The 44,370-nt window shown below is 73.7% G+C and carries 25 protein-coding genes and 1 pseudogene; 13 read left to right on the top strand and 13 right to left on the bottom strand.

What is annotated here, in order from left to right:
• From A4V12_RS23655 to A4V12_RS23640, 4 genes are all read left to right on the top strand, one after another.
• Nucleotides 1–255: acetyl-CoA carboxylase biotin carboxyl carrier protein subunit (locus A4V12_RS23655; RefSeq protein ID WP_159028923.1), on the top strand; the 255-nt coding region annotated here is incomplete at its 5' end.
• 382 nt (nt 256–637) lie between these two features.
• Entirely contained in the window at nt 638–1,456 is an 819-nt protein-coding gene (locus A4V12_RS23650) for an AfsR/SARP family transcriptional regulator (protein WP_064071422.1), read from the top strand.
• Nucleotides 1,457–1,627: 171 nt separating this feature from the next.
• Entirely contained in the window at nt 1,628–3,124 is a 1,497-nt protein-coding gene (locus A4V12_RS23645) for an MFS transporter (RefSeq protein WP_079137286.1), read from the top strand.
• A gap of 34 nt (nt 3,125–3,158) precedes the next feature.
• On the top strand, nt 3,159–3,569 hold the full coding sequence (locus tag A4V12_RS23640; protein ID WP_064071421.1) for a PPOX class F420-dependent oxidoreductase: 411 nt from the start codon (nt 3,159–3,161) through the stop codon (nt 3,567–3,569).
• An 82-nt stretch (nt 3,570–3,651) separates the two neighbouring features.
• On the opposite strand, the gene A4V12_RS23635 is transcribed toward A4V12_RS23640, so the two are convergent.
• The 8 genes from A4V12_RS23635 to A4V12_RS23605 form a co-directional block, all read right to left on the bottom strand.
• Nucleotides 3,652–4,692 (bottom strand): EamA family transporter, encoded by a 1,041-nt coding sequence (locus tag A4V12_RS23635; protein ID WP_079137285.1) that lies wholly within the window; start codon nt 4,690–4,692, stop codon nt 3,652–3,654.
• Nucleotides 4,689–5,675, bottom strand: a complete 987-nt coding sequence (locus A4V12_RS23630; protein WP_107415495.1) for a hydroxyacid dehydrogenase — start codon at nt 5,673–5,675, stop codon at nt 4,689–4,691. Before A4V12_RS23630 ends, A4V12_RS23635 begins: the two co-directional genes overlap by 4 nt.
• Nucleotides 5,676–5,785: 110 nt before the next feature.
• A complete protein-coding gene (gene sbnB / locus A4V12_RS23625; protein WP_199831363.1) occupies nt 5,786–6,814 on the bottom strand; it encodes a 2,3-diaminopropionate biosynthesis protein SbnB in 1,029 nt (342 codons plus the stop codon).
• A gap of 189 nt (nt 6,815–7,003) precedes the next feature.
• Nucleotides 7,004–7,987, bottom strand: coding sequence for a 2,3-diaminopropionate biosynthesis protein SbnA (gene sbnA, locus A4V12_RS23620; RefSeq protein WP_234372312.1), 984 nt, complete (start codon nt 7,985–7,987; stop codon nt 7,004–7,006).
• A gap of 206 nt (nt 7,988–8,193) precedes the next feature.
• Entirely contained in the window at nt 8,194–9,003 is an 810-nt protein-coding gene (locus tag A4V12_RS23615) for a thioesterase II family protein (RefSeq protein ID WP_234372311.1), read from the bottom strand.
• The gene (locus A4V12_RS39560; protein ID WP_267893227.1) at nt 9,000–9,122 is read right to left on the bottom strand and encodes a hypothetical protein; all 123 of its coding nucleotides are present in this window, start codon (nt 9,120–9,122) and stop codon (nt 9,000–9,002) included. Before A4V12_RS39560 ends, A4V12_RS23615 begins: the two co-directional genes overlap by 4 nt.
• Nucleotides 9,123–9,144: 22 nt before the next feature.
• On the bottom strand, nt 9,145–9,459 hold the full coding sequence (locus A4V12_RS23610) for an acyl-CoA carboxylase subunit epsilon (RefSeq protein ID WP_159028922.1): 315 nt from the start codon (nt 9,457–9,459) through the stop codon (nt 9,145–9,147).
• A 23-nt stretch (nt 9,460–9,482) separates the two neighbouring features.
• Complete coding sequence (locus A4V12_RS23605; RefSeq protein ID WP_064071426.1) at nt 9,483–11,045, bottom strand: acyl-CoA carboxylase subunit beta; 1,563 nt, start codon at nt 11,043–11,045, stop codon at nt 9,483–9,485.
• Nucleotides 11,046–11,353: 308 nt separating this feature from the next.
• Between A4V12_RS23605 and A4V12_RS23600 the strand changes: the two genes are divergently transcribed.
• Together A4V12_RS23600 and A4V12_RS23595 are read left to right on the top strand one after the other, a co-directional pair.
• Entirely contained in the window at nt 11,354–17,554 is a 6,201-nt protein-coding gene (locus tag A4V12_RS23600; RefSeq protein ID WP_064071416.1) for a type I polyketide synthase, read from the top strand.
• Nucleotides 17,555–17,643: 89 nt separating this feature from the next.
• A pseudogene (locus A4V12_RS23595) lies at nt 17,644–24,165 on the top strand (type I polyketide synthase); the annotation flags it as partial.
• Between the two features lie 63 nt (nt 24,166–24,228).
• Here the strand turns inward: A4V12_RS23595 and A4V12_RS23590 are convergent.
• The 4 genes from A4V12_RS23590 to A4V12_RS23575 all read right to left on the bottom strand — a co-directional run bounded on the left by A4V12_RS23590 (nt 24,229) and on the right by A4V12_RS23575 (nt 35,187).
• Nucleotides 24,229–24,912 carry an AzlC family ABC transporter permease gene (locus A4V12_RS23590; protein ID WP_159028921.1) on the bottom strand — a complete coding sequence of 228 codons (684 nt, stop codon included), beginning with the start codon at nt 24,910–24,912 and terminating at the stop codon, nt 24,229–24,231.
• A gap of 104 nt (nt 24,913–25,016) precedes the next feature.
• Nucleotides 25,017–25,337 carry an AzlD domain-containing protein gene (locus tag A4V12_RS23585; RefSeq protein ID WP_064071414.1) on the bottom strand — a complete coding sequence of 107 codons (321 nt, stop codon included), beginning with the start codon at nt 25,335–25,337 and terminating at the stop codon, nt 25,017–25,019.
• Nucleotides 25,338–25,480: 143 nt separating this feature from the next.
• On the bottom strand, nt 25,481–31,987 hold the full coding sequence (locus A4V12_RS23580) for a non-ribosomal peptide synthetase (RefSeq protein WP_064071413.1): 6,507 nt from the start codon (nt 31,985–31,987) through the stop codon (nt 25,481–25,483).
• Between the two features lie 23 nt (nt 31,988–32,010).
• On the bottom strand, nt 32,011–35,187 hold the full coding sequence (locus A4V12_RS23575; protein ID WP_064071412.1) for a non-ribosomal peptide synthetase: 3,177 nt from the start codon (nt 35,185–35,187) through the stop codon (nt 32,011–32,013).
• 320 nt (nt 35,188–35,507) lie between these two features.
• Between A4V12_RS23575 and A4V12_RS23570 the strand changes: the two genes are divergently transcribed.
• Both A4V12_RS23570 and A4V12_RS23565 read left to right on the top strand, forming a co-directional pair.
• Nucleotides 35,508–36,128 carry a ScbR family autoregulator-binding transcription factor gene (locus tag A4V12_RS23570; RefSeq protein ID WP_064071411.1) on the top strand — a complete coding sequence of 207 codons (621 nt, stop codon included), beginning with the start codon at nt 35,508–35,510 and terminating at the stop codon, nt 36,126–36,128.
• 139 nt (nt 36,129–36,267) lie between these two features.
• The gene (locus A4V12_RS23565; protein ID WP_064071410.1) at nt 36,268–37,980 is read left to right on the top strand and encodes a class I adenylate-forming enzyme family protein; all 1,713 of its coding nucleotides are present in this window, start codon (nt 36,268–36,270) and stop codon (nt 37,978–37,980) included.
• A gap of 45 nt (nt 37,981–38,025) precedes the next feature.
• Here the strand turns inward: A4V12_RS23565 and A4V12_RS23560 are convergent, their stop codons facing one another.
• Entirely contained in the window at nt 38,026–39,306 is a 1,281-nt protein-coding gene (locus A4V12_RS23560; RefSeq protein WP_064071409.1) for a M6 family metalloprotease domain-containing protein, read from the bottom strand.
• A 265-nt stretch (nt 39,307–39,571) separates the two neighbouring features.
• Between A4V12_RS23560 and A4V12_RS23555 the strand changes: the two genes are divergently transcribed.
• The 5 genes from A4V12_RS23555 to A4V12_RS23535 form a co-directional block, all read left to right on the top strand.
• The gene (locus tag A4V12_RS23555; protein WP_064071408.1) at nt 39,572–40,237 is read left to right on the top strand and encodes a TetR/AcrR family transcriptional regulator; all 666 of its coding nucleotides are present in this window, start codon (nt 39,572–39,574) and stop codon (nt 40,235–40,237) included.
• Between the two features lie 77 nt (nt 40,238–40,314).
• Complete coding sequence (locus A4V12_RS23550) at nt 40,315–41,862, top strand: MFS transporter (RefSeq protein ID WP_064071407.1); 1,548 nt, start codon at nt 40,315–40,317, stop codon at nt 41,860–41,862.
• 126 nt (nt 41,863–41,988) lie between these two features.
• Nucleotides 41,989–42,894 carry a LysR family transcriptional regulator gene (locus A4V12_RS23545; protein ID WP_064071424.1) on the top strand — a complete coding sequence of 302 codons (906 nt, stop codon included), beginning with the start codon at nt 41,989–41,991 and terminating at the stop codon, nt 42,892–42,894.
• 110 nt (nt 42,895–43,004) lie between these two features.
• A complete protein-coding gene (locus tag A4V12_RS23540) occupies nt 43,005–43,565 on the top strand; it encodes a cysteine dioxygenase family protein (RefSeq protein ID WP_064071406.1) in 561 nt (186 codons plus the stop codon).
• The coding region (locus tag A4V12_RS23535; protein ID WP_434974782.1) for a YeiH family protein at nt 43,565–44,370 on the top strand (806 nt) is incomplete at its 3' end. The genes A4V12_RS23540 and A4V12_RS23535, both read left to right, overlap by 1 nt.

Here is a 44,370-nt window from a genome sequence, read left to right as displayed (position 1 = left end):
AAACGACGCGCCGCCAAGAAGCCCGGGAGCCAGGTCACCGGTGACGACCTGGCGTCCCCGATGCAGGGAACCGTCGTCAAGGTCGCCGTCGAGGACGGACAGCGGGTGGAGGAGGGCGACCTCGTCGTCGTGCTGGAGGCCATGAAGATGGAGCAGCCCCTCAACGCCCACCGCGCCGGCACCATCAAGGGCCTGGCCGCCGAGGTGGGGGGCTCGCTCTCCGCCGGCACCGTCGTCTGCCGGATCACGGACTGACGGGCGATGCCGCCATGCCTCTGAGGTGGATCCTGCACAAGAGCCGGTTCGGGGTGAAGCGGCTGCTGCGGCGGAGCGGCCGCCCGCGCCCGGTGTCCCCGGAGCGGGGGCCGATACCGCGCCGGTGAACGACGTCCCGGGCCCGTGGCCCCTGTGGCCACGGCAGCTGTAACCACCACCGCACCGCACGGGGTACGCCGACGCCCCCGTGCCCGAACGGGCCGCCCGCGCGGCCCCACGCGCCGGGCGGCCACCGTCCGGGCCCCGCCCGCGGGCCGCCCACCATCCGCCGCTCACCCGCGCGGCCGCCGCTCGGCCCCGACCGACATCGCGTTCCGTACCGCCTGCCGGTACCGCGTCCCCCACCACGAAGCGAGGGATCATGCACTTCCGGATACTCGGCCCGCTCGAGGTCATCGCGAGCGGCCGCCCCGTGGCCCTGGGCGGTGTCAGACAGCGCTCCGTCCTCGGACTGCTGCTGCTCCAACCCAACCGGGTCATGTCGACGAGCCGGCTCATGTCGGCGATGTGGCCCGACGAACCACCGCCCTCCGCGCGCAAGGTCGTGCAGAACTCCATATGGGCGCTGCGGCGCCTGCTCACCGAGGGGGCGCAGGACCGTCCGTGCGAGCGGCGGGTGAGCCTGCTGACCAAGCCGCCCGGCTACATGCTGAGCCTCGACGCCGACCAGGTGGACATGTACCGCTTCCAGCGGCTGGTGGAGCAGGGCCGGACCGCCCTGACGGGCGGCGACCCGGAGCAGGCCGCCCGGCTGCTGCGCACCGCCCTGGACCTGTGGCAGGGGCCCGTGCTCGCCGACCTCGTCGAGTCCGGGCTCGACACGGCCGAGCTGGCCGCCGTGCAGAACTGCGAACTGGCCGCCCTGGAGGACTACTTCGAGGCCCAGCTCGCCTGCGGCCGCCATCTCGCGGTGCTGGGCGGGCTGGAGTCGACGGCCGCCTCGCACGTCCACCGCGAACGGCTCTGCGGGCAGCTGATGCTCGCCCTCTACCGGTGCGGGCGGCAGGCCGACGCGCTCGCCGTCTACCGCAGGACCCGCACGGCGCTGCGCGAGCGGTACGGACTGGAACCGGGCCACGAACTGCGGCGACTGGAGATGGCCATCCTCAACCAGGACCCGGCGCTCGACCCGCCCAGCACGCGTGCGCAGTTCGCACTGCTCGGCAGCAGCGTCGCCTGAGGCCCTACCCGGCACACCCGCCGCCCGCGGCCCTCCCCGATTCCCCGGCCTCCCCGATTCCCCGGCCCCCTGTTTTCCCGGCCTCCCCACCTTCCCCGGCCTCCCCGTTTCCTTCCCGGCCTTCCCCTCCCATCCGTTTCCTTCCGCTTCCTCACGACAAGGAGTTCACCCATGTCCCTGTCCCCGGACACCGTGCGGACCGACCGGGCGGCGCCCGCCGCCGCCCGGCCCGTACCGCCACCCGAACGCATGGGAGCCCGGCGCTGGTGCATCCTCGCCGTGCTGTGCGCCGCGCAGTTCATGGCCGCGCTCGACTTCTCCATCGTCAGCGTGGCCCTGCCCACCATCGGTGACGACCTGGGCTTCGAGCTCTCCCATCTCCAGTGGGTGATCACCGCGTTCGCCCTGCCGTCCGGAGGCTTCCTGCTGCTGTTCGCCCGGGCCGGCGACCTCTACGGCCGGCGCAGGTGGTTCCTGGTCGGACTGTCACTCTTCACGGTGACCTCGCTCGCCGGAGGACTCGCCCAGGAGCCGCTGCCGCTGCTCGCGGCACGTGTGGGCCAGGGGCTCGCGACCGCGATGATCGTGCCCACCGGCATGGCGCTGATCACCACCTCGTTCCCCGAAGGCCCGCTGCGCAACAAGGCGCTGGGCATCAACGGGGCGCTGCTGTCGCTCGGCTTCACCGCCGGTGTGATCCTCGGCGGTGTCATCACCGAGTCGCTGAACTGGCGCTGGACCATGTTCATCAACGTCCCGTTCGGGATCGTCGCCGTGCTGGTCACCCTGCTGCTGGTCGCCGAGTCGCGCAACGCGGGGAAGGGCACCCTCGACGTGCCCGGCGCGGTGACCGTCTCCGGGGGACTGCTCGCCGTCATCCACGGGGTCACCACCGCCGACCGGAGCGGCTGGACCGACCCGGTGGTGCTGGTGTCCCTCGCCGCAGGAGTGACGCTCCTCGTGGCCTTCGTACGGATCGAGTCGCGCAGCGCGTCCCCGCTCGTCCCCCTGCACGTCCTGACGCGCCGCACGGTCGGCTGGGGCAACTTCGCGGGCCTGGTCACCTTCTCGATGATCACCTCGGTGGTCTTCCTGATGACGATGTACATGCACCAGGTCATGGCGTACGACCCGCTGCGGATCGGCCTCTGCTTCGCCTCACTCGGCGGCGCGATGCTCGTGGCCGGTCCGCTGGTGCCCCGGCTGGTGCGCGTGTGGGGACCGGGCGCGACGCTGGCGGCGGGGCTCCTGGTGCAGACCGCGGGCACCCTGATGCTGCTCCTGCTGGGCACCGGCGGCGGGCCGGCTCTGCTGCTCGTCGGCACCGGAATCGCCGGCTGGGGCCACATGATGGCCGTCGTCTCGTACACGATCGCCGCCACCAGCGGGCTGTCCGACGCCCTCCAGGGCGCGGCCGGCGGCCTCGCCACCACCGCCCAGCTGGTCGGTCTCACCATCGGCACCCCGGTCATCGGCGCCATCGCCACCGGCCGGATCGCCTCGCTGGAGGCGGCGTCGGTGAGCGCCGCGGAGGCCACCGTCTCCGGTGTCCACCTCGGCATCGCCGCCGTCGCCGTGGTCCTCGTCGTCGGTGTGCTGACCACCGCGCTGCTGCTGCGCGGCCCGCAGGCCGCTCCGGTTCCCGCCACCGCCGCCCAGGACGCCTGATCCCCCCCGTACGCACACGTTAAGGAAACCCCTCATGCCAGCCGTACTCCCCGAGCCGGTGAAGAAGCTCCTGGACTCACCGCTCTTCGTGACCGTGGCGACGATCCAGCCCGACGGCAGCCCCCAGCTGAGCGTCGTGTGGACGAAGGCCGACGGCGACCAGATCCTCTTCGTCACCTCCTACGGGACCCGCAAGGAGAAGAACCTGCGGCGGGACCCGCGCACGACCGTCATGGTCAATCCGCCCGACGCGCCGTACGGCTTCGCCGCGGTCAGCGGCACCGCGGAGTTCACCGACGAGGACGCCGTGGCCCTGCTGGACGAGCTGTCGGTGAAGTACACCGGCAAGGTGTACGCCGAGTTCAGCCCGGACAACGTGCCCGCCGCCGACCGGCTGGTCGTCGTGCGCGTCACCCCGTCCAAGGTCGCGGGCGGCCTGCGCTGACCCGGCGCCCGTCCGCACCGCGGCGGGGCCCCGGCCGACGGCGTACCCCACCGTCGGCCGGGGCCCCGGCCGCTGCCCGCGTTCAGCGGACGGACTGCAACCGCCGGTCCTCCCCCGCGGGCGCGTCCCGTCCCTCCTCCGCGGGCACCTCCGGGGCCTCCTCCACCGGCTCCTCCCGAGGCTCCCCGGCCGTTCCGCCCGCCGCGGCGGACGGCGTCGCACGCTGCGCGATCAGCGCACCGGCCAGCACCATCAGACCGCCCGCCAGCTGGGCCCCGGCCAGCCGCTCGTCCAGCAGCGCCCACGCCAGCACCGTGGCGACGACCGCCTCCAGGCAGGCCACCACCCCGGCCACCTGGGGCGAGAGCCGACGCACCGCCAGCACCCCGGTGAGGAACGCGGCGACCGTGGACACCAGCACGATCCAGCCGATCAGTACCACCCGGGGCATGTCCGTGCCACCGAGCGGGGCACTGCCGCCCAGGGCCGACCAGTCCAGCTGCCACGGCCGCGCCACCACGGTCAGCACCACCGCGCCGACGAGCAGCCCGTACGCGATGACGGCGACCGGCGACACCGCGGCCCGCCCCTCGCCCGCCCGGCCCTGGTCGGACAGGAGGAAGTACCCGACCTGGCAGCCCGCCGCGCCGAGCGCGAGCAGCAGCCCCAGCGGGTCGAAGGCGAGCCCCGACCACACCTGCACCACGCACGCCAGGCCCACCACCGCCAGCACGACCCCGACGGCGGCGGCCCGCGTCACCGGCCGGCGCTGCACGAAACGCACCCACAGCAGCACCAGCGCCGGCGCCAGGTACTCCACCAGCAGGGCGACCCCCACGGGGATGTAGGACAGCGACGCGAAGTAGAAGGCCTGCACGCCCGCCACGGCCAGCAGGCCGAAACCCAGCAGCAGACCCGGGCGCAGCCGCAGCGCCGAGCGGTGGTGGACCGCCAGCGGCAGCATCACCAGCGCGGCGCCCGCGACCCTCAGCCACACCACGTGGAGCGGGTGGATGCCCGCCTCGATGAGGGGCTTGGCCGCGACGCCCGAGCCGCCGAACGCGAACGCCGAGGCGACGGCCAGGACCAGACCGGTGTGCGTGGTGCTCCGCGTGCCGCTCATACGGCCACCGCCTCCTTCGCGGCGGCACGGGCGACGACCGCCGGGTTGGCCGGACCGGTCACCGGGATCCCGAGGAACACGGCCCGCACCGCGTCCAGCACGGTGGTCGCCGCACGGTCCTGCGCCTCCGCCGTACCGGCACCGATGTGCGGGGTGCACACCACCGTGTCCAGGTGCGGGAGCGGGGAGTGGACGGGCGGTTCGGTGGCGAAGACGTCGAGCGCGGCGCCGGCGATCCGTTCCTCGGCCAGCGCGCGGGCGAGCGCCGCCTCGTCGACGATGCCGCCGCGCGCCGTGTTGACCAGGCGCATGGTCGGTTTGGCGAGGGCCAGTTCCCGTTCGCCGATGAGCCCGACGGTGGCCGGGGTGCGGGGGACGTGGACGGTCAGGACGTCGGCGGTGGCGACCAGGTCGTCCAGCGGGAGCCAGGACACCCCGTGCGCGTGCGCGAACTCGGCGCTGACGACCGGGTCGTGGGTGAGCAGCTCCACCTCGAAGGGGGCGAGCCGCTCGGCCACCAGCTGCCCGATCCGGCCGAAGCCGAGGATGCCGACGCTCTTGCCGCTCAGTTCCGACCCCTGGAAGTCGGCGCGGCGCCACTCCCCGGCGCGTACGGAGGCGGAGGCGGCCGGGATGTGGCGGAACATCGACAGGATGAGGCCGACGGTCAGTTCGGCGACGCTGGTCACGTTGGAGACGGGGGCGTTGACCACCATCACGCCGGCGCGGGTCGCCGCCTCGACGTCGACGTTGTCCAGGCCGACCCCGGCCCGGGCGACGACGCGCAGCCGGGGCGCGTGGTCGAGGACCTCCCGGTCCACCGTGGTGGCGCTGCGGACGACGAGGGCCTCGGCGTCGCGCACGGCGGCCAGCAGCGCGGCACGGTCGCCGCCCCGGCAGTGGCGTACGTCGAAGTCGGCGTGGAGCTCGGCGGTCAGGCGCGCCGGCAGCGGGTCGGAGATCACGAGCACGGGCAGGGTCATGACGGTGTTCCCTTCACGGATGCGGGGACGGAGGTCGGGAGCGGTCCGGGTGCGGACGGGTGCGGGTGCGGACGGATCCGGGGACGGCAGGCGGGAGCGGCGCGCGACGGTCACGCGTAACGGCTGAGGTCGTGGAAGAAGCCGGGCGCGGGCTGGGCCAGGCCGCGCGCGGTGGCCTCCCGGTACACGTGGGCGCCGACGGCGAGGTCGAGGATCCCCAGCCCGAACGGTGAGAAGACCACCGGCCGGTCCCCGGGCACCGCAACCGTGCCGCGCAGGACGTCGTACAGCGTCCCGTCGACGAAGTCCCGGCTGCCGGTCGCCTGTTCCAGCAGGTGGGGGGAGGTGTCGGCCTTCAGGCAGTGCTCGATGTCGTCGAGGACGTTGAAGGACCCGCGCAGGATCTCCGGGTCGAGGTCGCGCAGCGAGATGTGCAGCACGGTCGGGTTGTGCGAGAACCACGCCGGGTCGTGGATGTGCGGGGTGGCCGCGGTGGTCGCGAACACCACCAGGCCCGAGGCGCGCAGCGCCTCCTCGGGCGACTCGCGCACGACGATCCGGGCGGAGGTGCGGTCGGCGAGGTGGCGGGCGAAGCCGTCGGCGTACTCCCGGCTGGAGTCGTGGATGCTGATCTCGTCGAACTCCCAGTCGGTGCCCTGGAGGTGGGTGAAGAGGTAGCGGGCGATCAGGCCGGTGCCGAAGAAGGTGACGGTACGCGGCCGCTCACGGTCCCGGTGCAGCTCGCGGGCGGCGAGCGCGGCCGACGAGGCGGTGCGCGTCGCGCTGATGATGGAGCTCTCCAGGCACGCGAACGGGTAGCCGGTCTCGTGGTCGTTGAGGACCAGGACGGCGGAGGCCCGGGGCAGCCCGCTCGTGATGTTCCGGGGGAAGCTGGAGATCCACTTGATGCCGTCGACGGGCAGCTCCCCGCCGAGCGAGGCGGGCAGCGCGATGATGCGCGAGTCGGGGCGGTCGGGGAAGCGCAGGAAGTAGCTCGGCGGGTTGACGCTCTTGCCCTCGCCGTGGGCGAGGTAGGCGTCCCGTACGACGTCGATGATGCTCGACTCGTGGCCGGCCAGCACGTCGTGGACGGCCTTGCCGCCGATGACCGAGAACTCGGGGGTGGCGGGGGCGGACATGGTGGACATGGGTGCTCCTGTACAGGGTCGAAGGGGGAGGAGAGCGAGGGGGGAGGGGAGGGGGAGGCGGACACCGGCGTCGGTGGGCGGCGAAGGGGCGGTGGCCGGGGGCGGTGGCCGGTGGGGCGGCCGGTGGCCGGGGGCCGGGAGGTCGGGGCGCTGCCCGTGGTGCCCGGTGCCGCCGCGGGGTCAGCTGCCGACGAGCGTTCCGGCCGCGGCGTGCGACAGCGGGTCGTCGTCGGTGATGTCGCCGAACCTGGCCCGTACCCAGAGGTCGTCGTAGACGGAGTCCAGGTACCGCTCGCCGAGGTCCGGGGAGATGCCGACGGCCAGCGCCGTCGGGTCGGCGTCCGCCAGGCGCTGCCAGGCGCCGGCCAGGACCGTTCCGGTGGAGCCGCCCAGCAGGTAGCCGCGGCGCGCCAGGGAGCGGCACATCCGCACGGCCTCCTGCTCCGGCACCATCAGGATCTCGTCGACCACGCTCTCGTCGGCGATCTCCGGGCGCCGCCCGGTGCCGAGTCCGGGGATGTGCCGGGTGCCGGCCGGACCGCCGAAGGTCACCGAACCGACGCTGTCGACCGCGACGACGCGTGCCGGGTGGCCGATGTGCTTGAGGTAGCGGGCGCAGCCGGTGAGCGTCCCGGTGGTGCCCGCGCCGATGAAGAGGTAGTCGAGGTCGGGGAAGGCGCGGACGATGGCCGGACCGGTGGCCCGGTAGTGCGCCCGCCAGTTGTCGTCGTTGGCGTACTGGTTGAGCCAGAGCGCGCCCGGGGTCTCGCGGCACAGCTCGCGCACCCGCCGGATCCGGGCACCCAGCAGCCCCTCGACCGGGTCGGGCTCGGACACCACGACGACCTCCGCGCCGTACGAGCGCATCATCCGCAGGTGGCGTTCCGTGCACCGGCTGTCGGTCACGCAGACGAAGGTGTAGCCGCGGTCGGCGGCGATCGCGGCCAGGGCGACGCCGAGGCTGCCGGAGGACGACTCGATCACGGTGGAGCCGGGGCGCAGCCGCCCCTCCTCCTCCGCCGCGCTGATCATGCTCAGGGCCGCCTTGGCCTTCACGGAACCGGCGAAGTTGAATCCCTCGCATTTGAGGAAGAAGGGTCTGCGGAAGGAGGGGGTGAGATCGATGAATATATCGTCGGGTGCGAGATCCAGTGGGGAAGTCACAATCTCCGGTGAATTCCTTTCCGATTTCATGGGTGTCACGCTACGGGCTGCCGCGGGCGGGCGCAATCGCCCTCACCTGCGGAAATGACGCACAATTACCAATGGGTGGGCGATGATTGGTGCGTACATGGATGAACGGCCCCGGGGTGCTCTCCGGGGCCGTTCGTGCGGGCTATTCATTTATTCTCGGGGTTTCCCCGGGGTTTTCATGCGGGTACAGGAAGGGCCTCCCGTACGAGTTCCGCCACCTCCCGGACGTGGTCGTCGAGACAGAAGTGGCCGCCCCGGAGCAGCCGGATGGTGGTCATCGAGGCGGTCAGCCCCCGCCAGGCCGCCGCCCCCGCGTCGGTCACCAGCGGGTCCGCGTCACCCACCAGCACGGTGAGCGGGCAGTCCAGCGGCTCGCCCGGCGCCCACGTGTAGGAACGCAGCGCCCGGTAGTCGGCGCGCAGGGCGGGCAGCGCCATGGCGAGCAGTTCGGGCTCGTCCAGGACCCGGCCGCCCGTGCCGCCGAGCCGCCGCACATGGGCGAGCAGCGCCTCGTCGTCCCGCACGTCGTCGGTGGCGACGGGCCCGGTCGACGGGGCGTCACGGCCGGAGACGAACAGCCGCGCCGGCCCCGGCCCCGGGGACCGCCGCAGGCGGCGGGCCGTCTCGTACGCGACGACGGCGCCCATGCTGTGGCCGAACAGCGCGTAGGGGTGCTCGCCCCGTGCGCGGATCTCCGCCGCCAGCACGTCCGCGACGGCGCCGACGTCCTCCCACGGCCGCTCCCGGTACCGGTCCTGTCGCCCCGGGTACTGCGCCGCCGCCACGGCCACCCGCCCCAGGGGCGTCCCCGGCCGGCCCGGCGCGGCCAACTCCCGGGCCAGAGCGGTGTACGCCCCCGCGGAGCCGCCCGCGTGCGGGAAGCAGTACAGGCGCAGCGCGGCCGGTGCCGGCCCGTCCGGGGGCAGCGGCCGGGGCGGAGCCGCCGTACCGCCCGCCAGGGGCAGGTCCCGGAACCAGGCTGTCACAGCGCCTCCCTGATCAGGTCGGACGCCCGGGCGGCCAGGACGCAGCCCGCCGAACCGGCGCCCACGACGACGTGGTCGAACGTCCCGGCGGAGCCGGCGGCAAGGGGCTCGGTGTTCATGATGGGTGTTCCTCCTCGGGGTTCACGGACGGGGCCGCCACGGCGCACCCGGGCGGTGCGACCACCCCACGAGCGCGGGTCCGGCACCGGCGGCCGACCTCGGCCAGTGCGCCGCCCGCGCCCCGGCCGCCTCAGGACCGCCGGCCTCGCGGTGGGCGGCCGACACCGCCGCACGGGCGCACAGCACGGCCACCACGGCGGCCAGTTCGGCGGGGCCGGGGTCGCCCTTGACGACACGGATACCGGCCCCCACCGGCACGGGGCCGATCTTGGCGGTGTTCCCGGGACCGGCCCCGGCGGCCGTGTTCCCAGGACCGGTCCCGGCGGCGGTGCTCAAGGACTCCTGTCGGGCGGCGGCGCTCACTGCGGCTGGTTCCCGTGCTTGCGGGACGGCAGCGGCGCACTCTTCGCCCGCAGCATCTCCAGCGCCCGGATCAGCCTGACGCGCGTCTCGGCCGGGTCGATCACGTCGTCCACCAGGCCCCGCTCGGCAGCGTAGTACGGGTGCATCAGCCGGCTGCGGTACTCCTTGATGCGCGCCGCCCGGGTCGCCTCTGGATCGTCCGACGCCGCGATCTCGCGCCGGAAGATGACGTTGGCCGCACCCTCGGCGCCCATCACGGCGATCTCGTTCGTCGGCCACGCGTAGGTGAGGTCGGCGCCGATGGACTGGCTGTCCATGACGATGTACGCGCCGCCGTACGCCTTGCGCAGGATGAGGCTGATGCGCGGCACGGTGGCGTTGCAGTACGCGTACAGCAGCTTCGCGCCGTGCCGGATGATCCCGCCGTGCTCCTGGTCCACGCCCGGCAGGAACCCCGGCACGTCCACCAGGGTCACCAGCGGGATGTTGAACGCGTCGCAGAGCTGCACGAACCGCGCCGCCTTCTCGCTGGCCGGGATGTCCAGCACCCCCGCCAGGGCGGCCGGCTGGTTGGCGACGATGCCCACCGTGTGCCCGTCGAGCCGGGTCAGCGCGCACACCACGTTGGTCGCCCAGTTCTCGTGCACCTCGAAGAACTCGCCGTGGTCGACGATCTCCTCGATGACCTTGCGCATGTCGTACGAACGGTTCGCGTCCGCCGGGACCAGCTCACCCAGCACGTCGTTGCGGCGGTCCGCCGGGTCGTCGCACTCCTCGGACGGCGGGAGTTCGCGGTTGTTCTGGGGCAGCATCGACAGCAGGTGCCGGACGTCCTCCAGGCAGCTCTCCTCGTCGTCGTACGCGAACCCGGCCACACCCGAGAGCGAGGTGTGCGTGTCCGCACCGCCCAGGCCCTCCTGGCTGATCTCCTCGCCGGTGACCGCCTGCACCACGTCGGGACCCGTGATGAACATCTGCGCGATGCCCCGCACCATGAACACGAAGTCGGTCAGGGCGGGGGAGTACGCGGCGCCACCCGCGCACGGACCGAGCATCACGCTGATCTGCGGGATCACCCCGGAATTGCGGACGTTGCGCTGGAAGATCCCGCCGTAGCCGGCGAGCGCCGTCACCCCCTCCTGGATGCGGGCCCCGGCGCCGTCGCACAGCCCCACCACCGGGGCGCCGGCGGCCTCCGCCAGGTCCATCAGCTTGTGGATCTTCTGGGCGTGCGCCTCGCCCAGGGCACCACCGAAGATCCGGAAGTCATGGGCGTACGCGAAGACCGTCCGGCCGTGCACCTTGCCCCAGCCGATGACGACGCCGTCGGTGTACGGCCGCTTGTTCTCCAGCCCGAACCCGGTCGCGCGGTGCCGCCGCAGGGTCTCGACCTCGTTGAACGTGCCCTCGTCGAAGAGCAGGTCCAGGCGTTCCCGGACGGTCAGCTTCCCCTTCGCGTGCTGCGCCTCGGTCGCCGCCCGGCCCGGACCGTGTCTGGCCTGCTCGTAGAGGGCCTGCCTCTCGGAAGTGAATTCGGGGCGTTCCTGTACGACGGTCATGTCCAGCAGCTCCATTCGAATGCGGAAAAGGGATACGGATGCGGATACGGGAACGGGAACGGGAGATCGGGGGAGGGGCGGCGCGAAAGGAGAGCGCAAGGAAAGGGGTTCTCCGCACCGTACGGCCGGAAGGGAACCGACCGGCAACCGGTCGTCAATACCCGGGTAATCGGAACGCCCCGAGACGCCTCGGCCAGGTCGTGGACGGGCGATTACCGAAGCGTGGGCGGGGCGTTGAAAACCCCCGGTTAGCGTGACGGGACCTTTTCTGAAACCCGTTGTGCGAGTGGTACGAGTGGAGCCCGGAAATGATGGAAACCGAGGTGACCGGGGCCGACGGCACCCTGGCCGAAGCCCCCGCCCGAAACCGGGCCGACGTCCCGGCCGGTGACGAGCCGATCGCCGTGATCGGGCTGTCCTGCCGGCTCCCCGGAGCGTCCGACCCGGACGGCTTCTGGCGCCTGCTGCGCGACGGGACCAGCGCCGTGTCCGAAGCCCCCGACGGGCGCTGGGACGTCGAGACGCTCTACGACCCGGATCCCTCGGCGCCCGGCCGCATGAGCACCCGCTGGGGCGGGTTCATCGATGGCGTCGGCCACTTCGACCCCGAGTTCTTCGGCATCTCCCCGAAGGAGGCCGCCGCGATGGACCCGCAGCAGCGGCTCCTCCTCGAACTCGGCTGGGAGGCCCTGGAGAACGCCGGCATCGTCCCCGACACCCTCCGCGCCACGGCCACCGGGGTCTTCGTGGGCGCCATCAACGGCGACTACGAGCTGCTGCTGCACCGATCCGGCCGCGAGGCCATCGGCCGCCACTCCCTCACCGGCACGCAGCGCGGCATGCTCGCCAACCGGCTCTCGTACGCCTTCGGCCTCCGCGGCCCCAGCCTCACCGTCGACTCCGGCCAGTCCTCGTCCCTGGTGGGCGTGCACCTCGCCTGCGAGAGCCTGCGCCGGGGCGAGTCGACGATGGCCCTCGCCGGCGGGGTCAACCTGAACCTGGCCCCCGAAGGGACCATCGGCACCAGCAAGTTCGGAGCCATGTCGCCCGACGGCCGCTGCTACACCTTCGACGAGCGCGCCAACGGCTACGTACGCGGCGAGGGCGGCGGCCTGGTCGTGCTCAAGCCGCTCTCCGCCGCCCTGGCCGACGGGGACACCGTCCTCGCCGTCATCAGGGGCAGCGCGGTCAACAACTCCGGCGACGCCAAGACCCTGACCACGCCCGACCGGACCGCCCAGGAAGCCGTGATGGCGGCCGCCTGCCGCAGGGCGGGCATCGACCCGGCGGACGTCGGATACGTCGAACTGCACGGTACGGGCACCAAGCTCGGCGACCCGATCGAGGCGGCGGCCCTGGGCGCGGTCTACGGACGCGGCCGCCCCGCCGACCGGCCGCTGCGGGTCGGCTCGGCCAAGACGAACGTCGGCCACCTGGAGGGAGCCGCCGGGATCGTCGGCCTGCTCAAGGCGGTCCTGTCCCTCAGGCACCGGCAGCTCCCCCCGAGCCTCAACTTCGAGCGCCCGAACCCCCGCATCCCGCTCGACGACCTGCGGCTGCGGATGCAACAGGACCTCGAACGCTGGGACGACGAGCGGCTGCTGGCCGGTGTCTCGTCATGGGGCATGGGCGGTACGAACGCGCACGTGATCGTGGAGGAGGCGCCGGTCGAGGCCCCCGTTGCTGGTGCGCGTACGGGTGGTGTGGTGCCGTGGTTGGTGTCGGCGCGGAGTGCGGAGGCGCTGGCGGCGCAGGCGGAGCGGCTGGCGGGGTTCGTCGAGTGCGGTGTCGATGTTCGGGATGTCGCGTTTTCGCTGGCCATGTCGCGGGCGGCTTTGGAGTACCGGGCGGTGGCGGTCGGGTCGGATCGTGAGGCGCTGGTGGCGGGCTTGCGGTCGGGTCGGTCGTGCCGGGCTGTGGGTGGTAGGTCGGCGTTGCTGTTCACGGGGCAGGGTTCGCAGCGTTTGGGGATGGGGCGTGAGTTGTATGGCGCCTTCCCGGTGTTCGCGGAGGCTTTCGACGCGGTGCTGGCGGAGTTGGCGCCGGGGCTGCGGGAGGTGATGTGGGGTGATGACGTTGAGGCGTTGAACCGTACGGCGGTGACGCAGCCGGTGCTGTTCGCGGTGGAGGTGGCGCTGTTTCGGCTGTGGGAGTCGTGGGGTGTGCGCCCCGATGTGGTGGCCGGGCATTCGATCGGTGAGATCGCCGCCGCGCATGTGGCGGGGGTTTTGTCGCTGGCGGACGCGGCGAAGCTGGTGTCGGCGCGCGGCCGGCTGATGCAGGACCTCCCGGCCGGCGGGGCGATGGTCGCACTCCAGGCGACCGAGGAGGAGGTCCTGCCGCACCTGACGGACACCGTGGGCATCGCGGCGGTCAACGGGCCTCGCTCTGTGGTGATCTCCGGTGCGGAGAACGACGTACGGGCGGTGCAGGCTCGCTTCGAGGCGCAGGGCCGCAAGACGACCCGGTTGAAGGTGTCGCACGCCTTCCACTCGCCTCTGATGGAGCCGATGCTCGCCGAGTTCGCCGAGGTCGTGTCCGGGCTGTCGTTCAGTGCTCCGCGCATCCCGTTCGTCTCGACCCTGACCGGCTCCACCGTGAGCGGTGAGCTGACGGACCCGGGCTACTGGGTGCGGCACGTCCGTGAGGCGGTGCGGTTCGCCGACGCGGTGCGGGTGTTGGAGAGCGAGGGTGTGTCGCGGTTCGTGGAGCTGGGGCCGGACGCGGTGCTCACGGCGATGGCGCAGGGTGTGCTGAACGGTTCCGGTGCGGAGACGATCGCTTCGCTGCGGCGCCTGCGGGGCGAGGAGGAGACGGTCGTCACCGCCCTGGCGCACTTCCACGCGGCGGGCGGCGGCGTCGACTGGGGCCGGTTCTTCGACGGCACCGGCGCCCGGACCGTACCCCTGCCCACATACGCCTTCCAGCGCTCGTACTACTGGCACGACTCCACCGACACCCCGCCCGCGCCGGTCGAGGCCGCCCCTGCCCACCCCCTGCGGGACCGCCTCGCCGGCCTGCCGGAGGACGGCCGGCGGCGTGCGCTGCTCGACCTCGTCCGCGCCGACGCCGCGACCGTACTGGGCCACTCCCGGCCCGCGTCGATCGAACCCGACCGGGCGTTCCGGGAACTGGGCCTCGACTCGCTGGGCGGCGTCGAACTGCGCGACCGGCTCTCGGCCGCCACGGGACTGCGTATCCCGGAGTCGGTCGTCTTCGACCACCCGACGCCCGCTGCGGTGGCCGACTTCCTGCACGAGCAACTGACCGGCGGTGCGCCGGCGTCGGTCGACGACAGCGTGGCTCCCAGTGGCGTGAAGGCGTCGGACGAGCCGATCGCGATCGTGGGGATGGCGTGCCGGTATCCGGGCGGTGTCTCCTCGCCGGAGGACCTGTGGCGACTGGTCGAGGACGAGGTCGACGCGATCGGCGAGTTCCCCGACGACCGGGGCTGGGATGTGGAGGGCCTGTACGACCCGGAGCCGGGGGTTTCCGGGCGGTCGTACACCCGGCACGGTGGATTCCTCCACGACGTGGGTGACTTCGACGCCGACTTCTTCGGCATCTCGCCGCGCGAGGCCACCGCGATGGATCCGCAGCAGCGGCTGCTGCTGGAGGCGGCGTGGGAGGCGCTGGAGTACGCGGGTATCGACCCGTCGTCGCTGAAGGGCAGCGCCACCGGCGTCTTCACCGGCGCAGCACCGCAGGACTACGGCCCGCGGCTGCATGAACCCGCTGACGGCGTGGACGGGCATCTGCTGACCGGCACCCTCGCCAGTGTGGTTTCGGGCCGGATCTCGTACGTGCTGGGGTTGGAAGGGCCGTCGGTGACGGTCGACACGGCCTGCTCGTCGTCGCTGGTCGCCGTCCACCAGGCGGTGCAGTCGCTCCGGCTGGGCGAGTCGTCGATGGCACTGGCCGGCGGCGCCATGGTGATGGCGACACCGGGCATGTTCGTCGAGTTCTCGCGCCAGAGCGGTCTCTCCCAAGACGGTCGGTGTCGGGCGTTCGGTGCGGGTGCGGATGGGACTGGTTGGGCCGAGGGTGCGGGTCTGCTGGTGCTGGAGCGGTTGTCGGATGCGCGGCGTCGTGGTCATCGGGTGTTGGCGGTGGTGCGTGGGTCGGCGGTGAATCAGGACGGTGCGTCGAACGGTCTGACGGCTCCGAATGGTCCGGCGCAGCAGCGGGTGATCCGGCAGGCGCTGGCGAGTTCGGGACTGTCGGCTGCGGATGTGGATGTGGTGGAGGCGCATGGGACGGGGACGCGGCTGGGTGATCCGATCGAGGCGCAGGCGTTGCTGGCGACGTATGGGCAGGGGCGGCCGGATGGTCGGCCGCTGTATCTGGGGTCGCTGAAGTCGAACATCGGTCATGCTCAGGCGGCTGCTGGGGTGGGCGGGATCATCAAGATGGTGATGGCGCTGCGTCACGAGAGGCTGCCCAGGACGCTGCATGTCGAGGAGCCGACGCCGTTCGTGGACTGGGCAAGCGGCGCGGTGGAGCTGCTGGCACGGTCCCGGCCGTGGCCGGTGGACGAGGGCCGGGTGCGGCGGGCGGGTGTGTCGTCGTTCGGTGTGAGCGGCACGAACGCGCACGTGATCATCGAGGAAGCTCCGGTCGAGGAACCCGTTGCTGGTGCGCGTACGGGTGGTGTGGTGCCGTGGTTGGTGTCGGCGCGGAATGCGGAGGCGCTGGCGGCGCAGGCGGAGCGGCTGGCGGAGTCGGTCCCGTCCGGTGCGAGCGTGCGTGACGTGGCGTTCTCGCTGGCCACGTCGCGAGCGGCTTTGGAACATCGGGCGGTGGTCGTCGGCGTCGACCGGGACGAACTGGTCGCCGGGCTGCGCGCACTGGCGGAGGACGTGCCCTCGGGCGCGGTCGCCGTCGACACCGTGGGCGCCCCGAGTGCCAGGACCGCGTTCCTGTTCACGGGACAGGGGTCGCAGCGGCTGGGGATGGGGCGTGAGTTGTACGACGCCTTCCCGGTGTTCGCGGAGGCTTTCGACGCGGTGCTGGCAGAGTTGGCGCCGGGGCTGCGGGAGGTGATGTGGGGTGATGACACCGAGGCACTGAACCGTACGGCGGTGACGCAGCCGGCGCTGTTCGCGGTGGAGGTGGCGCTGTTTCGGCTGTGGGAGTCGTGGGGTGTGCGCCCCGATGTGGTGGCCGGGCATTCGATCGGTGAGATCGCCGCCGCGCATGTGGCGGGGGTCCTGTCGCTGGCGGACGCGGCGAAGCTGGTGTCGGCGCGCGGCCGGCTGATGCAGGAACTCCCGGCCGGCGGGGCGATGGTCGCACTCCAGGCGACGGAGGACGAGGTCCTGCCGCACCTGACGGATGCGGTCGGTATCGCGGCGGTCAACGGGCCGCGCTCTGTGGTGATCTCCGGTGCGGAGAACGACGTACGGGCGGTGCAGGCCCACTTCGAGGCGCAGGGCCGCAAGGCGACCCGGCTGAAGGTGTCGCACGCCTTCCACTCGCCTCTGATGGAGCCGATGCTCGCCGAGTTCGCCGAGGTCGTCGGCACGCTCGACCTCCACGAGCCGGTCGTCCCGTTCGTCTCGACCCTCACCGGCACCACCGTGGGCGGTGAGCTGACCGACCCGGGCTACTGGGTACGCCACGTCCGCGAGCCCGTCCGCTTCGCCGACGCCGTCCGGCGGATGGAGGGCGAGGACGTGCGGACCTTCGTGGAAGTCGGGCCCGACGCCGTCCTGACCGCGATGGCACGGCAAGTCCTCGCGAGCCCCGATGTCCGCTGCGTGCCGAGCCTGCGCCGGGACCGCCCCGAGGCCACCGACGCCGTCACCGCCCTCGCCCGGCTGCACAACCGGGGCGTGGCCGTCGACTGGCACCGGTTCCACGCCGGCACCGGCGCCCGGACCGTACCCCTGCCCACGTACGCCTTCCAGCGGCAGCGCTTCTGGCTCGTCACCCCGGGGGCCGGCGACCCGGTGGACGTGGCCGCCCTTCCCGCTCCGCCTCCCGCGACCGATGCGGCCGGTGGCCGAGCCGTCCCGCTCGCCGACCGGTTGGCCGGGCTCACGGCGGCGGAGCAACTGGAGACGGTGTCCGAACTCGTGCGCGGCGAAGTGGCTGCGGTCCTGGGCTTCGCCCAGCCGGGTGCGGTCGCCCCCGACCGTACGTTCCAGCAGCTCGGGTTCACGTCCCTGTCGGCCGTCGAACTCCGCGACCGGCTCCTGGCGGCCACCGGTGTCCGGCTCCCCGCGACCCTGGCCTATGACCACCCGACCCCGGCCGCCCTCGTCGCGCACCTGCACGCCGAGGTGGCCGCGCCGGTCCCGGTGCTGGCCGAGCTGGACCGCTTCGAGGCGGCCCTCGCGGCGGCGTCCCCGGACGACGACGAGACCCGCGCCCAGGTCTCCACCCGGCTCCAGGAGCTCCTGCGGCGGTGGGGCACGGACCACGACGCCGGCCCCTCGGACGGCCCCGACCTCGACGAGATCTTCAGCTTCATCGACTCCGAGATCGGTGGGTCCGTGACGCGGTGACGACGCCACGCGCAGGAGCAGCAGTCCCGCAGGAAACGCAGCAGCAGCCGAGGAGAGCTTTCGTCATGCCCAATGAGAACGAGCAGAAACTGGCCGACTACCTGAAGCGGGTGACGGTCGACCTGCAGAAGTCACGGCGCCGCGTCGCCGAGCTGGAGGCCGGCAGGACCGAACCGATCGCGATCGTCGGGATGGCGTGCCGCTATCCCGGTGGTGTCTCCTCGCCGGAGGACCTGTGGCGACTGGTCGAGGACGAGGTCGACGCGATCAGCGACTTCCCCGAGAACCGGGGCTGGGACATCGAGTCCCTCTACGACCCCGAACCGGGCAAGCCGGGGCGGTCGTACACCCGGCACGGTGGATTCCTCCACGACGTGGGCGACTTCGACGCCGACTTCTTCGGCATCTCGCCGCGCGAGGCCACCGCGATGGACCCCCAGCACCGGCTGCTGCTGGAGGCGGCGTGGGAGGCGCTGGAGTACGCGGGTATCGACCCGTCGTCGCTGAAGGGCAGCGCCACCGGCGTCTTCACGGGCTTCTCGGGCCAGAGCTACATAGGCCTGTTCAGCGGCCCGGAGGAGCTGGGCGGTTACCTGATGACCGGCAGCCTCTCCAGCATCATGTCCGGCCGGATCTCGTACGTGCTGGGGCTGGAGGGGCCGTCGGTGACGGTCGACACGGCCTGTTCGTCGTCCCTGGTCGCCCTGCACCAGGCGGTGCAGTCGCTCCGGCAGGGTGAATCGACGATGGCGCTCGTCGGCGGTGCGACGGTCGCCGCGACACCGGGCAGCTTCGTGGAGTTCGCGCAGCAGCGGGGGCTTTCGGAGGACGGTCGGTGTCGGGCGTTCGGTGCGGGTGCGGACGGGACTGGTTGGGCCGAGGGTGCGGGTCTGCTGGTGCTGGAGCGGTTGTCGGATGCGCGTCGCCACGGTCATCGGGTGTTGGCGGTGGTGCGTGGGTCGGCGGTGAATCAGGACGGTGCGTCGAATGGTCTGACGGCTCCGAATGGTCCGGCGCAGCAGCGGGTGATCCGGCAGGCGTTGGCGGGTGCGGGTCTGTCGGCTGCGGATGTGGATGTGGTGGAGGCGCATGGGACGGGGACGCGGCTGGGTGATCCGATCGAGGCGCAGGCGTTGCTGGCGACGTATGGGCAGGGCCGTGCGCCTGACCGGCCGCTGTATCTGGGGTCGCTGAAGTCGAACATCGGTCATGCTCAGGCGGCTGCCGGGGTGGGCGGGATCATCAAGATGGTGATGGCGCTGCGTCACGAGAGGCTGCCCAGGACGCTGCATGTCGAGGAGCCGACGCCGTTCGTGGACTGGGCAAGCGGCGCGGTGGAGCTGCTGACCCGGTCCCGGCCGTGGCCGGTGGACGAGGGCCGGGTGCGGCGGGCGGGTGTGTCGTCGTTCGGAGTGAGCGGCACGAACGCGCACGTGATCATCGAGGAAGCTCCGGCCGAGGAACCCGCCACCTCCGGACCGGGGCCGACCGCCGACGGAGTCGTACCGTGGCTGGTCTCGGCCAGGAGTGCCGACGCCCTCGCCGCCCAGGCCGAGCGGCTCGCCGCCTACGTGGATGAGCGGCCGGAACTGGGCGTGCGTGACGTGGCGTTCTCGCTGGCCACGTCGCGGGCGGCGCTGGAGCACCGGGCGGTGGTCGTCGGCGCCGACCGGGACGAACTGGTCGCCGGGCTGCGCGCGCTGGCGGAGGGGACACCCTTCGGCGCGGTCGCGTCGGACATGGTCCACGCATCGGGTGGTAGGTCGGCGTTCCTGTTCACGGGGCAGGGTTCGCAGCGTTTGGGGATGGGGCGTGAGCTGTATGGCGCCTTCCCGGTGTTCGCGGAGGCTTTCGACGCGGTGCTGGCGGAGTTGGTGCCGGGGCTGCGGGAGGTGATGTGGGGCGATGACACCGAGGCGTTGAACCGTACGGCGGTGACGCAGCCGGCGCTGTTCGCGGTGGAGGTGGCGCTGTTTCGGCTGTGGGAGTCGTGGGGCGTTCACCCCGATGCGGTGGCCGGGCACTCGATCGGTGAGATCGCCGCCGCGCATGTGGCGGGGGTCCTGTCGCTGGCGGACGCGGCGAAGCTGGTGTCGGCGCGCGGCCGGCTGATGCAGGACCTCCCGGCCGGCGGAGCGATGGTCGCACTCCAAGCGACCGAAGAGGAGGTCCTGCCGCACCTGACGGACACCATGGGCATCGCGGCGGTCAACGGGCCGCAGTCCGTCGTCGTCTCCGGGACGGAGGCGGACGTCCTCGCCCTCAAGGACCTCATCGAGGCGCAGGGCCGCAAGACGACCCGGCTGAAGGTGTCGCACGCGTTCCACTCGCCTCTGATGGAGCCGATGCTCGCCGAGTTCGCCGAGGTGGTGTCCGGGCTGTCGTTCAGTGCTCCGCGCATCCCGTTCGTCTCGACCCTGACCGGCTCCACCGTGAGCGGTGAGCTGACCGACCCGGGCTACTGGGTGCGGCACGTCCGCGAGCCCGTCCGCTTCGCCGACGCCGTACGCGTCCTGCACGGGCAGGGCGTGACCACCTTCGTCGAGCTGGGCCCCGACGCCGTCCTGACCGCCATGGCACGGCAGGCGCTCGACGACACCGACGCCGATGTCCGCTGCGTGCCGAGCCTGCGCCGGGATCGTCCCGAGGCCACCGACGCCGTCACCGCCCTCGCCCGGCTGCACAACCGCGGCGTGGCCGTCGACTGGCACCGGTTCCACGCCGGCACCGGCGCCCGGACCGTACCCCTGCCCACGTACGCCTTCCAGCGCCGTACCTACTGGTACAGCGCGGCGGCCGGGGCGGGTCCGGCGGCCGGGCAGCCGGGCGCGGACGGTCAGGGGCATCCGCTGCTCGACGCGTCCGTGAGCCTCGCGGGCGGCGACGGGGCCGTGTACAGCGGCCGGATCTCCACCCGTACCCACCCGTGGCTCGCCGAGCACGTGCTGGACGGCTGCGTCACCGTGCCCGCCTCCGTCTACGCCGAGCTCGCCCTCCACGTGGCGGACCGGTTCGGGTGCGACACCGTGGACGACCTGGCGGTGCACGCGCCGCTGGTGCTCCAGGGCCGGCAGGCGGTGCAGGTGCAGGTGTCGGTCGGCGCGCCCGACGGGGAGGGGCGGCGGCCGGTCACGGTCCACACCCGCCCCGACGGCGGCGACGGCGCCTGGACGTGCCGTGCGGGCGGGCGTGTCTCGCTGACCGCCGCCGCGCCGCGCCCCGCCCCGGAGTGGTCGGCGCGGGGCGTGGAGCTGGACGCCGACGCGCTGTACCGGCAGCTCGCCGGGCAGGGCTACGGGTACGGGCAGGGGTTCCCGGTCGTCTCCGCCGTCCGGCGGGACGGCGACGAGATGTGCGCCGAGCTGGCGCCCGCGTCCGGCGACGTCGACCCCGCCGGGTTCGTGCTGCACCCGCTGCTGCTGGAGTCGGCGGTACGGGTGGCCGTGTACGCCGGGGGCGTGGCGGGCGGGGCGCCGCGTGCCGTGCGCTCCTGGTCGGGCGTGCGGGTGTACGCGGAGGGCGCGACGGAGCTGCGGGTGCGGGTCCGGCGGCTCGGGGACGACGTGTACGGCCTGGAACTGGCCGACGGCTCCGGCCGGGTCGTGGCGGAGGTGGACGCGCTGACGCTGGCGTCCGCCGACGACCCCGGGGTCGCGGCGGTGCGCGAGGCCGCCCTGGACGCCCTGTTCACCGTCGGCTGGGACCCGGTCCGTCCGGCCCGGCCGGCGTCGCCCCTGTCGTGGGGTGCCCTCGGGGACGTGAGCCGACTGGTGCCCGGGGCGGTCCCCTTCGGGAGTGTCGCCGATGTGGGTGCCGCGGTGGCGGCGGGCACGGCTGTGGACGCGGTTTTGGTGCCGTGTGTTCCGTCTGTTCCGTCTGTGCCGTGTGTGCCGTCGGGTGGTGGTGACGAGGTGCTGTCGGCGGCGTACGGGCAGGTGCATGGGGCGCTGTCGTTGGTGCGGGAGTGGCTGGCGGACGAGCGGCTGGCGGATGTGCGGCTGGTGGTGGTCACCCGGGGCGCTGTGGTGGTCGGTGGGGGTGAGGTGCCGGATCTGGGGACGGCCGCGGTGTGGGGTCTGCTGCGGTCGGCGCAGGCCGAGAACCCGGACCGGATCGTCCTGATCGACACCGACCCCTCCGGCCCCGACACCCCCCACCCCACCATGGAAGAGCTGCTGGCGGCGGCCGTGGCCGGTGGGGAGCCGCAGGTGGCGATCCGCGCGGGTGGCGCACGGGTGCCCCGGCTCGCCCGGGCCACCGCCGACCCGGGACGGCGGGAGCCGTCGTCGGCCGGGCCTGGTTGGGGTGTGGGTGGCACGGTGCTGGTCACGGGTGGTACGGGCAGTCTGGGTGCGCATTTCGCCCGGCATCTGGTGGTGGAGCACGGGGTGCGGTCGCTGTTGCTGGTGAGCCGGCGTGGTCCGGAGGCTCCGGGTGCGGGGGCGTTGCGGGAGGAGCTGGAGGGCCTGGGGGCGCGGGTGGTGCTCGCGGCGTGCGACGTGGCCGACGCGGGCCAGTTGGCCCGTCTGCTGGAGCAGGTGCCGGAGGACCGTCCGTTGTCGGGGGTGGTCCACACGGCCGGTGTGCTGGACGACGGGCTGGTGACCGCGCTGACGGCCGAGCGGGTCGACGCGGTGCTGCGGCCCAAGCTCGACGCGGCCTGGAACCTCCACCGCCTCACACAGGACCGGGGGCTGAAGCACTTCGTGCTGTTCTCGTCGATCGCGGCGACGTTCGGCAGCGCGGGGCAGGCCAACTACGCGGCGGCGAACACCTTCCTGGACGCGCTCGCGCAGTACCGCCACGCCCACGGCCTGCCCGCCACCTCCGTCGCCTGGGGCCTGTGGCAGCAGGAGCAGGGGGGTATCGCGGGGCACCTGGACGAGACCGACCTCGCCCGGATCGCCCGCGACGGCTACCGCCCCGTCACCATGGAGCAGGGGCCGGCCATGCTCGACACGGCCATGGGCCTGGGGCTGACCGCCCCTGTCGCCACCCCGCTGGACCTGGCGGCCGTGCGGGCGCTGCCGGGGCCGGTCGCGCCCCTGCTGCGGACGCTGGCCCGCACCTCGTCCCGGCCCGCCGTGGACGGTGGCGGTGGCGCCGCCGGTTCGGTGGGCGACCGGGTGCGCGGGCTGCCGGACGCCGAGCGGCTGCCGGTGCTCCTGGACCTGCTGCGGACCGAGGTCGCCGCGGTGCTGGGCCACGCGGACGCGTCCGGCGTCGATCCGGACCGCGGGTTCCTGGAGCTGGGCTTCGACTCGCTGACCGCGGTCGACCTCCGCAACCGGCTCAACGCGGCGACCGGTGTCCGGCTGTCCGCCGGCCTGGTCTACGACCACCCGACGCCCGCCGACCTGGCGGCGCACCTGCTGGCGGAGCTGGTGGGCGCCCCCGAGGACACGTCCCGCGCGGTGGACTTCGCCGCCGAGATCCGGCTCGCCGAGGACATCGTGCCGGCCGCCGAGGTGGTCACGGTGGCCGAGGACCCGCGGGAGGTGTTCCTCACCGGGGCGACCGGGTTCCTGGGCGCGTTCATGCTGCGGGAGCTGCTGCGGACGACGTCGGCCCGGGTGCACTGCCTGGTCAGGGCGGCCGACGCGGCCGAGGGACTGGAGCGGCTGCGGGACAACGCCCGCTGGTACGGCGCCTGGGACGAGGGCCTCGCCCACCGGGTCGTGGCGGTCCCCGGCGACCTGGGCGAGCCCCGGCTCGGGCTGTCCGAGGACGCGTTCGACGCCCTCGCCCGGTCCGTCGACGTGGTGTTCCACGGCGGCGCGCTGGTCAACTGGCTCTACCCGTACACCGCGCTGAAGGCGGCGAACGTGGGCGGGACGGAGGAGGTGCTGCGCATGGCGGCCCGGCACCGCACGGTCCCGGTGCACTTCGTCTCCTCGACCGGGGTGTTCGACAAGCCGGTCCGGGAAGGGGTGCCGCTGAAGGTGACGGATCCGCTGGGCCCCACGGAGGTCATGAACGGCTACCGGCACACCAAGTGGGTGGTGGAGCACATCATCGGCCTGGCCAGGGAGCGCGGTCTGCCGGTCTCGGTGTACCGGGGCGACGTGGTCTCCGGCGACCAGGAGTCGGGCGCCTGCCAGACCCGGGACTTCGTGTGGCTCAGCCTCAAGGGCCTGATCCAGGCCCGCGCGGTCCCCAGGGGCACCGACATCGTGTTCCACCTGGTGCCGGTGGACTACGTCAGCTCCGCGATCGTGGCCCTGTCGAGGAAGGCGGACTGCGCGAGCCGTACGTTCCACCTGTCCAACCCCGAGGACGTCCGCTACAGCACGATCCTGGAGCATCTGCGGGCCTTCGGGTACGAGATCAAGGAGGTGGAGTGGCCCGTCTGGCTGGAGCGGGTGCAGAGCGACGGCGACAACGCGCTGATCCCGCTGCTCGACATGTTCCGGAAGATCGCGGAGAACGGTGAGGGGGCGTACCCGCCGATCGACATGAGCGGGACGGAGGCGGCGCTGGAGGGCACCGGGATCACGTGCCCGAAGATGACGCGCGACCTGTTCGAGACGTACATCGGGTTCTTCGTCGGGGCGGGCTATCTGCCGCCGGCTCCCGCTCTCGCCGCGGCACGGGCCGGGTCGCGCCCCTGACGCGCCGGGGCCCCGGTGCGGTGGACGTTCGTCCGCCGGACCGGGGCCCCGGTGTCGTACCGCTCAGGAGGGCGGGTCGAGGTCGCGGCCGCGGACCCGGCCCTCCCAGAGGCTCGCCACCACGGCGGCGGCCATCGTCGCCGCGAACAGGCCGCTCTGGTAGGGAAGCTGGTGCAGGGCGAGGGACAGCGCGCCCGCCAGGAGGCCGATCGCCACCGCGCGCACGCTGGTGAAGCAGGACACCACCAGGCCGATGTACGTGGCGTAGATGGCGAAGTCCAGGCCGAGACCGTCGATCCTGCTGAGGTCCTTGCCGTAGATCCAGCCGACCAGGGTGGCGGCCAGCCAGGCGACGTACACGGCCACCGAGGCCGTCATCACGTTCCAGTGCTGGAATCCGCGCGGGTCGGGGTCCTCGCGGTACCGCTTGGCCGCGAGCGCGTACACGGCGTCCGTCATCCCGAAGGCGAGCGCCGAACGCCAGCCGGGGGACAGGTGCTTGACGTACGGGGAGAGGGAGGCGGAGTAGAAGACGTGCCGGGCGTTGATGACCAGGGTGGTGAGGACCACCAGCGGCCAGGCCGCCCCGGACGCGAGCATGCCGATGCCGACCATCTGCGCGGAGCCGGCGTTGACGAGGGCGCTCAGCAGCATCGTCTCCGGCAGGCTCAGGCCGGACTGCTCGGCGACGGCGCCGACGAGCAGCCCGAACGGCACGGCGCCCACCACGATGGGCACGGACGTCACCGAGCCCCGGCGTATCTCCAGCGCCCGGGAGGGGCGCGCGGGCGCTGATGCGGTGGCGGCGGGGGAGGCGGTCCCGGGGGCTGCGGGCTTCCGCCGGAGCGCGGTCACAGGGCCAGCCCCGTCAGGGCGAAGGCGGCGACGGAGGAGGCGAAGACGAGGAAGAAGCTGTCCCGCCTCACCGCGCCCACCGCGAAACCGACGAGCGCGCCCACCAGGTAGGGCGTCAGCCAGGACGGCCCGTCCCCGCCGGTCTTCGGCGCCAGCAGCACCGAGGGCACGATGATCGCCATCAGGACGGCCGGCATCACGTACGGCAGGGCCTGTTCGATCCGGGGGGAGATGGACGACGGCTTCAACGGGCCGAAGAACGCGATGCGGACGGCGAAGGTCACCGCGCCCATCAGCGCGATGGTCACCAGGGTCATGGGGTCCTCTCATGGGGGTGTCGTGAGCCGGGGACGACGGAAGGGGGGACGGCGGGGAACGGGGACGGCGGGGAACGGGGACGGGAGGAACGGGGACGGCGGTGGCCGCGGCGGTGTCACGCCGCGGCCACCGGTGGGCGGGGTCAGCGGCCGTCGGAGAGCAGCAGGTCGGCGAGGAGCGCGGGGCGGGTCAGGTTCAGGTAGTGACCCCCGTGGTCGGTGATCACCGTACGGACGTCCCGTCCCAGCCCCCGCCAGGTGTCGGCGGCGTCCGCGCGGCCCCCGGTCAGCGGGTCGTCGGTGGCGGCGACCACGAGGACGGGGAGGTCGAGCGGGCTGTTCGCGAGCTCCTTGAGGGCCTGGTGGAAACCGCGGGTCGCCTCGACCGTGTCGTACCGGAACGACGAGGCGAGGTCGGCGCGTTCGCGGGCGGACAGCGTGCGCACCTCGTCCAGGCCCGTGTTGTCGGCCAGCCAGTCGAGGACCGCCCCCTCCGTCATCCCGGACACCTCGTTGGACGTGTGGTCGGCCGCGTCGGTGGACCTGAGGGTCTTGGAGACCACCAGCAGGCGCTGTACGTCCACGCCGCGGCGCCGCAGTTCCGGTACGAGGAGCAGCGCGGTGGCGGAGCCGGCGCAGTGGCCGAGGAGGGCCACCGGCCCGGCCGCGGTGGCGGCGATCTCCTCGGCCAGGTCGGCCGCGAGCCGTTCGACGGGGACCTCCGGGCGGGTGTCGGCCGCGGTGCGGGCCGGGAGTTCGACGCCGAGGACCCGGACGGGGCCGCGGGCGGCGAGCTCCTTGGCGAGCGGGACGTAGCTGACCGCGCTGCCGCCCGCGAACGGTACGCAGACGACGGTGGCCCACGGGTCGGCGGCCGCCGCGCCCGCCGCGCGGGTCAGGTCCACCAGCAGCGGCCGCTCACCGCCGGCCCGGCCGGTGAGGCGGGGGGCGAGGGTGCGGGGCGTGGGATGGGTCAGCAGGTCGCGCAGCGCGATCCGGCCGTCGGAGAGGGCGGCGACCTTCATGGCGGCGATGGAGTGGCCGCCGGACTCGAAGAAGTTCCCGGTCGCGGAGAAGGTCGCCGGGTCGACGTCCAGGGCGCGGGCGAACAGGGCGGCGACCTCCCGCTCCCCCTCGGTGGCCGGGGCCTCGAAGGGCCGCTCGTCCAGGGTGACCCGGCTGTGCTCCAGGGCCTTGCGGTCGGTCTTGCCGTTCGCGGTCAGCGGGAAGGTGTCCACGCGGACCAGTGCCTCGGGGTGCATGTAGCCGGGCAGCAGCTGCGCCAGGCCCTGCCGGAAGGCGGCGAGGTCCGGCTCGGCGCCGCCGGTGTAGTACGTGACGAGACGCGTCCGTCCCGACACCGTCCGGACCAGGGTGACCGCGCCGGTGACGCCGGCCAGCCGCTGCACGGCGGCGTCGATCTCCGACAGCTCGATGCGGTGACCGCGCACCTTCACCTGGTGGTCGGTGCGTCCCGCGCAGTCCAGGATCCCGCCGGGCAGCCAGCGGCCGACGTCGCCGGTGCGGTAGAGGGTCGCGGAGCGGTCGTCGAGGGTGTTGGGGCGGAAGGCGGCGGCGGTCCGGTCGGGGTCGTTGACGTAGCCGAGGCCGACCCCGGCGCCGGTCACCACGATCTCCCCGTAGCTGCCGAGGGGGCGCGGGGTGTCGTCGGGTCCCACGACGTGGATGCCGGTGTTGAGGACCGCGCGGCCGACGGGGACGCGCACGGCGTCGACCGGGGCCTCGATGCGGTGGTGGGTGACGTCGTCGGAGGCCTCGGTGGGTCCGTAGGCGTTGACCAGGGGGATGTCCGGGTACTGCGCGAACCAGCGGTGGGTGAGCGCCGGGGGCAGCGGTTCACCGGTCACCAGATTGACCCGGAGGTCGGGCAGGGGCAGGGGCCGCAGGGCGGTCTCGGTGAGCAGTGCGTCCAGGTAGGACGGCACGACCTCCAGGACGGTGATCCGGTCGTCGGCGACGGCACGCAGGAAGCGGGGGACGTCGACGACGGTGTCCTGGGTGTGGATCACGGTCGACGCGCCGCACGTCCAGGCCACCAGGAGCTGCCAGACGGAGATGTCGAAGCACTGGGTGGCGATCTGCGCGACCCGGTCGTCGGGCCCCAGGCCGAGGTCGGTGACCTTGGCCAGCAGGTGGTTGAGCATGCCGGAGTGGTGGATCAGGGCGCCCTTGGGCTCACCGGTGGAGCCCGAGGTGAAGATCAGGTACGCGGGGTCGGCGGCGCCGGGCCGTGGAGCGGCGGTGGCGGCGGTGTCGTCGGCCGGGTCGAAGTCCTCGGCGTCCTCCGGCACCAGCACCTCGACCGGGAGGCCGGCCTCCGCCAGGGCGGCGCGGTGGCGTGCGGCCGTGGGGGCGTCGGCCACGAGGTGGCGGCAGCCGCTGCGCCGCAGCACCTTCGCCACCCGGTCCATCGGGTGGTCCGCCTCCTGCGGCAGGTACACGGCGCCGAGCCTCAGCAGGGCCAGGACGGTCACCGCCCAGGTCACGCCGCGCGGCAGGACGGTGGTGACGACGTCGCCCGCCGCGACACCGCGGGCGCGCAGCCACGCGGCGAGGTGCTCCGACTCGCGGTCCAGCTCCCGGTACGTGAGCCGGCGGGCGCCGTGCACCAGGGCGGTGCGGTCGGGGTGGCGGGCGGCCTGCGCGGCGAACAGGTCGACGAACGTGCCGTCGGGCAGGTCGTGGCGGGGCCCGGAGAAGCTTTGGAGCAGGGCGAGTTCCCCGGCGCCGAGCAGGGCGCCGGTGTCGCGCGGGGCGTCCGGGGCGGCGGTGAGCTGCTCCAGGGCGCGCCGGTAGTAGCCGCCGATGCGGGCGATGTGCTCCGGGGTGTGGGCGTCGCTGTGGAAGTGCAGGCTCAGCTGCACCGCGTCGGTGACCGCGTCCTGGGAGAACTCGGCGCGGAACGGGAACTCCGTCTGGGCGTTGACCACGGACCGTACGAGGCCGAAGCCGTCCCGCTCGGACAGGTCCTTGAGCACGTGGAAGTGGGTGAAGTTGAAGACCGTCTCGAAGAGGGTCTCCCGGGTGCCGGCGGCCTTCTTGATCTCGGCCATCGGGTAGCGGCGGTGGGGCAGCATCGCGGTCTCGGCGCGGTAGACGGCGTGCACCAGGTCGGCCCAGGTGTCCGTCCCGGCGAGGCCGACGCGGAAGGGCACGGTGTTGAGGAAGAGCCCGGCGAGCTTCTCGCCGCCGTCCACCTCGGGCCGCCCGGAGTGCTCGTAGCCGGTGAGGACGTCGTCCGTACCGGCGACGAGGCCCAGCACGGCCGTGTGCACGGCGAGCAGCAGGGACTTCACCGGTACGCGCAGCCGGCCGGCGGTGGCGACGACGGCCGCGGAGAGCTCCGGCGGCAGGTCGACGTCGTGGAGGCGGACGGCCGGTCCGGTGGTGTCCCCGCCGGGGAGCCGGGGCAGCGCGGTCTTCTCGGCGCCGTCGAGGAGTTGCCGCCAGAAGCCGGCCTGTTCCCCGGAGGCGACGGCGTCGCGTTCCAGGGCCACGAAGTCGCGGTACGACAGGCCGGTGCGGTGCTCGGGGACCGGCGTGCCGTCCAGCAGCGCGAAGTAGGTGGCGAAGATGTCGCGGTGGATGGTGTTGACGCTCCACCCGTCGAGGGCGGCGTCGTGGTAGCTCAGCGCGTACTGGTAGGAGTCGTCGGCGAGCAGGTGCAGGTGGACGCGTACCAGGTCGGGGGTGCCGTACGCGAAGCCGTCGCGCAGCTCGCGGTCGGCGAACCCGTCGAGTGCGCGGGCCTGCTGGTCGGGGGTGAGGCCGCGCAGGTCGTGGACCGACAGCGGGGCGGTGGCGCGTCGGTGCACCAGCTGCACCGGCTCGCTGAAGCCGGCGAGGTGGAAGGATGTGCGGAACACCGGGTGGCGGGCGGTGACGTGGTCGACCGCGCGGGCGAAGGTGTCGACGTCGACCCGGTCGCCGATCCGGTAGCTGAGGATGTCGTGGTACATGCCGACGCTGTCGCTGCGGGTCGCCTCGTAGATCAGCCCGACCTGGAGCCGTGACATCGGGTAGGCGTCGTCGAGGCCGTCGGGCAGCAGCTCGCGGTCGGTGTCCTTCAGCAGCGCGAACGGCTCGTGGTCCGGGGCGTCGTGGACCGGCCCGGCGGTGGCGCCGCCCGCCGCGGCCAGCTCGGCCAGCTCGGCCACCGTGGGGTGGGCGAAGAGGTCCTGGAAGGTGAAGTGCAGTCCGGCGGTACGGGCCCGTGCCAGGACCGCGATGAACTTGATGGAGTCGCCGCCCAGCGCGAAGAAGCTGTCGTGGACGCCGATCCGCGCGGCGCCCAGCACCTCGGCCCAGATCGCGGCGATCGTCTCCTCGACCGGGGTGCGCGGCGCGACGTGCCCGCCGGCGGTCGCGGGGGCGGCGGTGGACGGCGCCGGCAGGGCCTTCAGGTCCCGCTTGCCGTTGTGGTTGGTCGGTATGGCGGGCACCTCGACGAGGTGCGGCGGGACCATGTAGGCGGGGAGTTCGGCGGCCAGGGCGGAACGCAGCACGTCCTCCCGGTAGCCGTCGCCGGGCACGACGTAGGCGACGAGCGCACGGTCGCCGGTGGCGTCCGCGACGGTGGTGACGGCGCAGGCGGTGACGCCCGGCGCGGCGGTGGCGACGTGCTCGATCTCGCCGAGCTCGATGCGGTAGCCGCGGATCTTCACCTGGGTGTCGAGGCGGCCCAGGTACTCGATGGTGCCGTCGGCGAGCCGGCGGGCGAGGTCGCCGGTGCGGTAGAGGCGCCCGGTGGGTTCGAAGGCGTTCGGTACGAACCGCTCCTCGGTCAGCTCGGGGGCGTTGAGGTAGCCGCGGGCCAGGCCGGTGCCGGCGATGCACAGTTCGCCGGGGGTCCCGATGGGCGCCTGCCCGCCGTCACGGGTGCGGACGTAGAGACGGATGTTGTCGATGGGGCGGCCGATGGGGACGGTGCGGGTGGTGTCGATGTCGGTGCACGGCTGGCTGGTGACGTCGACGGCCGCCTCGGTCGGCCCGTACAGGTTGATCAGCTCCGCGTGCGTGCCGAGGTCGCGGGTGAAGGCCTGGACGTGGTGGACGGCGAGGGCCTCGCCGCTGGCGAAGACCCGGCGCAGCGAGGTGAGCCCCCGGTGGTCGCCGGTGGCGGCGGTGTACTGGAGGAAGGCGTGCAGCATCGAGGGGACGAAGTGCATGGTGGTGACGGCGTGTTCGGCGATCCGCCGGGCGATCAGCTCGGGGTTCTTCTCGTCGCCGCTCGGCAGCGTCACCACGGACGCGCCCGCGAGCGACCACCAGAAGATCTCCCACACGGAGACGTCGAAGGTGAACGGCGTCTTGTGCAGGACGGTGTCGCCGGGGCCCAGCGGGTGGGCGCGCTGCATCCACCAGAGCCGGTTGACGATGGCCCGGTGCTCGACCATGACGCCCTTGGGGCGGCCGGTGGACCCGGAGGTGTAGATGACGTACGCGAGGTGTTCGGGTCCGCTCACGGCGGGCAGGTCGCTGCCGTCCTGGGCGGCGGCCCCGGGGTCGTCCACGTGGACGGTCGCCCGGCCGGGGACGGCGTGCGCGGTGTCGTCGTCGACGAGGACCAGCCCGGTGCCGCTGTGGTCGGCGATGTACGCGAGGCGGTTCGCCGGCAGCGTCGGGTCGAGCGGCAGGTACGCGCCGCCCGCCTTGAGCACCGCGTACACCGCGACCAGCATCCGCGGCGAGCGCGGCAGGCAGACGCCGACGACGTCGTCCGCGCCGACGCCCCGGTCGCGCAGGACGCGCGCCAGCCGGTTGGCCGCCGCGTTCAGTTCGGCGTACGTCAGGGGTCCGTCGGCCACGGCGACGGCGTCGGGCGTGGCGGCGGCCCGCTCCTCCAGGAAGCCGTGGAGCGTCCGGTCGGCCGGGAAGTCCGCCCCGGTCGCGTTGAACCGGTCGGTGATGAGGGCGAGTTCCCCCGGGGTGGGGGCGAGCAGCGGGCCGACGGGCAGGGCGGGGTCGGCCGGCAGGGCGTCCAGGACGCGGGCGAGGCCGACGGCCAGGCGCTCGCCGGTGCCGTCGGAGAACAGCCGGGGGTCGTAGGAGAGCGTCACCTCGGCCGGGCCGCCTTCGGGACCCGTGCGGAGGTCGAACAGGAGCGGGCAGCCGCGCTCCTCGGCGTCCTGCTCGGTCAGGTCGCCGTCGACCGCCAGCATCAGGTCGCCGGGCCGCACCTCCTCCGCGTCCAGCCAGGCGCCGAGCGGGATGTCCAGGTGGGCGAGGCCCGCCAGGTAGGCGTCGCGCACCGCGCCGAGCAGCTCCCGGCCGGTGGTGTCGGGGCGCACCTCCACGGCGACCGGCAGGGCGGGGGACGCTGCGGGGGCGGGGGCCGGCAGCAGGACGGCGACGTCGGCGCGGTCGGTGGCGCGGGCGGCGAGCACCGCGAGGGCCGCGCCGCCCAGGACCCGCAGCAGCACCGGGTCGCCGCCGGTCAGGGCGCGGGCGGCGGCGGTCGCCGCGGCGGGCAGCGGCAGGGTGACGGTGGGGCGGGCGCCGGTGTGCCGGCGGGTGTGGTCGCGCACCAGCACGGTCGGTTCGGCGAGCACCGCGGGGTGCTCCTGCCAGAACCGCAGCTGCTGGGGGAAGTCGTTGAGGGCCGACTGGAGGGCGAGTGCGTTGCTCATGGTCCGTCCTTGGCTGGCAGGAGCTAGAAGGAGAAGGTGGGGGCGGTCGCCGCGGGGGACGTCCGGGCCGTCGGGGCGGCGGGCGGGAACACGGGCCCGTCCGGGTCGGCGAGGAGTTCGTCGAGGGCGGCGACGACCCGCCCCAGGAGGAACTCCGCCGACGACGGGTGGAACAGGGCGGTGCTGTACTCGAGTTCGAGGACGGTGTCCCCGGGGCGCTCGTACGCCTGGAGGTTCAGGTCGAAGCGGCAGGTGCCCTGGTGCAGGAGGGAGACCTCGACGCGGCGGCCGTGCCCGCGGAAGCTGTGGAAGCCGGTGTTCTGCAGGGCGAAGAAGGCGTCGAAGAGCGGGTTGCGCGAGGGGTCCCGCTCCGTGACCACCTGCCGCACCAGCCGCTCGAAGGGGTAGTCCTGGTGGGACAGCGCCCGGTGGTGGTGGCCGGCGACGCGGCGCAGCACGTCGGCGTACCGGTCCTCCTCGGCCAGCCGCAGCCGCAGCGGCACGGTGTTCACGAACATGCCCACCACCCGGTCCAGGTCCGGGTGCGAGCGCCCGCTCATCGGGCAGCCGACGACCAGGTCCCGCCGGCCGGTGATCCGGCCCAGCGCGGTGGCGTACGCGGTGAGCAGCACGCTGAAGGCGGTGACGCCGTGCCGTGCGGCGCTGTCGCGGACGGCGTCACCGCGTTCGGCGCCGAGGCGGTGGCGCACCACTCCGCCGCGCGTCGAGCGCACCGGTGGCCGGGGCAGGTCGGGGCGGAGGTCCAGCGGGGCGGGCGGGTCGGCGAAGACCTCGAGCCAGTACCGTTCGGCGTCGGCGAGCGCCCCGGCGCCGAGGCGGTCGGCGAACCACTGCGCCGCGTCGCCGTAGCCGGCGGGCAGCGGGGCGGGGGAGACCCCCGAGTACAGGTCGAACAGGTCCTCCACCAGGACCGCGAGGGACACCCCGTCGAAGACGATGTGGTGGACGTCCAGGTAGAGGCGGTCCGCGTCGGGGCCCGGCACCAGCAGGGCGCGCAGCAGCGGCGGCCGCTCCAGGTCGAAGGGCCGCACCAGCAGGGCCGTCGCCTCGGCGTCGGTGGGGACGTCGTGCGCGCCGGCCGTCGTCAGCTCGGCGGCGGCCTCGGCCTCGTGCACCTGGTGGACCTCGTCCGCGTCCAGCCGGAACCCGGTGCGCAGGGCGTCGTGGCGGGCGACGAGCCCGGCGAGCGCCGCCCGGAGCCGCCGGGCGTCGAGGCCGGGCGCGACGTCGAGGCGGAAGGGCACGTTGTACGCGGTCGACTCCGGGTCGGTCCGCCACAGCGCGTACAGGGCGCGCTGCTGCGGGTGGAGCGCGGAGGTGCGCCGGCCGGGCACGACGGGGACGGGGGCGAGCGCCGTGCGTTCGGCCGCGGCCACCTCCCGGGCGACGGCGGCCAGGGTGCGCGCCTCGAACAGCCGGCTCAGCGGGAGGGCGGCGCCGGTGGCCCGGTGGATGCGGCCGGCGAGCGCGCCGGCGGTGATGGACGTGCCCCCGAGGCCGAAGAAGTCGTCGTCGGGGTGGATGGCGGCGGCGTCCAGGTGCAGCACGTCGGCCCAAAGGGCGGCGACGCGGTCCTCCAGCGCGGTGCGCACCGGCGGCTCCCGGTGGGCGGCGCGGCCGGGCGGCTCCGGCAGCCGGGCGGTGTCCACCTTGCCGTTGGCGTTCAGCGGGAGGGCGGGCAGCGCGACGACGCGGTCGGGGCACATGTAGCCGGGCAGGGTGCGGCGGAGGGCCGCGGCCACGGTGTCCTCGTCGGAGGCCGGGTCGAGCACCGCGTAGGCCACCAGCCGCCGGGCGGCGCCCTCCCCGGTGACGAGGGTGTGCGCGTCGCGCACGCCGTCCGTCTCCAGGAGCGCGTTGGTGACCTCCTTGACCTCGACCCGGTGGCCGCGGATCTTCACCTGGTCGTCGGACCGGCCGTGGAAGGAGAGCACACCGTCCGCGTCGGCGCTGACGAGGTCGCCGGTGCGGTAGTGGCGGACCCCGTCGATGGTGACGAACCGCTCGGCGGTGAGGTCGGGCCGCCCGAGGTAGCCGCGGGCGAGGCCGGGGCCGGCGGTGTACAGCTCGCCCACCTGCCCGGGGGCGGTGGGGCGGCCCTCGGCGTCGAGGACCAGGACGGTGGTGCCGCTGATGGGACGGCCGATGGGGATGGCGGTGCGGTGGTCCCGCTCGACGGGGAAGACCGTGGTGAACGTGGTGTTCTCGGTGGGGCCGTAGGCGTTGAGGATCCTGAGCCGCGGGCACGCGGCGCGGAGCAGTGCGACGTGGCGGCAGGAGAGGACGTCACCGCCGACCAGGAGGGTGCCGATCCCCTCGAACAGGGTCGGGTCCTCGTCGACGAGCTGGTTGAACAGGGGCGCGGTGAGCCACAGGACGGTGGTGCCCGCCTCCCGCAGGGCGGTCTTGAGCCGTCCGGGCGTGAGCAGTACGTCCTGGTCGACGAGGTGCAGGACGGCTCCGTTGAGGAGCGCGCCCCATATCTCGAAGGTGGTGGCGTCGAACTCCAGGGCGCCGGTGAGCAGGAAGCGGTGCCGGTCGGAGAAGTCGAAGTAGTCCGCCTCCCGCACGAGCCGCACGATCCCGGCGTGCTCGACCATCACGCCCTTGGGGCGGCCGGTGGATCCGGAGGTGTACATCACGTACGCCAGGGGGGACCCGGTCCCGCCCGCCCGGCCGGCCCCACCGGCCCGACCCGCGCGCCCCGCCCGCCCCGTGCTCCGGCCGCCCGTCCCGGCGTCCCAGGCCGCGGCCGCCGGGGCCTCCAGTTGGTCGAGGGCGAGCAGCCGGGTGCCCTCCGGCACGGCGGGCGCGAGGTCGCCGGTGAGTCCCGTGCCGCACAGCAGCAGGGGCGGACGGGCGTCGTCGAGGAGCCGGTGGATCCGCTCCGTGGGGAAGGACGGGTTCACGGGAAGGTAGGCGCCCCCGGCGAGGACGACGCCGAGCATGGCGACGACGGCGTCGACGGAGCGGGGGAACGCCAGCGCGACGAGCGTCTCGTCCCCGACGCCCAGGTCCGCCAGCCGCTCGGCGACGGCCGCCGCCCGGTCGCGCAGCTGTCCGTACGTCAGTCTCCGCTCGCCGTGGACCAGGGCCGGGGCGTCCGGGGCGCGCTCCGCCCGGTCGAGGAAGAGCCGGTCGATGCGCTGGTCGACAGGGGATGGGCGGTGAACTGGCATGGGCGGTCCCTATCTCCGGCGGTACGTATGACGGAGAAAACAATAGGGAGCGTTCTGTATTTTTTTGGCCGAGGGTCCGCGCCGGACGCCACTTTGCCAACTCCGATGACTCCGACGGCTCCGCCGCCGCCGGCTCCGCCCGGCCCGCCGGTGTGAGCAAGGTCTAATAGAACCGCGTAGATGGTTTGTTTGACTGGCCCTCAGGGTGGCAAACTGGCCTTCGGGGGCGGGGAGGCGGCTGGTTCAGTGCGCCTGGGGCGCCCCATTGACATACCAAGAGGTTGGTTTCTACTGTCGTCCCGGCGAGAGGGGTGGGGGCTGTGGCGAAGCAGGAGAGGGCCGAGCGGACTCGGGCGAACTTGATCCGGGCGGCGGCCGCGGTGTTCGACCAGGTCGGGTACGAGCGCGCCACCCTGGCGGTGATCAGTGATCACGCCCAGGTCACCAAGGGCGCGCTGTCGTTCCACTTCGCGGCCAAGTCCGATCTCGCCCGGGCCGTCCAGGCCGAGGCGTGCGCCACCTCGGGCGCGGCGCTGAAGGTCTGCGCCGAGCGGCCGGGGCCGGCGTTCCAGGCGGTGGTCGACATGACGTACACGCTGGTGGGGCTCCTCGAGAGCGATGTCGTCACCCGGGCCGGGGTCCGTCTGGCCCGCGAGCTGGAGACGCCGGAGGACCCGGCCCTGAACTGCCATGTCAACTGGCTCGGCAGCCTGTTCCAGGCCCTGCGGCGGGCCGAGGCCGACGGCACGGCGCTGCCCGGCGCGGACGCCCGCTCCGCCGCCGCGCTCGTGATGTCGGTCATCGTGGGCGCCGAGACGATGGCCCGGACGCGCGCCGACAAGGCCTTCGGCGAGGCCCTGCCGGCTCCGCGCGAGACGGCGCAGGAGTGGCTGGGCCGGATGTGGCACGTCGTACGCCCGGTCCTGGCCCCCGCCGCCTGAGCCGCGCGGCGCGGCCCGCGGGCGATCGCGCGCCCGGGCGCCGGACGGATAGGTGGCTGATACACGGACCTTGACGGGGTGCGGTCGCGGCGCATAGCGTCGCCCGCAGGGTCTGAGCAAGCGCTTGGGAGAGGCGATCGTGCCGCACACCGATCCGTCCACGCACCACCAGGCGGCCGGCCACCGGCCGCCGCCCCCCGAGGCGGTGCTCACCGCGCCCGGGGCGCCCTTCGCCGTCGAGCCCGGCCCCGACGGCCGGCCCGTGTACGCCTCCGGGCCGCGCACCCTGCGCGAGTTCGCCGAGGTCACCTGGGCGTTCGGCGACCGGCCGTTCCTCGTCGCCGAGGACCGTACGTACACCTACGGGCAGTTCTTCGCGGCCGCCTGCGCCCTCGCCCGGCGCTTCACCGACGTGTACGGCCTGCGCCCCGGTGACCGGGCCGTCGTCGCCATGCGCAACCACCCCGAGTGGCAGGTCGCGTTCTGGGCCGCGCAGCTCGCCGGGCTCGTCGCCGTGCCGCTCAACGCCTGGTGGACGGAGGACGAGTTCGGCTACGCCCTCGACGACTGCCGCCCGCGCGTCCTGCTCGTCGACGGCGAGCGGGTGGAGCGCGTCCGGGCCTGGGCGCGCCGCGAGCGGGTGCCCGGCCTGGTCTTCCACGGGGCGGCCGAGCCGGGCTTCGAGCGGTACGAGGACCTGCCGCCCGCCGACCCCGCGCTCGGCCCGCCGGACGTGGAGGTGCGCCCCGGGGACGACGCCACCATCATCTACACGTCCGGCACCACCGGGCGGCCCAAGGGCGCCGTCGCCACGCACCTCGCCCAGACCGGGGCCGCGGCGAACCCCCGCTTCCACGCGGCCGTCGCCGCCCTGGAGCGCGGCCGGGTCCCCGGGACGGGCCCGGCGCCCGTGTCGCTGACGACCTTCCCGTTCTTCCACGTCGCCGCCTTCACGTCGTTCTACGCGGTGATGGCCGCGGGCGGCACGCTCGTGCTCATGCGCAAGTGGGACGCCGACAAGGCCGTGGAGCTGATCCACCGGCACGGCGTCACCCACTACGCCGGGGTGCCGACGACCGCCCTCCAACTGCTGGACGCCGCCGGGGACCGGGGCCTCGGGACGCTGGCCCACCTCAACACCGGCGGCGCCGCCGCGCCCCCCGGGCTCGTCGCCCGCTGCCCCGAGGGCGTCGAGCCCCGCAACGGCTACGGGCTGACCGAGACCAGCGGCGGGGTGCTGGCCGTCTTCGGCGCGTCCTACCGGCGCTTCCCCGGCAGCGTCGGGCGGCCCACCCCGGTCACCGAGGTGCGGGTGGCCGCCCCGGACGGGCGGGAGCTGCCCGACGGGGAGGTGGGCGAGCTGTGGCTGCGCGGCCAGTCGCTGGTGCGCGGCTACTGGCGGGACCCGGAGGCGACCGCGGCCGCGTTCACCGCCGACGGCTGGTTCCGCACCGGTGACCTCGCCACCGTGCGCGACGGGCGGGTCGATGTCGTCGACCGGCTGAAGGACGTGGTGATCCGGGGCGGCGAGAACGTGTACTGCGTGGAGGTCGAGGCGGCGCTGTACGGCCACCCCGAGGTGGCGGACGCGGCTGTGCTCGGCGTCCCCCATCCCGTCCTCGGCGAGGAGGTCGCCGCCGTGGTGCGGCTGCGCCCGGGGGCCACGGCGGGTCCGGCGGAACTGCGGGAGCACGTGGCGCGCGGTCTGGCCGCCTTCAAGGTGCCCGCGCACGTCCTCGTCCAGGCCGGGCCGCTGCCCCGCAACGCGACGGGCAAGGTGCTCAAGCGCGACCTGCGCGACACCGTACGCGCCCGGCTGACCGCCGGCGCCTCGGCTGGCCGCCCCGCGTGACCCCGCTCCCGGCGTACCTGACGGCCGCGCGCCGGCGAACAGGTGTCAGGCGCGGGTGATCCGGATCCGGTAGGTGCCCGTGTCCGGGTCCTCGGACAGCACGGTGATCCGCACCCCGCTCTCGCGGTCGGTGAAGGACTCCCCGGGGCGGTACGGGGCGTCCGACAGTTCGGCGTGCACGTTCGGGCGGCGCGTGCAGCCGCCGCTGTCGCGGTCGCTGTCGACCACGGTGACCGGGCCGTGCCCGGTGTCCACGTCCGACTGCACGTGGTAGATCAGCACGCCCGGCTCGCACACCGCCTCGTCGTTGCCGTCCCGGGTGCGCACCTCCACCGCGTACCCGGACTCCGGGGTCAGCGGGACGAAGGCCAGCTTCGGCCCGCCCTTCCTTGCCAGTGAGGTGAGCGTGAAGTCGCGGGTGCCCGACGCGGAGGCGCAGCGCACCTGGTCGTCGTCGAGCCAGCCCAGCTTCCACTTGTGCCAGCCGAGCAGGTCGTTGTTGGCCCCCCAGTCCTCGGACATGATGTCCCAGTGCCCCACCGCGCCGCCGCCCTCGGCGGTGTACAGGTCGGGCAGGCCGAAGACGTGGCCGTTCTCGTGCGGCAGGACCCGGAAGCCGGTCTCGTGGTACGAGCCGGAGCCGTCGTCCTGGCGGCTGTAGACGAATGACGTGTTGGCGAGCGGGCCGCCGTCGGCGTGCGGGGCCTCGCCGTTGCCGGAGAAGGTGACGGACAGCACGGTGTCCAGCGCGGACGGGCCCGCGTTGGGTGTGACGAGCACGTTGACCAGGTCGTACTCGCCGAAGTCGACCTTGGGGTCGGCGGCCGTCACGATGTCCTGGACGAGCTGGCGGTAGCCGGGTTCGTACGGTGAGCCGCGCTCGATCCCGTACGACTCGAACGGCATCGGCATCCGCAGCCAGTCGCGCAGCGGTGCCTCGGGGCGGTAGCGCAGCCGCCCGTACGAGCTGGTGCGGAACCAGTCGGTGGTCTGCGGGAAGAACTCGGCGTACCGGCCCATCGCGGGGCCCTCGCCGGGGGCGTCGGGGAAGTCGACCATCAGGGTCAGGGCCCGGACCTCGCCGGTGGAGCGGGCGTAGTCCGGGCCCGTGGGTATGCCCTCCGACAGCTGGATCCCCACCGCGGTCGTGATCCGGCACGGAGCGAGTCCCGGGTCGTCGGCGGTGCGGGCGGCTATGGGGCCGGCCGACGCGCGGGACGGGTCCGGGAGGGACGAGCTCGCCGTGACCAGCCCGGCCATGGCGATGGTGGTGGCGGCCGCCCCGAGGACGACCGGTCTGCGTATCCGCCGGCGGGTCTGCTCCATGCGCGCTGATCGCCTTCGGTCGGCGGCAGCCGGCCGGGTCCGGGCTGCTCTCCGTCCGATCAGCCTCGGACGGGCCGGGGGCGGACGCCCGCCGGGTGCGGCCGAACGGGGGTTACCCGCCGGGAAGGTGAGTGGCGCACATCACATCGGAGTCGGGAGTAAGCGGGGACCGTCTCCCCGTTTACCCCTGTGTCGCAGACAAGCGGGGAAAGCCTCCCCGGTTAGGCCGGTCGGGCCAGGTCGGGCGCGAAGAAAGGGAGTCACCGTGACGAGCGCGAGCACGAGCACCACCGGCACCACCGCCACGCGGCCGGCGCCCCGCCCCCGGGCGGACGCCCTGCGCAACCGCGAGCGGATCGTGACGGCGGCCCGCGAGATGTTCGTCGAGTTCGGCCCCGACGTACCGTTCGACGAGATCGCCCGCCGGGCCGGGATCGGCAACGCCACGCTCTACCGGCACTTCCCCGACCGTGACGCCCTCGTCCAAGAGGTCGTCGTGTCCGTCATGTCCCGCACCACCGAGCGCGCCCTGGAGGCGGCCGCCGAGGAGGCCGACACCTTCGAGGCGCTGCGCCGCTTCACCCACGCCGCCGCCGACGAGCGGATCGGCGCCCTGTGCCCGATGCTCTCCGGCGCCTTCGACCACGACCACCCCGAGCTGCTCGCCGAACGCGCGCGCCTGGAGGAGGCCGTCGAGGCCCTCTTCGAGCGGGCCCAGGCGGCCGGGCGACTGCGCACCGACGTCGCCGTGGGCGACCTGCTGGTCGGCCTCTCGCAGCTGACCCGGCCGCTGCCCGGCTCCGCCTGCCCCCACTTCGACCGCTTCGTGCACCGCCATCTGCAGCTGTTCCTGGACGGCCTGGAGACGCCCGCGCGCTCCGAACTGCCCGGCACGGCCGCGACCCTGGAGGACCTCCGGCGCGAGCTCTGACCCTCCGCACCCGCTTCCGCCCCACCCACCCTTACGTCCGTTTTCACGCCGTTCCGAGTCCCTAGGTGGCCACACCCATGCCGAAAACCGCCTCCGGTCCTTCCCCCGCCGACCTCGCACCCGATCCCAGCCGCTGGAGAGCGCTGGTCTTCATAGCCCTGGCCCAGTTGATGGTCGTGCTCGACGCGACGATCGTGAACATCGCCCTGCCCTCCGCCCAGCTGGACCTGGGGATCTCGGACGGCAACCGCCAGTGGGTCATCACCGCCTACGCCCTCGCCTTCGGCGGGCTGCTGCTGTTCGGCGGGCGCATCGCCGACCTGTGGGGCCGCAAGCGCACCTTCGTCGTCGGCCTGCTGGGCTTCGCCGCCGCCTCCGCGCTGGGCGGCGCGGCCACCGGCGAGGCGATGCTGCTCGGCTCGCGCGCCCTCCAGGGCGCCTTCGGCGCACTGCTCGCGCCCGCCGCGCTGTCCCTGCTGGCGGTGATGTTCACCGACGCCAAGGAGCGCGCCAAGGCGTTCGGCATCTACGGTGCGATCGCCGGTGGCGGTGGCGCCGTCGGCCTGATCCTCGGCGGTGTCCTCACCGAGTACCTCGACTGGCGCTGGACGTTCTTCGTCAACATCCCCTTCGCCGTCGTCGCCGCCGCGGGCGCCTACTTCGTGATCCGCGAGCCGGCCGGCGGCCGCAACCGCTCGCCGCTCGACATCCCCGGCGTGGTCCTGTCCACCCTGGGCCTGGTCACCCTGGTGTACGGCTTCACCCGCGCCGAGTCCGACGGCTGGTCCGACACGAGCACCGTCGGCCTGTTCTTCGTCTCCGCCGTGCTGCTCGCCGCGTTCGTGCTCGTCGAGTCGAAGGTCGCCTCGCCGCTGCTCCCGCTGCGCGTGATCACCGAGCGCAACCGGGGCGGCGTCTACCTCTCCCTCGGCCTCGCCATCATCGCGATGTTCGGCCTGTTCCTCTTCCTCACCTACTACCTCCAGGTCGTCAAGGGCTTCTCGCCGGTCAAGACCGGCTTCGCCTTCCTGCCGATGATCGCGGGCATGATCACGGGCTCGACGCAGATCGGCGCCCGCCTGATGACCCGCGTCGCGCCCCGGCTGCTGATGGGCCCCGGCTTCCTGACCGCCGCCGCCGGCATGCTGCTGCTGACGCAGCTGGAGGTCGACTCGTCGTACGCCGGGCTCATCCTGCCCGCGCAGCTCCTGCTGGGTCTCGGCATGGGCACCGCCTTCATGCCGGCCATGTCCCTGTCGACGCACGGCGTCGAGGCCCGGGACTCGGGCGTGGCCTCCGCGATGGTGAACACCTCGCAGCAGGTCGGCGGCGCCATCGGCACGGCGCTGCTCAACACCATCGCGGCGTCGGCGACGACCGCGTACATCACCGACCACGCGGCCGCCGCGACCTCCCCGCAGGCGCAGAAGCTGCTCCAGCTCCAGGGCATGGTGGAGGGGTACTCCGCCGCCATCTGGTGGGCGGTCGGCATCCTGCTGGTCTCCGCCGCGATCGCGGTCACCTTCATCAACACCGGCCGTCCGGGCAGCGGTTCGCAGCCGGCCGCCGACGGTGCCGAAGGGGACGCCGCGGACGAGGTGCGGATCCCGGTCGTCGCCCACTAGTCCTCCGGGCGTACGGGGCCGACGGCTCACGGACGTGAAAGAACGTGAAGGAAGGGGCGCTCCCCGCCGCGGAAGTGGCGGGGAGCGCCCCTTCGCACACCCCAAATTCTGCTTATGCTTCCGACTGTGTTCGATTCCCGGTACATCAAGACCTTCCATGAAGTGGTCAGGACCGGTTCCTATACGGCGGCCGCGCGCGCCCTCGGCTACACCCAGCCGGCCGTCAGCCAGCAGATGAAGGCACTCGAACGCGACGTCGGCACACCGCTGTTCACCCGCGTGGGACGCGGCCTGCGGCTCACCGAGGCGGGGGAGGCCCTCACCCGGCACTCCGGGACGATCCTCGACAGCCTGGCCGCCGCCCAGGAGCAGATCGACGCCATAGCGCGCCTGCGCTCCGGCCGGGTGCGCGTGTGCGCCTTCCCCAGCGCCGGGGCGACGATCCTCCCCGAGGCGATGGCCCGGATGGCGGCCCGGCACCCGGGCGTCAGGGTCGAGCTGGTGGAGAGCGAACCGCCCGAGTCGCTGCGGATGGTCGCCCGCGGCGAGTGCGACATCACCCTGGCGTTCAGCTACCCCGGCCTGCGGGTCGACGTCCCGGAGGAACTCGACGAGTTCAAGCTGCTGGAGGACCCGCTGACGGTGCTCCTGCCGACCGGCCACCCCCTGGCCCGCCGCCGCGCCGTGCACCTGGCCGACCTGGCGCACGAGCGGTGGATCGCCGGGTGCGCCCGGTGCAACGCCAACTTCCTGCACGCCTGCGCCGAGGCCGGCTTCAGCCCCGACATCGCCTGCACGACGGACGACAACCTGGTGATGCAGAGCCTCGTGGCGGCCGGCGTCGGCATCGCCATGGTGCCCGCGCTCGTCCTGTCGTTCCTCTGCCACGACAAGGTCACCGGCCGGATCGTCGAACCGCACACCCGGCGCCAGGTGTACGCGTACGTCCTGCGCGACCACCTCAGGATCCCCGCCACCGCCCTGATGCTCGACGAGATCGTCACGGTGGCCGAGTCCAAGGTCGGCTGCTGAGCCTGCCGTCCCGGCCCGGCGCCCGGCCGGCCGACCCATAAGCGTTTCCTGGGTACTCGGCAAAGAACCCTCCTTGGACGTGATGGGTCGGCCGGGCGGACGCTGCCGCCATGACGACGACCCCCGTTGCCGCCGCCGGACCGACCACCGACCGCCTGCGCGCCCTCGTCACCGCGATACGCGGGACCGTCGACCGCGGCCTGCCGCCCGGGCCGACCTCCCGGCTCGTGGCCGAACGCCTCGCCCCGCACCTCGGCGCCCCCGACCTGCTCACCCCGGAGCAGTGCGAACCCGACCCCGCCCGCTACCGCCAGCACGTCGTGCACGCCGAACCCGACGGCAGCTTCTCCGTCGTCGTGATCGTCTGGCTGCCCGGCCAGGCCACGCCCATCCACGACCACGTCGCCTGGTGCGCGACCGGCGTCCACCTGGGCGAGGAGCACGAACGGCGCTACCAGCTCGTCCCGGACGGCCCCTCCGCCCGGCTGCTCGCCACCGAGGACGTGGTCAACCGGGCCGGCGAGGTCGCCGCCCTCGCCCCGCCCGGCGACATCCACCGCGTCCGCAACGACGGCGACGGCACCACCCTGTCCCTGCACGTCTACGGCGCGGACATCACCCGTCTCGGCACGAGCGTCCGGCGCCTCTACCGCCTGCCCGCGGACCGCTGATGGCGCTCGTCGGCCCCCGCCTCCGCCCGCTCGCGGCGGGCGGCCGGGTGCGGCCCCGCCCCGGCCCCCGCCCCGGCCCCGTGCCCGGTCTCGCGCTCGCCGCCGCCGGGGTCTCCACCGCCTGGCTGGTGCACCTCGCCGTGCCGGCCGTCCCCGTGCTCACCGCCGCCGTGGTCCTGGGGGTCGCCGCCGCGCACGCGCCGTGGCTGCGCGACCGCGTCCGGGGCGGCTGCCGGCCGGGCCTGACCCTGGCGGCCAAGCGCCTGATGCGCCTCGGCGTCGTCCTGCTCGGGCTCCGGCTGAGCCTCGCCGACGTCCTGGGCGTGGGCTGGTGGACCGTCGCCATGGTGCTGGGCGTCGTGGCCGCCACCTTCGGAGGCACCTGGTGGCTGGGGCGCCGCCTCGGGCTGCCGGGCGACCAGCCGGTGCTCGTGGCCGCGGGGTACGCGATCTGCGGGGCCTCGGCGATCGGCGCGGTGGCGGCGGTGCGGGACAGCGACGAGGACGACGCGGCCCCGTCGGTGGCCCTGGTGACCCTGTGCGGCACGCTCGCCATCGCCGTACTGCCGCTGCTCCACGGGCCGCTGGGCCTGAGCGACGCGCAGTTCGGGCGCTGGGTGGGGGCCGGCGTGCACGACGTGGGCCAGGTGGTCGCCGCCGCGCAGACCGCGGGTCCGGGTGCGCTCGGCGAGGCGGTGCTGGTCAAGCTGATGCGGGTCGCCCTGCTGGCCCCGCTGGTCGCGGCGATGGTCGTGGTGGCGCGGCGCCGGGGGCGGGGCACGACGGAGGGCCGGCGCCCGCCGCT

The sequence above is a fragment of the Streptomyces noursei genome, assembly GCF_001646665.1.
Taxonomy (GTDB): Bacteria; Actinomycetota; Actinomycetes; order Streptomycetales; family Streptomycetaceae; genus Streptomyces; species Streptomyces lavendulocolor.
The sequence above is the reverse complement of the archived record's forward strand: the minus strand, read 5'-3'. Positions and strand labels throughout refer to the sequence as shown.

Coding starts and splice junctions, on each gene's coding strand:
- A4V12_RS23650 (WP_064071422.1), top strand. CDS start 638: ATGCACTTCCGGATACTCGGCCCGCTCGAGGTCATCGCGAGCGGCCGC.
- A4V12_RS23645 (WP_079137286.1), top strand. CDS start 1,628: ATGTCCCTGTCCCCGGACACCGTGCGGACCGACCGGGCGGCGCCCGCC.
- A4V12_RS23640 (WP_064071421.1), top strand. CDS start 3,159: ATGCCAGCCGTACTCCCCGAGCCGGTGAAGAAGCTCCTGGACTCACCG.
- A4V12_RS23635 (WP_079137285.1), bottom strand. CDS start 4,692: ATGAGCGGCACGCGGAGCACCACGCACACCGGTCTGGTCCTGGCCGTC.
- A4V12_RS23630 (WP_107415495.1), bottom strand. CDS start 5,675: ATGACCCTGCCCGTGCTCGTGATCTCCGACCCGCTGCCGGCGCGCCTG.
- sbnB (WP_199831363.1), bottom strand. CDS start 6,814: ATGTCCGCCCCCGCCACCCCCGAGTTCTCGGTCATCGGCGGCAAGGCC.
- A4V12_RS39560 (WP_267893227.1), bottom strand. CDS start 9,122: ATGAACACCGAGCCCCTTGCCGCCGGCTCCGCCGGGACGTTCGACCAC.
- A4V12_RS23605 (WP_064071426.1), bottom strand. CDS start 11,045: ATGACCGTCGTACAGGAACGCCCCGAATTCACTTCCGAGAGGCAGGCC.
- A4V12_RS23600 (WP_064071416.1), top strand. CDS start 11,354: ATGATGGAAACCGAGGTGACCGGGGCCGACGGCACCCTGGCCGAAGCC.
- A4V12_RS23585 (WP_064071414.1), bottom strand. CDS start 25,337: ATGACCCTGGTGACCATCGCGCTGATGGGCGCGGTGACCTTCGCCGTC.
- A4V12_RS23580 (WP_064071413.1), bottom strand. CDS start 31,987: ATGAGCAACGCACTCGCCCTCCAGTCGGCCCTCAACGACTTCCCCCAG.
- A4V12_RS23575 (WP_064071412.1), bottom strand. CDS start 35,187: ATGCCAGTTCACCGCCCATCCCCTGTCGACCAGCGCATCGACCGGCTC.
- A4V12_RS23560 (WP_064071409.1), bottom strand. CDS start 39,306: ATGGAGCAGACCCGCCGGCGGATACGCAGACCGGTCGTCCTCGGGGCG.
- A4V12_RS23550 (WP_064071407.1), top strand. CDS start 40,315: ATGCCGAAAACCGCCTCCGGTCCTTCCCCCGCCGACCTCGCACCCGAT.
- A4V12_RS23540 (WP_064071406.1), top strand. CDS start 43,005: ATGACGACGACCCCCGTTGCCGCCGCCGGACCGACCACCGACCGCCTG.